This window comes from Paenibacillus lupini (assembly GCF_011761355.1).
GTDB classification, from domain to species: domain Bacteria; phylum Bacillota; class Bacilli; order Paenibacillales; family Paenibacillaceae; genus Pristimantibacillus; species Pristimantibacillus lupini.
Genome location: NZ_JAASRW010000003.1, coordinates 288356 through 333090 on the forward strand (window position 1 = coordinate 288356; position 44735 = coordinate 333090).

Consider the following 44735-nt stretch of genomic DNA (forward strand, 5'->3'; position numbering starts at 1 on the left):
TGTTCCCACTCTGCAGGAGGCCATGCTTTTGGCCAAAGACCGTATAATGGTCAACCTGGATAAATGCTGGAACATTCGCGAGAATGTCTATCGGGTTCTTGTTGAAACCGGAACAGTAAGACAAGGATTGTTCAAGAGCGATGCAAGCATTGACGAGGTCGAGGAATTCCTGAACGGCAAGGCCGAGCGTCCTGAATTTATTCAAAAAATTCAAGATTATCAGATTCCCGCCGAGAATGAAGCTGAATTCCGGAAGCTGTTCGACAACGCCACGGGAATGGATGAAATCCAAGCATTTTTGAGCGACAGTGCCAAGCGGGCGGAATTCCTTCGTAAAGTTCCAAAGGCCAATTTGCATATGCTCGATCAACTAGAACAAATCGCCACTCGAATTAAACCGAAAGCTATCGAAGTCAATTTCCTGTTCAGCCATAGCAAGATCATGGACTCGGAAGTACTTTCCCGACTGAAGTCATACCCATTCCGAATTTGGGTCAACACCATGTTTGCTTGGGATTGCGCAGGGCACACGGACGATGTTTCTCTATCGAATCCGGCGCTTGGCTGGGAATGGCTATTGAATCGCGGAGCCAATATGATTTTGACGGATTATCCGGAAGATCTGAACCGATATCTCAAAACAAGGAAGTGAACGCTTCGTGACCAGCAGATTACGTAAATTCAAGGAGGCGGCTTTCGGATACGGGTTTTTGCTGCCGTCCCTGGCAGGATTCAGCGTCTTCTTGTTCTACCCGTTTCTGAAGTCGTTCTATTTAAGCCTTCATAGCATGAACCCCCGGGGACAGATCGTGGAGTTTGTCGGATTTGATAATTTCATCGACATCCTGACCTCCGATCATTTTTACCAAAGCCTCAAGACGACATTCTTTTTTGCGCTCTTGACGATACCGGCATGCATCTTCATTGCCGTATGCCTTGCGTTATTGACATACAAGAAAAATAAAATAAACCTTATTTTTCAGCTTATCTTTGCCAGTACCATTGCAGTGCCAATAGGTAATGCTTCCGTCATTTGGAAACTGCTGTTTCACCCTACAGCCGGCATGTTCAACTATTTCCTAAGTTTGTTCGGAATATCGCCTGTCGGCTGGCTGACTAATCCCGCTTATGCCCTGTTATCCGTTTCCATGATGACGGTGTGGATCAGCATCGGATTTACGTATCTGCTTCTTCTCAGCGGGATAAAAGGCATTCCGGAAGATTTGTACGAGAGTGCGAAAATCGATGGCGCCGGATCGTTCTCCATTGTTCGGAGAATTACGCTGCCTTTATTGTCTCCCGTGCTCTTCTTCATCAGCGTCATTTCCGTTATTAGCGCCCTTCAGAGCTTCTCTCAGATCAACATTTTGACAGAGGGGGGACCGGTAAATTCAACAAATGTTGTTGTGTATGACTTGTACCAGGAAGCCTTCGTCAACTATCGATTTGGAACCGGCAGCGCTCAAGCGATTATTTTGTTCTTGATCATTCTGCTGTTTACGATTATCCAGTTCCGTCTCTCGGAAAGGAAAGTGCATTATTCATGAGTAAAATACAGCGAACAGCGGTATTGATTATTCTAATTCTGGCTTCCGCGGCGATTATTTATCCGATCTTTTACGCCTTCGCTTCGGCGATGATGACGTCGGCCGAGATCGATTCCTATCCACCGCATATTTTCCCTTCCGGCTTTAATTTGGACAATTACAAATCGGTGTTTGCGGTCGTTCCCGTCGCCCAGTTTTTGTTAAACAGCTTTGTCGTCGCCATAGCGATTACGGTAGGCCATTTGATAACGGCAAGCTTTGCCGCCTACGCTTTCGCTTTTATCCGGTTTCCGCTCAAAAGTTTCTTCTTCGCCCTGTTTCTAGCTACGATCATGATCCCATGGGAAGTCACGATGATTCCTAATTTCTTGACGATTCGCAGCTGGGGATGGACGGATTCGTATTGGGGCCTGATTCTTCCGTTCCTTGCCACCGGCTTCGGCACGTTCCTGTTTAGACAATTTTTCATGCAACTGCCGAAAGATATATTCGAAGCAGCGAAAATGGACGGAATGGGACACTTCGGAATCTTCTTGCGAATTGCGCTGCCGTTAACGCGTTCTGCCTCTGTGACGCTTGCGGTGTACAGCTTTATCGGAGCGTGGAACATGTATCTGTGGCCGTTGTTAATTACGAACGAGGAGTCCATGCGGACTGTACAGATCGGCGTTACGATGCTGCAGTTCGAAGACTTCACGTCATGGAATCTCGTGTTGGCCGGATTGGCGCTCATGATGCTGCCACCGCTGCTGCTGCTCGTTCTCGGATTAAAGCAGCTCGTCGGCAATCTTACGATGGGTGCGCTTAAAGGCTGAGCAGCCAGTGTCTATCTTAATAATGACCGAGAACCTTCGGATTCTATTTAAACAAACTAAGGAGTTGGCTTATCAATGAAAGCAATCAACTGGAAAATGGCACTCCCTGTATTGGCACTTGCAAACGTTCTTGTCATCCAGGGCTGCGGCACGTCAAACTCTGCAAACACCCCCAATTCGGCAGCTTCCTCGAATGCTGCGGATACATCAAACGAAGCTCCCGTCACTATAAACTGGTGGCATGCCATGAGCGGAACAAACGGTAAGGTTCTGGATCAAATCGTAAAAGATTTTAATGCCTCCCAGTCTCACGTTGTTGTCAAAGCAACTTTCCAAGGCGCCTACGACGAATTGCTGAATAAAGTGAAAGCAACGATGGGTTCGAAAAGCGGCCCCGCGTTGGTTCAGATGAACGACGTTAACACTCGATTCATGATTGATTCCCAGGCCATTACGCCGGTTCAAACGCTTATCGATCGCGATAAATACGATATCTCCGAGCTTGAACCGAATATTCTGAATTACTACACGGTCAATAACCAGCTCTATTCGATGCCGTTTAACACTTCAAACGACATCTTCTACTACAACAAGGACTTGTTCAAAGCGGCAGGCCTGGATCCGGAAAAACCGCCGGCAACGTTTGAAGAAGTAGAAGCAGCAGCTAAAGCACTTACCAAAGACGGCGTTACCGGCTACGCTTTCTATATTGAGCCTTGGGATATGGAGCAATCGTTCGCCAAGCAAGGAGAATTGTACGTCAACAACGATAACGGACGTTCCGGAGAGGCTGCAACGGAATCCCTCATGAACAGCGAAGCGGGCGTCAAGACGCTGTCCTTCTGGAAAGACATGATCGATAACAAGAATGCGCAATTCTTCGGCAGAGTCTCCGCCGATGCTCAGAAAGCCTTTACTGCCGGCAAAGTCGCTATGCTGACCGGTTCGACAGGAGCTCTTCGGGGAATGGTTGAAGGTGCAAAAGGCAAATTCGAAGTCGGAACAGGCTTCTTCCCAATTCCCGCAGGCTCCTCTAAGGAAGGCGGCGTGGCAATCGGCGGAGGGAGCAACTGGATTATGAACGACAAGTCCCAAGAAGAACAAGATGCGGCATGGGAGTTCATCAAGTACTTGTCCAGCGCTAAAGTACAAGCTTTATGGCACGTGAGCACCGGATACTTCCCGACCACAACAGCAGCATACGATGAGCAGATCGTCAAAGATAATCTCGTCAAATATCCGCAATTTAATGCGGCTGTAGAGCAGCTTCACCAATCGAAATCCAACTATGCTTCCCAAGGTGCTTCACTCGGCGTATTCCAGGAGATGAGAAACTTCTATTCGACTGCTGTGGAAGAAGCAATCAACGGCGCATCGCCTCAAGAAGCGTTGGACAAAGCAGCGAAAAGCAGTACGGAAGCCATTCAGAAATATAATGACACAAATAAATAACTTGCTTTCGCAATAAACGTTACTTCAATAAACAAAGACAGGACGAACACTCTATTCGGCCTGTCTTTGTCCTTAATGGACATCTTATGTTTCGAGAGAAAGGCGGAAACTGCTTTGCAAGGCAAATGGATTATCTCTGATCTCGATGGTACACTGTTGAATTCACGGCAACAAATTACGCAAGCCGTTAAGCAGCGCATACGGCTGTTTCAGGCAAACGGCGGCACCTTTACCTTGTCAACGGGCAGATCGTTAACAAGCGCATTGCCATTTATTAATGAGCTTGAAATCAAAGTGCCTGTCATTTTGTACAATGGCGCTAAATTATATGATCCGGTTCAAGAAAGATATATGAAGGAACATGCTTTGTCTCCGTCCTCTTTTCGGTATGCCGTGAATAGATACGAGCTATTCGGCCAACGGATGGGGCTGGACGTGTTGGTTTTTTGCCAGGAGCAGATCTATACCCCTGCTATAACAAACACCGTAGAGCGTTATATGCAGAAAGACAAAGTTACGATCACGGAGAAGTCTCTAATGGATATCATGGTGCATTCCCAAGAGTCCACGAAAATCATGTTCTTAGGCAGTCCCGAGTCGGTCATCTCCTTTCAGGAGCAATGCTTTGCAGCATTCGTGCAGCCGGCCGAAGCCGCATGCCACTCCGTTTCGTCCGAACCGGAACTTCTTGAAATTCTTCCTTCCAACATCAATAAAGGTACCGCGTGCAAGGAGTTGATCAACAGCCTGGGGCTGGATATCGCCAATCTCACTGGAGTCGGGGACAATCTGAATGATATAGAGATGATCACTTTGCTTCCCAACGGAGTTGCAGTGAATAACGCCCATCCGTCATTGAAGAAGGCCGCGGATTGGGTGACCGCGCGAAGCAATGATGAAGATGCGATGATCGAGGTGCTTGATCGGTTTCTCTAAATGGCCAGAAAAAAGTCGTAGTTCTGTTGCTTAGGCAATAGAACTACGACTTTTGGTATTAGAGACTGATAAACACTCACCGGCCTCTTTAACAGATTCTGTCATCGTTTTTCAGCGCTCTCCCGCAGGAAGGGCTTCTTCAATGCAACATTTTATCGTTCGCAGCTAATCGTCAGATTCGCGTTAAGTGTTCCGCCGGATTCGAGCATGTAGAGCTCTTCTTGGCGGTTCAATTCGCCGGTCATTGCCATCCATGGCTCGACGCAGACAAATGGCTTGTCCTGTACGGACCAGAGGACAACGTATTTGAAAACATCATCATACGTCATACGAACACGAGCGCCTTCGATAACCGGGAACGTGATCTCACGTTTCACGGGATCAAGCAGTGTCACTGACTCCACCATACCGTCCAAATCAAGCTCGCCGGTGAATGGTTTTTCGACCATATCGTTATAATCCAGGTAGCGAGTCGCATCCGTCTCATAAGCAAGACGCTTCGAATCCGTCAAGAAGTAAGGATGGAAGCCCGCATAGAACGGCATCGATGCAACATCGGTCAGGTTGTGGTATTGCTGGCGGATATGAAGCTCACCGTTCACCAACGCATAAGTGAAGGTTAATTCAAAATCAAACGGATAGCTGTCTTTTGTCGCTTCACTGCTTTTAAGTACAATCGTGATGGACGCTTCGCCTTCTGTATTTGTTCCGGCTACTTCCCATACGGAAGTACGTGCTACGCCGTGGTTGGCCATGTCATACGACTTGCCGTCCCAAATATACGTACGATTATCGAGCTGCCCGCAGATCGGGAACAGGATCGGATTGCCGCCGCGGATATTAGCCGTCGGATGATCGAATGTTGCTTTATCCAGGTAAAAGACTTCGAGTCCATTAAGCTGACAGCCGATAACAATACCGCCGCGTTCCGGACATACACGAATACGGGAAGAAGTGCTCTCCTCGATTAGCTCATAAATCTTATATGTATCTGTATAACTGTTGACTTGAAACTGGCTCATAAGGCCCTCCTAAATAGTTATTTTCTGATTCCATCATACCACAAAATAAAGAAAAGGCTGTCCCGTGAAGGACAGCCTTTCGTCTTACTTCGTTGCGTCAGCAGCAGGGCTAGCTTCAGCGTTTGTTCCTGCATCAGCGCTTGCTTCTGGGGAAGCAGATGCATCAGCTGCTGCAGCTGGATCCAGCTTGTTCGTGATTTTTGCTTTTGCTTTCAGGTCAGCCAGCCAAGTCGAGGACAGCTCGCTTACTTTTTGTGTAACCAGTTGGTATTTGATATCTTCTTTCTTGTCTTCAAGCGTAGGTGTTACAGCTGCTTTCTCATCGGTTTTCTTGATGATGTGGTAGCCGTAGCTTGTTTGTACAACGCCGCTCAGCTCGCCAACTTTAAGGGCAAATGCCGCATCTTCGAATGCAGCTTCCATTGTGCCTTTAGGGAAGAAGTCGAGGTCGCCGCCTTTGTCTTTCGTACCTGTATCCGTCGATTTCTCTTTAGCCAGCGTTGCGAAATCAGCGCCGCCTTTCAGATCCTTCAGAATAGCTTCAGCTTCTTCCTTCGTAGCTACGAGGATATGCGAAGCACGGATTTGTGCAGGTGTAGCCATGGACGCTTTATTTTGATCGAAGTACGTTTTGATCTCGTCATCTGTTACTTTCACTTGCGGCTCAAGAATTTTACGGATTGTCACTTGAGTACCTGCATCTTCACGCAAGCTGTCTTCAGTCATACCGTATTGTGCCAGTGTTTGTTGGAACTCATCTTCGGAACCAAACGATTTTTTCAGGTTCGCGATTTCTTTATCGATATCTGCTTCAGTAACCGTTACGTTTGCATCTTTTGCTGCTTGGTCGATCAGTTCTTGCGTGATCATGTTATCGAGTGTAGATGTGCCGCCTTGCTTCACTAAGGAATCATACAGCTTGTCCTTCGAAATTTTAACACCGTTAACGGTAGCAACTGCTTCTGTGCCGCCTCCGAAAGGTGGTTTAATTAATACGATAATAAGCACGATGGCCAAAATCGCCGAAACCGCGATCCAAGCTTTACCGCCGCTGCGGCCGCCTGCTGCCGAGGCAGGAGTTTGGGAAGTAGGAGCTTGCTCTTTCTCTTCCGCTTCAACCTCATTGTCCTCTGCTGCTTCTACGATTTCATCATTGTTGTCATTCTCATAAGCGTACTGTACTTCTTTCTCAGCAGCCGTGTCCCGTTCTTCATCTTCTCTTTTGTGCTGCGAGTCTTTGTTTTCCATTTTTCAATAAAACTCCCTTCGACAAAAACGAACTATTTTTACAATCTTCACCTACTATAACAAAACAATTCGGGAAAAACCTTAATTCAAAATAAAAATATGTTGCATTCGGCTGCTTTTCGTATAATGGTATATGTATACAATATTAGACTTTAGTCACAGAGGTGTGACTAAAGAACTAGTGACGAGAGGTGGGGGACGTTTGGTCACATTACACGGAGAATATAACGGCTGGGTTATACTTCTCTCTTTCATCATCGCTTTATTCGTTTCGTACTCTGCCTTGAATCTAGTGTATAAAATATCCCACTCCAAGGGGAAGGTACAGCTGGGCTGGACGCTCGCTGGAGCCTTTGTTATGGGCAGCGGCGTATGGACCATGCATTTCATAGGAATGATGGCCTTTCATATCGGTATCCCGATTACATACGACGTTCCTATTACGCTTTTATCGATCATGGCAAGCATAGGTGCTTCCTATGTCGCCTTTTATTTAACGCTGGCAAAAGAAATTAACCGCCTTAAACTCCTCTGCGGAGGCTTTGTTATGGGCGCCGGAATCGTTGCTATGCATTATACAGGTATGGCTTCGATGCATTATCCAACAATGTCTATACAATATAACCCATATATGTGGATATTATCCGCAGTGATTGCTGTGATTACGTCTTGTGCTGCGCTTTACTTCTTTGTTAATTTCCGGGATGGCAGCAAAGCGGTATGGTCCAAATGGGCAGCTGCCGCGTTAATGGGCCTTGCCGTATGTGGTATGCATTACACAGGCATGGGAGCTGCATCGTTCTGGTGTGGTGAAATAGCAGCAAATGCGATCACGGGAGACATCCCCATTAATCTCTTTCTTCTAATAAGTGTAACCTTGGTTACCTTGCTTATTATGCTCGTTACCTGGATTGCGATCTATCTCGACCGTACGGTGCTGGAACGAATGGCTTACAGTGATCCGCTTACTGGCCTCGCTAACCGCCATGCGATGAACCGCTATTTTGACAACAGGCTGGACAATGCCCGGTCTTACGGTTTATTGTTCCTCGATCTGGATCAGTTCAAGATCATTAATGATACGCTTGGTCATGATGTCGGCGATTTACTTGTTCAAGCCGTTGCGGCAAGGCTGCGGTCTCATGAGAATGAAGGGGCACAAACCTTCCGTCTTGGCGGGGATGAATTCCTGCTCATGACCAAAGGAATGGAATTATCTGAAGTGGAACAGCTTGCAACGAATATTTTGGAAGATATACGAAAGCCTTATCTGCTTGAAGGCAATGAGCTTTACATAACTGGAAGCATCGGGATTAGTATGTCGCCAGAGCATGGCCAGGACCGTTCGTCGCTATTGATTGCAGCGGATACGGCGATGTATCAGGCCAAACACCGGGGCAAAAATCAATACTGCCTCTACGATAAGCAAATGGAGCGGGAGCTTCTGCGTCGTATGGAATTGGAGAAGGATCTGAGAATGGCGCTGGCGAAGGATCAATTTGTCGTCCATTATCAGCCGAAATGGGACGCGTCATCCAACCGTCCGATCGGGGTGGAAGCTCTGCTGCGATGGAATCATCCTGGCTTTGGCCGTGTTTCTCCTGATGAGTTTATCCCGATCGCTGAGGAGACTGGACTAATCGTGCCGATCACCCGCTGGGTGCTTGGACAAGCCTGCCGGGACTGCTTTGAATGGAACGAAGGCAGAGAAGTGCCCCTAAGTGTATCGGTTAATATGTCTGTTAGTGTTTTTGACAGCAAAAATCTCGAGGACATGGTCGTTTCGGCCCTGCTCCATTCCAGTCTTGAAGGGAAGCTGCTGGAGCTCGAAATAACAGAGACGATCGTGATGCATAACGTGGAGGATGTGGTTGAACAATTGAAGCCGCTCCGGGAGAGAGGTGTGCTTATCTCTATGGATGACTTTGGTGCAGGTTATTCCTCCTTAGGCTCGCTTGATCTTATCCCGTTCCAAACGTTAAAAATAGACAAGTTATACATGCAGCAAAGTGAGTCGCCTTCCAAACGCGCCATTGTCCACACGATTATTATGCTGGCCAAACAGCTTAATCTGGACGTGATCGCCGAAGGGGTAGAGAATGAGCAGCAAATTGCTTTCCTGCAATCCGCTGGATGCAGTATGATGCAGGGGTTTTACTTCAGCAAGCCAATGGCGCGTGCTGATCTGGATCTTTGGTTACAGCAGTCGATGTTCGTAAGTCATCCTCAAACGTCGCAGAGCATGTTCGGATAACGTAAGCCAAGGAGGGCGCGGAATTTGCAGAGTCAGACGAGAACTTATACTTATCTCATTCTATCGATGGCGGTCCCACTCATCATTTTTTGTATGCTTAATGCCTATTCTTCATGGGATTATCAGCTTAATTCGCCAAACTTTCACTTTTATGTTGTCAGTACAGTTTCTGGTGCGGCATTTGCTCTTGCAGTTGCAATCGGGGTTGCAGCTATACGGCTTCGTAATTTGAAAATCAGCTTTTTATCGTTATCTTTTGTATCGTTAGCGGCCTTATTTATTGTCCATGGGTTATCCACTCCGATGGATGGGATGCCTATGTCTCATTCGTCAGCGGTGCCAAGTAATGCGGCTCAGTTGAGTATTTTACTGGCTGTATTGTGGCTTTGGATGTCGTCCATGTCGTCTGACCGCCGGATAATTAGCTGGCTCTCTGCGCATCAGCGCTGGCTGCTGCCGATCTGGACCTTATCGCTTGGCGCTATCTGTATTGCTCTTTGGTTGTTCTCCGACCAGCTGCCATGGCTTCAGTTAAAAGAAGAGCCGGTTGCGAGATGGTCCGTTTCCTTACTAATTACAGGATTAAATCTATGGACGATGTATCGTTATTTGGAGACCTATATGTCTACGCGGTTTCCGCTGCAGCTTGCAATCGTATACAGCTCCGGCTGGATGATTGCAGCACAGATTATTAATATAACAGGTAAGCTTTGGATGATGAGCTGGTGGATCTATCACTTATTGCTGCTTGCCTCTATTGTCTCGATGATCGTTGGGATTTACCGGCAGTACCAAAGTGCTGGCTCCTATACGAATTCACTTAAGCAACTTTTCCAGAACAACCCGAAGGAATGGATTCATGGCTATATGTCACCTGCGGTACACGAGCTGATCCGCACGACGGAATCACGTGATGCTTATACGGCAGGACACAATTACCGTGTGGCGCTATATGCCATTCAGCTGGGGGAAGAGCTTGGGCTAAGCAGTGACCAGCTGCGTGCTATTGCGCAGGGTGGTGTTGTGCATGACATCGGAAAGATCAGCATCCCTGATCATATCCTGAACAAGCCAGGCAAGCTGACTCCGGAAGAGCGTCAGGTCATCGAAAAACATCCGGTTACTGGGTTTAACCTTTGCCGCCGGCTGGGCTTTATGCAGGAGGAGCTGACCGTCATCCGGTCTCATCATGAACGTTGGGATGGAAGTGGTTACCCTGATGCGCTGAGTGGAGAAAATATTCCGCTGCTGGCCAGAGTAACGGCCGTAGCCGATGTTTATGACGCATTAACCTCATCCCGTTCCTATCGTGCTGCCTTGTCGCATGAGGAAGCAATGGGGATTATCTGCAAGGAGCGGGGGAAACATTTTGACCCGTTATGTGTGGATGCACTGGTGCGCATTGCGGGTGAGAAGGGCTGGGCTTTTAAGGCTTCGGCCAGTTGATCGGAGTGAGGGAAGGCATAGGCCGCATAGCCCGGGTTTATTTCCATAGTTGACGGGTGTATGATAGAGGGGTTATTACATAGAAATTCTTCTGCATAGAAAGGAAGGAATTACACAAATGACATACTTAGCAGACAAATCTCGTTATGAAGGTATGAAATATTTCCGCGTTGGTAAAAGCGGTCTTCGGCTGCCGGCTGTATCGCTTGGCTTATGGCACAACTTTGGCGGGATTGACCGTCTGGAGAACGGACGTGCAATGATCCACCGTGCTTTTGACCTTGGTATTACTCATTTCGATTTGGCGAACAACTATGGTCCACCGGCTGGCTCCGCAGAGGAGACTTTCGGGAGAGTACTGAAGCAGGACATGGCTGCGTACCGCGATGAAATGATTATTTCGACTAAAGCGGGTTACTACATGTGGGAAGGTCCTTACGGCGACTGGGGCTCCCGCAAATATCTGGTCTCCAGCCTTGACCAAAGCTTGAAACGGATGGACCTTGAATATGTAGATATTTTCTACCACCATCGTCCAGACCCAGAAACACCACTTGAAGAAACAATGTCCGCGCTTGACCATATCGTGCGTTCGGGCAAAGCCCTTTATGTTGGTCTGTCCAACTATAGTGCAGAGCAGACAGCTCAAGCTTCTGCAATCTTGAAGGAGCTTGGTACACCTTGTCTGATTCACCAGCCATCGTACTCGATGTTTAACCGCTGGATCGAGAATGGCCTGCAAGATGTACTGGATCAAGAAGGTATCGGCTCTATCGTCTTCTCTCCACTGGCTGGCGGCTTGCTGACGAACCGTTACTTGGACGGTATTCCTGCAGATTCCCGTGCAGGCGGACCTAGCGTCTTCCTGAACACAAATGCCATTACAGATGAGAAGCTGGGCAAAATCCGCGCATTGAACGAAATCGCTCAAGGCCGCGGCCAATCCCTCGCTCAAATGGCTCTCGCATGGGTACTTCGCGGCGGCCGTGTAACCACCGCCCTGATCGGCGCAAGCCGCGTCGAGCAAATCGACGACAACGTTGCGGCTCTCAACCGTCTCGATTTCTCCGAGGACGAGCTGCAGGCTATCGAAACAATCCTGGCGTAGGGAATATCGATGAGCGGCTTTGAGGGATGTATCTCCTTCCAGTTGCTGTTGTCTGCACATAGTTTGATTGATACTTTAATGGTATCTATGTGCAGACAAAGGCAAGCGCTCCGCTCTTACAGGAGATACATCTCCTCTTACCTCTCATCGATATTTTTATAAAACAGTAGTGAGGCTGCCATATACTTGGCAGCCTTTTTTATTTCGGGATTGCCGTTGCACTTTGTACAGCGTACCTCTCCAAGTTGGCCCCCCATTACCATTAATGAGGCAACCTCATTAATTAGTGAAGTAAACCACACTAATACCTCTCCATAACTAGCTAGTTTTAAGATTAGTGAGCCAAACCTCATTCTATTCACGTTGTCCCTCACTAAGAGTGAGTCTAGCCTCACTGTTGGCCTAATAGCGAAGTAATCAGCTACTTTCACGGCGAAATGCCTCACTAATTAGTGAAGTTGGCTCACTAAGAGTAACACTGGTTCATAGTAGGAGAGTCCGGCTGCATTATTCGTGTGTTCGGTTGCGCTCCCAATAACCATTAATGAGGCTACCTCATTAATTAGTGAGTTAAACCACACTAATACTTCTCCAAAACTAGCTAGTTATAAGATTAGTGAGCCAAGCCTCACTCTATTCACGTTGACCCTCACTAAGAGTGAGCCTAGACTCACTGTTGGCCTAAAAGAGAAGTAATTAGCTACTTTAACGGCGAAATGCCTCACTAATTGGTGAGGCAGACTCATAGTTGGTGTGTTAGTTAAGTAGATTGCTGTGATGGTGGATTTATTGCAACGTGGCAGGTAAGAGATAACGGTTGCTGGAGCTAATAGTTGTCAGTACCGTCGTTGAGTAGATAATGTTTTGATAAGGTTGGCTTGGTTTTGCGTAGATTTGGGTGTTGTCAATTCAAGGCAGACTCATAGCCTTCAAAGGTTTTGAAGGTTTTGGCTGTAAGCCGCCAAGGAACGGAGGCGGCTTATTTATGTTCCCCAAAGAATCGAGGACGATTGGAGGCGAATGTATCTCCTGGAGGAGCGGAGCGCCTGCCTTTGTGTACACTTTGCCACCATTGAATACTGTTCAAGCAAAGTGTACACAACAGCAGCCGGAAGGAGATACATTCCCGCAATGAGCCAACCGATCCTAATAAGCACCCGCAAATCGTCTATCGATATCGCCCCCTCCTGACGATATAATACATGTAGATTTACTAGGAGGGATCACTCGTGTGAACAACTTATCACTGCGGACCAAGGGCCTGCTGATCATCGTCTTAATCACCTTCATTCCCCTCGGCATCGCGGGAGTGATTAATTACATATCTATTAAGAAAGAAATGATCCACACCGCCTCTGAGAGAACGGCCAGCCGTCTGAGTGTTAGTGCCAATTACTTGGCATCCTGGCTGCAGATCCGGCGTGCTGAGGTTGTTGTGATGAGCCGGACGGATGTGGTTCGCTTCGGCAGTGATTCGGATAAGCTGAAATATTTTAGACAGGAGCTGTTCCGCTCCGATTATACCTATCATGCGATAGGTTACATAGATAAGGACGGATGGGGCATTCGTACAAATGGCGAGCCGGTCGATATGAGCGGACAAGCCTTTTTCCAGGGAGCGCTCAAAGGCACTTCAACGATTACGGACTTGTTCCTGCCGTCCTTTGATGAATTGAAACAATCCCTGATTGTTATTCCGGTCTATGATCTGGAAAACAAGGTTAGTGGCGTGGTGTATGCCTCGATGCCAATGTCTACGATGTCGCCTTATTTTTTTGTAGATAAAGATCCTTCATCTGAATTCTGGCTTTACAACGAGCGGGGAGTTGTGCTGTTCCACTCTTATTCCACAGCGGCAGGCGTTAAGTTAAGCGCAGGACTTCTTAACGGAGAGTCTGGTCTCAAGCTGGATAAGCTGCTCCAGCCTTCCGGCAAAACGGAGGTCATGCGCGGGAAAGAGAAACATGTTTTGTTTTATATGGATGTGGATAGTGCCGCTCCATGGCATGCCGCGCTGGAGATTCCGAAGGCAAACTTGAATAAGGGCTTGTCGAAAGTATTATGGTGGACGTTCGCAACGATTGCGTTATCTGAGATCGTTATTGTCATTCTTTTCTCATTATATTTCAACACGATTATTAACCGGTTAAAAGAGATTCTTATCGTCACGAAGAAAGCAGCCGACGGCCAGTTCGAGGCAGAGCATCTGTCACAGGAGCCGGGTGACGAGGTTGGCAAGCTGGCTGAATCGGTCAACGGCATGATGGAGCATCTGAAGGATATGTTTGGCCGGCTTGAAGCGATTATTACGCAGAACGAATACTCTTTTATTTTGCTCGATGAGAATTATCGTGTTACTTACTTGAATCAGGCTGCTGAGAAGCTGATCGGTTACAAGACGGAGGAACTGATGGGCCATGCGACACCGCTACTGTTCATGGATCCAGATGAAATTCGCCGCGAGGCGGAGCTGTTGTCTGAAAAGCTGGGTGTTCATGTAGAGCCGGGGCTGGAAGTGTTCAAGATGCTCCGTCATGTTAAGTTCTCTTATGAGCGGCAATGGACCTTTGTCCATAAGGATGGAACCAAAATTCCGGTTCGCCACTTCTCTAACGGATTGAGGGATCAGCAGGGCCGTCTGACCGGGATTCTAGGCATGGCTTACAATATTACGGAAGAGGTTAGAGTGGAAAAGTCCCGCAATCTTCTGCTCGATATCATCGGATCGGCCAAGGATTTGATCGCTTCCATCGATCATAACGGAAGTGTGATCTACATTAATAAAGCCGGTAAACGGATGCTTGGCCTTCCGCTAAACTACAAGCCCAAAGATTACAAGAGTTACGTAGAGTCTTCTATGTATGTGTATTTAATAAAAGGCTCCCGAATTGCCGTGAAGTCAGGCTTCTGGGAAGGGGAGGCCGAGCTTCTGACGCAGACAGGGGAGAAGATCAACGTATCCCTGGTTATCGTTGCGCATGCGCATGAGAATACCGGCGAATTCTACTTCTCTTGTATTGCCCGTGATATTACTGAGCAGAAGCACATTCAAGAAGAGCTGATTCGTGCAACAAAGGAAGCCGAACAAGCGAATGCGGCAAAAAGCAGCTTCCTCGCCATGGTCAGCCACGAGATACGTACGCCGCTTAACGGCATTATTGGCCTATCGCAGCTTATGCGCCGCACAGGGCTGTCTGCTTCGCAGAAGGACTATATGGACAAGCTTGGCATCTCATCCGAATCCCTTCTTCGCATCATTAACGATCTGCTTGATTTCTCGAAAATTGAAGCGGGTAAAGTTGAGGTAGAACGGATTGCCTTCCATCCACAGGAGCTGCTTAGCCGTCTGACGGATCAGCTCTGCATCTTTATGGGTGGAAAAGAGCAGTTTGAATTTATTTTTGAAGTGCCGGAAAAATTGCCGTCGTCTCTCCTCGGTGACCAGATGCGCTTAGAGCAAATTCTGCTTAACTTGTGTATGAATGCTATTAAGTTCACTGAGCGTGGATATGTGAAGCTAATCATGAACATGGTAGAGCAGGGACCAGATGGTTTGAAGCTTCAATTCACGGTCGAGGATACGGGCATCGGCATGACCAGGAAGCAGATCGACAAACTGTTTGTCCCGTTCACACAAGCAGATGGATCTACGACCCGTAAATATGGAGGTACCGGATTAGGTCTAGTAATCGCCAACGCCTTGGTAAAAATGATGGGCGGCAGGCTGCAAGTAGACAGCGAGCCGGGGATTGGAAGCCGGTTCAGCTTTGCCTTAACGTTCCCTGTCTTGCCTTCAGCTGTAGAAGAGGAATTGCAGATCAGCAAGGAGCTGGTGGATCAGCCAATCTGGATCGTAGAGGACAGCGACGAGATGCGTCTCCATTGGAGTGAGCTAACGGAGTCCTTTGGTTTAACACCAGTCCCTTTCTCCTCTTGGGGAAGCGCAAGGGAGAAGCTTCGCCGGATGGGTGCTGGAACCATGCCGAAGCTGATTATGCTGGACATGGAGATGCCAGATATGTACGGTGCCGAGACCTGGCTGGAGTTCCACAAGCAAGCTTCGGCGGCCGGGGTGAAGACGATTGCCCTCACGACCTCGTTCGGCAGGGATGAGCTTATGCAAATGCCGGACTCAGGCCGGCCTTACGCCATTTTAACGAAGCCGGTGACAAGACACGCGTTATTCCACGCTTTAAGCGGCACGCTCGATCAGAGGCAGGCTAAGTTTAATGATTGGGACATCGGTGCGCTTGAGACGGCAGCAGCGGCAGACTCGAATGACAAAGTGCGAATTCTGCTGGCAGAGGATAATCATATTAATCAGTTGGTTGCGATTGAGATGCTGAAGGAGCGGGGCTTCGAGATTGGGCTTGCTGAGAACGGCCGGGAAGTGCTGGAGAAGCTGGAGCAAGAGAACTGGCAGCTGCTGCTGATGGATATTCATATGCCGGAGATGGATGGCATGGAGGCTACGAAGCTTATTCGAGCGGATTCCAAATACGATCAGCTGCCTATCATTGCAGTAACAGCCAACTCCCTTCGAGCGGATCATGAGCATTATCTGCAGCTTGGTATGAATGGCGTAGTAACCAAACCTCTTGATTCCGAGCAGCTGTATCTGGCTATCACGAATCTGTTAACTAAGAAGAAGTTTCCTGTTTTGCAGGATACATCATGGCGTAAGGAAGGCAATCCGCTGCCGATTCTGCCAGGTATTCAGATCGAGACGGCACTTGCTAGAGTAAGCGGCAAAATATCCATTCTGCGGCATATGCTCGACCATTTCGAGAAGGATTACGCGGATTTTGCAGATAAGCTTATTCATGAACTGGAGAATGGTCAGTATGTGGCGGCTAAACGAATGATTCATACCCTTATGGGAGCAGCGAGCCATTTGTCAGCTAATGATGTGGTACAGGCAGCAGCGTTGCTAAATGAGATTTTGAAGCGGGAGGATGAGCAAGAGGATTGGCGGACAGCTGCAGAACAGCTGAAGCAGGAACTAGGGACTGTAATAGCTGGGCTACAGAATAAAGCGATTTCACAATTCGACAGTTTCTCCTAACATTTTGCTAACATTTTATTGTTAACCTTTCTATCCGTATTGTATAGTAGAGATAGATTTATATTTTTTGACAGGAATCTTCTTTCCCTAAGGGGGTGGCGCCGGTGAATAAAGTTTTAGTAATTGAAGATGACGTCATGATGAGGGATATGCTGTCGATGTACTTGTCGGAAGAAGGATATTCGGTTAGGCAAGCAGGGACTGCTGAAGAGGGTTTGCGGATCGTTCAGGAGTTTGTTCCTGATATCGTTCTGCTTGATTTGATGCTTCCCGATCTGGATGGTATGGAGGTTTGCGCTTCTATTCGTGAACGATCGCATGTGCCTATTATGATTTTATCGATGAAGAGTGAAGTATCCGAACGCGTTCAAGCTCTGAAAGCGGGAGCAGATGACTATATGTGCAAGCCGTTCAGCATGCACGAAATGACGGCAAGAGTAGAGGCTTTGATCAGGCGTTCCCACTTTAGTAACGCTGAAATTGCGAGCGCTGAAGAAGTGGTGGAAGCCGACTTTGCACCGATACAACTCGATGCCGAGCGCAGGATGCTCCTTGTAAGAGGCAAGCTGATTGAGACGACCTTCTCAGAATTTGAGATGATGAAGCTCTTCTTGTCCCACCCGGGTAAGGTGTTCAGCAGAGAAGAATTAATAAATACGATCCGAGGGTTTGATTCTTTTGTGACGGATAGAGCGATTGACGTTCACATCGTAAACCTTCGTAAAAAAATAGAACAAAATCCAAGAGAGCCCCGTTTAATTCGTACGGTATGGGGCTTTGGCTACAAGTATACAGCCGATAACATGGATTCTGGTCAGGATCATGATTAATGTAAGCGACTGGAAGATCACCTCCGCTGCAAGGTGATCTTTTTTGTGTCTATCCGGCGACCGCATGCAAATACCTAACATACTTCTAAAGAACAATCCACTATTTTTCTAATACTTATATGGGACTATAGGATTAACAGTTATGATAAAAGGATGGTGTAGCAATCGTGCATTTGGCCAGTTTACCTGAACGGCAGGAGGCTTATGCTCAGCTGGAGGTGGCTTTGAGTCGCGCGCGGGCGTCAGGCCAGCGGCTTGTAGTGGCGTTGATTCAGATCGATCGTTTCTATGGTGTGAATGAGGCTAAAGGCTTAGAAGCAGGCAATCAAGTACTGGAGAGTATCGGCGGAAGATTAATGCAGGCGGGATCGGATGTAGCATTCGTCTCTTTAATCAGCGGCGATACTTTTCTAATGGCTAGAGAGATCGGCTATTCGCAGGCGGAATGTGCAGGTGCGGTAGAAGCGATGAAATATGCAGCGCAGTACCCGATTGAGTATGAAGGTACCGAGCTCAACCTTACGGCAAGTATTGGAACATGCCTGTTTCCGCAAAATGGGCGGACAAGTGAAAGACTGCTTGGTCATGCCGAGACAGCACTTTTCAAATCGCGGGAGCAGGGCGGCAATCGGATTACCTTTTACAGCGAAGAAGAGACCAAGCAGATGAACCGCTGGCTGGAGATTGGTGCAGCCCTTCGTCCAGCCCTATATTTACGCCAGTTCCATTTGAGCTTCCAACCAATCTTTCGCACAGACAGCGGACGGCTTCGCGGCTTTGAGGCGCTGATCAGATGGAATCATCCTGAGCTGGGTACGATTTGGCCGGCAGAATTTATCCCGATTGCAGAGCAGAACGGACTTATTGTACCGATTGGAGAATGGGTGCTGCAGGAGGCATGCCGGATGCTTGCTGGGATGCAGGAGTACCGCCAAAAGGAACTGGTTATTTCGGTTAATGTGTCTCATGTTCAGCTAATGGATGGGGCATTCTGCAAAATGTTGTCCCATGTGCTCAGTGAAGTTGGGATCGAGCCCTCCTCGCTTGAGCTGGAAGTGAAGGAGGACGTCATTCTTCACTTCACAGACAAAACATTATCCGTGCTTAGCCAGCTGCGAGCATTAGGTGTACGGATTACGTTGGACAATTTCGGGGAAGGGTACGCTTCTCTGGTTAACTTGAAGCAGCTGCCGATTAACAGCGTGAAGATCAGCAAATCCTTCATTAAGCAGATTGATGTACCTAGTGTAGAGCGTCATATCGTCGAGGCCATGATTGGGCTCCTGCATAAGCTGGAGATCGAAGTGATTGCAGGCGGCGTTGAATACGAAGAGCAGTACGAGCTGCTGCGTGAGTGGGAATGCGATTTTGTACAAGGCTTCCTGCTTGGTTCTCCAAGCAAGCCGGATCTGCTGGACATGTCGATCATTCGCAAATCACCACAAACGGCATAAACCTTTAAGAGGATTAAATCTAAAAGCCCTGAATATCTCGCCTTAGGCGAATATTCAGGGCTTTCGTATTTGCAGGGTCAGGGTATAGGTTTAGTTTGGGTTAGCTTACTTCCAGATACAGCTTGGTTCCGTCATTATATTGGAATATCGCAACATCGCGGACAACCTCTACCTTCGAAATACGTTTCCATTTCTTACGGAAATCGAAGTTCAATTCCATCTCATACAATTTATGATGAAGTTGTTCAACGGAAGCTGCCTGTTCGTTAACGTAATAAACGGGAACCGAACGGTCTTTGAATGTAATGATTTTCATCATACCATTCACACCTCCACTCGTCTTTTTTTCCAGTTTACTAGAAACGTTTTAGCCGCTTATAAAATGGTCATAAGGTTATTGTTTAGTTTACTAACAGTTTCTTAACAATTAGCTGCTGCTGTAGCTGCCGTATTTTTTCTTGTAGTGGCCGTGGCCATGTCCTTGCTGAGGTGGATAATAGTTGCCTTTTTTATAGTCACTGCTGCTGCGGCCGTAGTGTCCATGTCCATAGTTTCCTTGATGACCATGTTTATTATAATGTTTGCCGGTAACGGAACCGAGGAGTTTTTGTAACAAGTGTCTAATCACGTTAATGACCTCCTAAAATGAATTATCATACTAGTGGCCGCGTTCAGGCCATCTGTGATGATTCGTACTTCGTAAGCGTGTACCTTTAACCTTTAATTAAGTCTGTTTCGCTCATTTGAAACACTTGAGACTTATAAGTTAATACGCATTTGTAAAAAGCAGGTTTCGTTCATCTTCGTCTATTCCGCGTTTGGAATGAGGAACCAAAGGGGATCTGCTCCCGTATGTGAAGGCAAGGAGGGATTCCTATCTGGTGGAAGCGATGGAAGAATAATTGGATGGACTATCCGCTGAGGCCAGGCGTGGTATGGGCTGGGCAATACCGTATTGAGCAGTTTCTAGGTATGGGAAGCTATGGACAGACCTACCGCTGTACCGACCTTAAGAATGGTACTGCCGTGCTTCTGAAGCGGGCAAAACCAAGTAAGCGAGAGATTGGGCGGAGATTGCTAAAGCGGGAAAGTGAAATTCTTCAGCAGCTCAATCATCCACAAATACCGGCTTGGCTGGACTGGGCTGTCCATCGACGGGAGCAGGCGCTAGTGATGGCTTATGTTGAAGGCGAGGACATGGAGCAGGCCATTCTATTACTGGGAAGAACGTATACCGAGCAAGAAGCAATGCTTCTTATTCTTGGTTTGCTGCGTCCCTTACAGCATCTCCATGAAGCGGGTTATGTACACCGCGATGTACGAATCCCTAATGTGCTGTTAAAAAATGATAAGGTACACCTGATCGATCTTGGCTTAGCCTGCCGAACAGGTGAGGAAGATCCAAGTAGACGAGAAGGGGAGCCAAGCGGGTTTGCAGACAGCTGGGGACCAATTAAATATCGTATGCGTATGCCCGACCCTACTAGTGATTTATATGGGCTTGGCCATATATTCTTGTTTCTCATGTATGCGGGTTATTCGCCGGAAGAAGGCCAGGAGGAGCGAAGCTGGGAAGAAGAGCTGTCACTTCAGCCTAGGGTGAAAAGCTGGGTAAAAGGATTGTTTGAGAGTAAGTGGCGTACTGCTGTTGAATGTGAGCAGGAGCTTGCGCATATATTAGCGGATTATTCCGCGGGAAATAACGAATGAAGCTGCAAAATGTCGAATTCTGATGATGTAGCTGAGGGGAGATGGTTACTAATCTGTAGACCTACGGATATAGCTTTCTACTTTATCAACATGCTTACCGTTACCAGCGCCAGCAAGTGAATAGTCCCATACTTTTAACGTAAAGTGGTCGTTAAACGCAGTATCCAAATCAGTGATAATACGGAACGCATATAGTAGGGCTTGTTCATCCTCACGCCTTATACCGATATATAACAGGTCACGCACGTTATACAAATCGGTGTGCAGGGCGGTGTCACTGGGTAACTGTGCTATATTGTCAATGCTCGTAACTATACGTCTTAATTCCTCCACGTCAGCGCTATTATAAAAATCAACCTTTCTTTCCCAACCTATTAAATCATTCAGCGTGGCATATGCATCCGCTATAGCATCACGTACTTCTAACGTCAAATCACTTGCCTTAAGCTTGGTGTCCGCCGCTACAACCTTATTATTAATGGGATAATACGTATCCTTCGAGTAATTCACACAGGCTATAACCGCCAATATGACAATACCAATAACCAATAATTCAACGATGTGCTTTACCGAATTCATTAACAATACCTGCCTTCAGGGTTATTGGTTTTATAGAGCGCAAGTAAAAGAATAGTATCCACTACGACCAAATATTACCACAAATAGTATGTGCTTTGTATATTCAACCCCAAAGTAAAATAATGAACCATGCCGCGCTTTTTTCTTACGCTAATACGGCTCTTGTCTCTATCATTATGATTCGTAGATTCATAGGATATAACACGAACATAGTGTGGAGTGAAGGAAGTGGCGGTATGACATGGGAGGATATCATCGATCTCATTGACCCCAAATTGATGATTGTTGTGGCAGCCTGCTGGGTGATTGGCTATATGCTGAAGCAGACGCCATTTGTACCGGACTGGACCATTGTGTATGCGGTTACGGCGGTTGCAATCATCAGCACTTGCTTCATCTTAGGTTTTCATGTTGAGAGCGTGCTGCAGGGTGTATTATGCGGAGCTGTTTCTGTGTATGGAAGCCAGCTGGTGAAGCAGACGTTTACGAAAAGAAACTAAAGAAAGGTACAGCTGTCCGTCTGACGGACGGCTGTGCCTTTCTTATTTTTAATGCTGGATAACACCGCAGGCGATACGGCTGCCGGAGTTACCGGATGGATCGGTTTTGTAATCATCCGCTTTTTCATGGATTACAATCGCAGTGCCAGCGGCTGGGAGCAGGGAGTTTGGCGCTTCGCTGTCCAGCGATACATTTTTCGAGATAATCTCGGCTGTAACGCTGCCGTCTTTCCCGACCGTAATGTTCGGCAGATCACCGTCGTGGAAGCCTTGCGGATTATCGAAGCCATGCTGTTTGTTCTTCGGATTCAGGTGCGAGCCTGCCGATTCGAACGTAGGAGCTTCGCATTTGCCGACATTATGGAAGTGAATGCCGTGAACGCCTGGAGTAAGGCCTTTGGCCTCAATTTTCAGGTGCACGCCGTCCTTTTCCTCTGTCAGTACGACATTGCCGATCTGATTACCCTTCGTATCGATAAAAGCTGCTTTTGCCTCCATCACGTGACTACGTGTGTGGTGGCCATGCGCCTCATGGGCTGCTGCCATACTTGCGAACCCGCAGCTTGCGATCAGGAAGCCAAGCGAGCTGAGCATAATTTGTTTGTTCATGTTATCCTCCTTGGGCGTAATTTCCAAGTTAGCTTTTACCATGAGGATAGGAATTATTCATTTTACCCACATAAATGTTTCACTCTATAAATCTATATGTCTATTAAATTTATACGTTTGAACGGTGTCCACTCGTCCATACGTTCTCTCTTAATGCGGAATAGTATAAAGCATATCGATCGAGAGGAGTGAAAGTAATGTCTGCTAAATTTAAAGTAAACGTTAAAAATGTAAAACGTAGAACTAAAAAAGGTGCTCGTATATCGAACTGTGGTTGTGCTGCGGGGGATCGTGTTGGTGGGGAAATGGATTCCAATCGTGATCATGACTGTCATAGAAGTTCGCGCAGAGATCCGGCTGTTGCAGGTGTTCAAGATGCGGGTAAAGAGCTTAGCAAAGTATTCGGCAAGCTGAAAGATGAAGAAGTTGCTGAAAGGCTTGTAAGAGCGATTCGTCGTCATGATGCTAGAGCCGTCCAACAAATCGTTGGCTGCGACTGCCGCGTTGTTGATTTCTTCCGTACAAGAAATGCTGATTGTGTACGTGTCAGATGCTCCTTTGGTCCTTATAGAGATGTAGTTGTGTCCTTCGATATTTGCGTAAGACGTGCAGTGGATGATATTAGTGATCGTCAGGATCGTCCGCACCATAACGGCTGCTGCTGGTTCTAATGGCAGGAATGATGAAAGGCTGCTCCGTATAACGGGGCAGCCTTTCTTTTACGTAAATTTGTGCTTTTACACTCATTCATCAGCCTATGCATACGATATGTAAGATATCGCTTGTAACAAGCAAGCCTGGAGGCGAATGAGCATGCCTATTATTCCGAACTTCCCAAGAGAATGGCTGGAGGAGCATACAGTATGGCATCATCAGTATCATGTGACGCCGGGAACAATGCCGCCGCCGGGGTTCGGTGAGCAGTTTTTACGGTTCCACCGCTACTTTATTAATAAGGTGTATGATTGGTTTGACCGTGTGGGATATGACAAACGGGCTGTTGCCGGCTGGCCGCAGATGCCTGCGGGCATTATGCAGGCACCGTGCATGAACCAGCAGGCCTTGTACCGGATCATGTATAATCCTCGCTCTTTCAGCACGCTTGACGAGTTCGGCCGGTTTATAGAGTACAGCGGTGTTCACGGCTGTATCCACGCCACCGCTGCGCGATTGTATAACAACCCGGAGATCGATAACTTTGACCTCTGCACAAGGCAGACCGAGTTCTACAACATCCATGGCATGGTTGATCAATGGTACCGGAACTGGGAAGCAGCCTGGGGAGTCCGGTCGGACAGCCGCGGCAAGCCGCAGCTTCCAAGTGGTGTGTCCGTTACGTACAATCGCGCAATGCCCGCATTATCAACGCGTAGTAGCTCGATTCCCGAGGCACGAATTCAGCAGCTCGGACGGCTCGCTTCACCTTGGATCGCTCACCTGCAGCCGTTAGCTCAACGCCCTCGCAAATCAGTTCCGCCAGTTCTCCCTCGAACAAGCGGATCATCTGTTCAACGTCGGCCTCAAATACAGCCGCCACTTCTTCGAATTGCAACTTTAAGGCGTCAAGCGGCAAGGAGCATACAAGCGCAAAAACGTCGCTGACTTCGCGGTCAATGAAGGGCACGCCTCTTACTTCGCCTGACATTTCCTTGCGTGCCTCACCAAGCGGAATCAGATCCTCGAAGCGGGCAGCTACGCCAAGCTCTTCTTCGATCTCGCGTACAGCATCCTGCATGGTCTCGCCGGCCGTTAGATGACCGGCTGCCGTAATGTCGTAACAGCCGGGATAGGTATCCTTCCCGGCTTGCCGCAATTGGAACCGCACGTATTGGCGGTTCCCTTCGCGGCGTGTCAGCCAGCAGTGGAAGGAACGATGCCAGTAGCCAAGCGCATGGGTCTCAGAACGGCTGGCTGTGCCAAGCGGATTTAATTGTTCATCATAGATATCGAAGCGTTCTTCTGCCATGGAGAGAACCACCTTTTTGCCATGAAATTAATTGCTGACGGCTGTTCCTTCTTCCAAGACCGAGGTGCAGTGCTTGCAGCGTGTAGCCTTAATCGGAATTTGGGACAAGCAGTACGGGCATTCCTTCTCGGTAGGTTCTGCGGGAGCAGCGGCTTCTTCCGGCTTCATACGGCGCAGAATGTTAATTCCTTTTACAAGCATGAAGATACAAGCCGCAACGATAAGGAAATCAAGCAATACGTTAATAAACTGGCCGTAAGCGATAACGGCTACGCCGTTTTTGGTCGCATCGGTCAAGGTATGTATGGAATCCATCGTAACGCCTTCCGGCAAAGGCTTGTCAGAGCCAAGATTGATGAATAAATCCTTGAAGTCCGCGCCGCCGAGCATCCGTCCGATGGGAGGCATAATGATATCGTTGACGAGCGAAGTGACGATTTTGCCAAAGGCGCCGCCAATAATGACACCAACTGCGAGATCGATCACGTTCCCTTTAATGGCGAACTCCTTAAATTCCTGAATAATTTTTTTCATGAAGAAATCCCTCCTGCTTCCTACTATTGCCTAACTCTATAAAATCTACTCTACTATATTAGACGATCTCGCGGCTGATAGAAAGCCTGCCCCAAGGAAGAGCCAAATAACATGCCGAAAAAATGCAACCTCCGTCACTGATTGCCCGTAATAGGCTTAAGCAATCTTAATAAATCCTATTTTTGCGAATGAGGGGATGGATGACATGTTTAATCGTTTATTGGCCAGTATTGGAATTGGTTCTGCCAAGCTCGATACACTTCTGGAGAAGTCGCAATATGTACCTGGTGAAGAGGTTCGTGGTGTAGTCAATATTCGAGGAGGCAGCGTTGCACAAAACATAGACACGATACAATTATCGGTCATGACTGAATACATCCGTGAAAGCAATGATCATAAAGTTAGAGCGCATGGGGAGATCGGACGTTTCCATGTCAGCGCTCCATTCACTTTGCAGGCTGGGGAGACAAAAGAGGTACCGTTCTCGTTCCGCCTGCCGTATCAAACGCCGCTTACCATCGGCCGTGCGCCAGTCTGGGTGAAGACGGAGCTGGATGTACGCGGAGGTGTGGATCCAGGGGATAACGACCGAATTGATGTACTGCCTACAAGCGGTATTAATACGGTGCTTCATGCTCTCGATTTGCTCGGGTTCCGTCTGCGGAATGCCGAATGCGAATATTCTCCTCGCCACGGCGGTGGGATGCCGTTCGTGCAGGAATTTGAGTTTGTGCCAACGAGCCAGTTCCGCGGCCAGCTGGATGAGCTGGAAGTGATGTTCTTCTCTTCAGATCGTGAGCTTGAGCTGCTGCTCCAGGTTGACCGGAGAGCTCGCGGGTTGGGTGGGCTGTTCGCAGAGGCGCTTGATATGGATGAGACGTTCGTACGCTGCAGATTTACCGAAGAGCAGCTTCAGGCGGGGCCGGCAGGGATTGCCCGTCAGTTGTCTGATCTGATTGCCAGGACCATTTAGTTCGGGTGAGAGGTTGAGCTGGTCCGAGATGCTTCGAGAGAGGCGTCTCGGGCTTTTTTATGCCCGGTGAGGGGAGCAGGGCAGGTTAAATCTTGGCTAATTTAAGGTTTGTGGCATAATAAAGGGAAAGAAGTTCATGAAGGGGAAGTTGGTATGACGATTGGAGCGCGGGTGCTCAAGACAGGGATGGCCGTTGCCTTAGCCATTTACATAAGTGGATTATTTGGATTTGCATCACCGCTTATTACAACGGTCGCTGCAATTCTAACGATTCAGCCGTCTATTTATCGCTCGTGGCAGCAGGTGCTGGATCAGCTCCAGACTAATCTGCTTGGCGCCGTGATGGCGCTGGCTGCCATGAAGCTGTTTGGGCAAACGCCGATTGCTGTTGGACTTGTATGTATTCTTGTTATTTTAGTAAGTATCAGATTGAAGATGGAAACCACCATTGGCGTTACGCTCGTAACCGTTGTAGCGATTATGGAGGCTCATGGCCAGGGGATTACGTTGGCGCTTGAGCGATTTTTGATGGTTTTAGCGGGGATGGGGGCGGCATTCGTCGTTAATGTACTTGTGTTTCCGCCTCGTCCGAGACGGCAGTTCACCGAGCAGGGGAATCATGCGTTCTCACAGATGTCGCTGCTGCTCCGAACGGCTATTTCGAATGAAATGAAGGAGCAAGTATACCGTAAGGAAAAAGAGAAGCTGCACAAAACGCTGCGCAAGCTCGAGGACAGCTATAATCTGTTCGAAGAAGAGCGCAAGGTACTCGCAAGAGCGAAGAGAAGTCATGCGCGCCAGCTTCTCGTATCCAAGCAAATGATTAGAGCGCTGCAGAAGGGCTCGGATCTGCTGGAGGTGGTGGAGGAGCATTATTTCTCTTCACCAAAGGCTGGGGATTGGGCAGTCCGGTTTGACCGACAGATCGAAGATTTGACGAAGTACCATGAATCCATTGTTTTGAAGCTCGAGAATAAAATGAAGCCAAACATCTCTATGGAGCCTGGCGAGGAGCGGGAAGCACGCCTTGTTGCCGACCTCACGGACTATATCCGCGAAGATCCGGATGAGCATAAACGGCTGATCTTCGTCGCCTCCGCGCTGTTCGAATACGCCTACCATCTGCGCCGGCTGGAGAAGCTGGTTGATCACACGCAGCGTACCCCCGGTCTCGGCGAAGCGGAAGAACGCAGAGGCGCCGACCAAGCAGAGGAGCCTGCTGCGATAAGGGAATAGACTAGCCTGTCCGGCAGACGACTGAGGTGCCGCAGCCAATAAGTCGCAAACACCGTGTTACAGTAGGCTGAACGTGCCAATGTGTGGTACGAGTAGCCCAATAAGTCGGAAAACCGTGTTACAGTGGGTTGAAGGTGAATGCGTGGGCGATCCGGACTTATGCAGGTGCTGATGGGTTAGGGTTCTTAACGATGCGCCGCATCGTTAAGATCAAGAAATCATAGGTTAGTTATTGTCTTAACGATGTGCGACATCGTTAAGGTATACGAAATTGGCCGTGAGACGGCGAAAAGTAGGGTAATGAGCGAGCTTAACGATGCGCCGCATCGTTAAGGGCTCGAAAACATGAGTTAGTTGATGCCTTGACGATGTACGACATCGTTAAGCGTTCGGTTAGACGGTCGGCTGGCAACTAGCCGACAACAAAAATAAAATGGCCCCCTCAATAATGAGGGAGGCCATTTTTGTGTGTTGTGCAGCTAGGGGAGGTGGTAGAGGGAATGTATCTCCTGAAGAAGCGGAGCGTCTGCCTTTGCCCATGAAAAATCTCATTAGAGATTATATTCAAATTTTCCATGGGCAACAGCAGTCAAAGGAGGTACATTCCCGTCACCCCGACCCCCAGCTGCATACGCCTACGCCCCACACCAACCACAAACTAGGAGTCCGTCTTATTACTCCCCTTATGGCGCCGAGGATGCTGCATATGAGCTTCCGGATCATGATCGCCATCCTTTGAGATCAATCGAGGATCGGTACGGCCCTCATGGTGGTTGTCGAAGTCAAGCTCGACAAGCTCCCATTCGGTTGTTCCGGCCTGCGGATCGGCAGGGAATACGGCTCCGCGTTCAAGCTTTTCTACGCGGCCTAACTCATTTTTATAAACACCGGACACCTCAACATGCTCGCCCGACATTGGATCCATTTCATTATGCTGATGCTCTTGCTCGCTCATGGCCACTCGTCCTTCCCTTAGCTTATAATCCGTGCTTCGGCACCGCGGCTGTATCTGCTTCGGACTGCTTTTGGCTAGCCTTTTGCTTACCTTGACCAGTGCGGTCGGCTAATGATTGCACTTTGCTGGCTTCGACTTGTTTATGGGACGGCCATTCACCTGACATACTGCCATCCTCCTTTCGGCAATTAATCCTTTAGCAGTTTGCCACGAAAGGAGGCTTTGTATGAGCAGGCAGGAGCAAGAGGAACAAATTACAGCTTAATTCACGTGATAACGGGATTCGATCTTCTTGCCGCCGAACCACATGATAATAATAACGGCACAAGTAACGAAGATGCGCCATGGCTCCTCGCGGAAGCTACTGATATTGAAGCTAATGAGTGAAATGCTTAGAATCATGACCGCTTTGCCAAGTACAGTCGCAAGGACAAACGTACGAAATGGGATCTTGCTGAACCCAGAGACAATATTAATAATGGATGACGGAGAGAATGGGAAGCAGGCCAGCAGAAAAAGCGGCGTAAATCCTTTCTGATCTACCCATTTGAAGAACTTCTCTGTCTTAGGGAATCTCCGCTCAATTTTGGCTTTTACATTCTTCCCAAGCTTACGGCTGATCCAGAATACACAAATCGCTCCAATGGATACACCGATCCAAGAAAGCAGAAAGCCCAGCCATAAGCCGAATATATTCGCGTTTGCCGCCACGATAACGACCAAGGGTAGGAAGGGCAGGAACGATTCGAGAAGAGGCAGCAATATACCGGGGAATATCCCGAATTGCGAATAGCTCTCCAGCGTCCGCTGCAAATGCTCAAGATCCAGACTTCTCATCTGGACATACAGCTTCTCCATACTTTCCATCATATACATTGTTGAATACAACCCCACTCCACCCCTTGCGGGAAAATAATTCGAACTTGTTATCCACTTTTACCAATCAACTTGGAAGACGGGATTATGAGATACAGAAAGGCTATACCTCCAAATAACGCGGCACTAACCCAGATGACTGAGCTCGTGCTGAAGCTAGCGGCAATAAGCCCGCCTGCAACAGGACCAACCATGCCGCCAATACCCTCCACTGTTGCGAGCAGTCCCCAGCCTAAACCTTCCTGGTTCGGAGGCACGAAGGAAGCAAGCAAAGCATTCCAAGCTGGAAGAATCGCTGCATAAGATAACCCGAGTATAACCACAATAACTAAACAATACCAAAATGGGAGCCGCGATGCCAACAAAGACAAGCCGATCCCAAATATGGCGAAGCCAATGATTAGAAACCAGTGCTTCCCGCCAAGCTTGTCCGACAAGCGGCCCATCGGAATCAGTCCGGCAGCTGCGCATACGCCTCCTGCAGTCAGCAAGAGAGAATATTGCGTTCCAGCTAGTCCAAGCCCTTTCTCAGCAAAGCTTGGGAGGACAGGGACAAGCATGCTGGCGCCTGCTGTCTGCATGATCATTCCGGGCAGAATCATTCGCATAGCTTTTATACGTTCTACTAAGGTCGATAGTTGCCGATTTAACGGCACAGCTTGAACCGAAGGCTCATCCGATCTTTTGCTGCTGATGAAGAACGCCAAGAACGCTCCGATAACCGACAGGATAAGAAGCAGAAAGTAAGTCTTGTTCAAATAGTAGTCGAGCAAAATATTGCACACAATGGGTCCAGAGCCTAGTCCGACAAGCCAGACGGTATACAGAAATCCGATCTGCGTCGCCCGATTATCCTTGGATACCTTCGTCAGACAGACGATCCAAATCGGTGAAATACCAATCCCATAAAGGGCTGCAGCCATAATGAACAGCCAAGGCACAGTGGCAAAAGGAATCAGAAACACTCCGATAAGCGACACGAACAGGCCTGTCCGTATGACAAATCGAATAGAGAAGCGGTCCAGCAAATAACCAAAAATCAATTTGAGCAGAGTATCTGTCAAATAGTGAGCTGTAATCGCAAGGCCAATTATATCTAGCGACAGGTGAAGAACCTTCGCCCCATAAATGGGGAGCAGGCTGATCAGCACCGCGCCCCGCACGAATTCAACGATAAACAATATAACAGAGATAAGCCGCATCTCCACTCCAAGCCATGTCAAACGCATCCCAATCTTGTTCACTTGTGGTCAAGCCCCTTTGCAAATTCTCCCTTAACTATAGCGTTGACCAAATTTTGTATTCCAACCGCATTCTTGCAAAATATGATGAGCAATCGTGCCCGCTGCCGCATCTTCTGTCTGCAGGAGTTGAACAGCAAGCTTGCTGTGCTGCAACTGCTGGGGATCATTAACCAGCTTTATAATCGCATCTGCTAATTCTTCTGGATCGCTGGCAATACGGGCAGCGCCCTTGTCTTGCAGATAACGAGCGTTACGCTTCTCCTGACCAGGAACAGGACGATAAAGGAATAATGGCAGGCCGGCACTAATCGCTTCTGCAATGGTCACGCCGCCAGGCTTTGAGACGAGGCAGGTGGCTAGAGCCATAAGCTCATAAATTTGCTCTACATAGCCGAATAGGTGAAGGCGTTCTGCTGCCTCATGCTGCATGAATCGGCTTGCTATGGCGGCCTGCAGCAGGCTGTTACGGCCACAGACGAGAGCAATCTGTACATCGCGGTGGCGTTCCAGCAGCAGGGCACAGAGCTCATCACAGTCCGGCATAACACCTTGTGCGCCTGGCATGAGCAAAACGACCGGTTTATCCGGCTGTAGTCCGTATTTGGCATAGAGCTCCGTTGTGGGATTCGGACAGCAGAAGCCGCGTCCCAGCGGAATGCCGCTGACAGTTACGCGTTCCGGACGGATACCAAGTGTACCTAGCTCTTGCTTCAGATCATCGGTAGCGACAAAATACCGGTCAATGCCGGGATGCACCCAGCGGCGATGAAGATCAAAGTCGGTAATAACGGTGTAAGCAGGTATGGATGTTTGCGGCGGGACTTTCTTTTTGAGGCGGCGGCGGTGAAGGGCAGGAAGAGCAAAGGAGGGAAAGGTATGAATCACCGCGTCGGGCTGTTCTTTTTGGAGAAGCTTTCTTATTTTGTCGCGGCCAAAGGAGTGTAGAAACCCTCCAAACAAGGAGTTATGCTTCATCGGACGAGTAACCCCGTATACCCAGCCATATAGATGGGGGATATGCGTATAGCTTTTCATATACACACGTTTTGTCATCTCGTTAAGCCAAGGATGGGATTCGGCCATCAGATCCACCATGACAGTCCGGTGATTACCCTGTTCCTCCAGTGCGTCACGAATAGCTTTAGCGGCCTGCAAATGTCCTTCTCCGTACGATGCGTACAGAATTAACACCTTAGGCTGATGGCTGTTGTTATATCGGACCAATGAACGCACACCTCCTGCCGCAAGTATAGCGGACCAATGTCAACGCATTGTGATGATGTTGGTTCCCTCATGTTAATTTTGTATAATGGGACATGTATCCAAAATTTGATCTGAGATTTTCCTGGTTCGTTCATACGGCATGGGGAAAACTCACTAATGGGAGTGAGACGGGACAATGAAGTATACCTATCTTGGTCAGTCAGGCCTTCGTGTAAGCCGGTTGTGTTTGGGAACGATGAATTTTGGTGTGGACACAGATGAGAAGGAAGCATTCCGCATTATGGACGCGGCACTTGATGCCGGCATTAATTTTATTGATACAGCAAATATTTATGGCTGGGGCGAGAATTCCGGCCGTACAGAAGAAATTATCGGGCGCTGGTTCGCACAAGGCGGAGGACGTCGTGAGAAAACAGTGCTCGCTACCAAAGTATACGGCGACATGCATGATCCTTATGACGGTCCAAACCGTGATGCAGGTCTTTCTGCCTATAAAATTCGCCGTCATCTGGAAGGTTCGCTTCGCCGTCTTCAAACGGATCATATCGAGCTGTACCAAATGCATCACGTAGATCGGAATGTGAACTGGAACGAGCTGTGGGGGGCATTCGAGACAGCCGTTCATCAAGGGAAAATCGGTTATGTAGGCTCCAGTAACTTTGCAGGCTGGGATATTGCAGTGGCGCAGGGCGAAGCAAAGGCAAAAGGCGTTCTTGGTCTTGTATCCGAGCAGCATAAATACAACCTGCTCTGCCGTCTGCCTGAGCTGGAAGTACTGCCTGCTTCGAAGGCGCTTGGTCTTGGTGTCATTCCATGGAGCCCCTTAGATGGTGGATTGTTGTCTGGCGGTCATCGCCGTGGTAGTTCGGGAAGACGTAGTGGTGAGAAGAACGAACGCTTTGGACAGGTAAAAGATCAACTGGATGCTTACGGGGCATTATGTGATGAGCTAGGTGAAACGGAGGATCTCGTATCACTGGCTTGGCTGCTGGCCAATCCGGCGGTTACAGCTCCAATTATCGGGGTACGTACGCTCGAGCAGTTCGAACGTTCGCTTCGTGCGGTAGAGCTTACGCTTGATGAGTCGACACTGAAACGTATCGATGAAATTTTCCCTGGCCCAGGCGGAGACGCGCCGAAAGCCTACGCTTGGTAATTAACGCAAGCGGTAAGCCTCCGGCGCGCCGAGGGTTTACATATTTAAAATTCTCACCATCGATGGACGGCACAGCCGTTTCACCTTGTTAGATCAAAATGTTAAATAAGACAGGGTCCTTATTCAGTTCAACGAACTGGAAGCCCTTCTTCTGCATCCGCCCGATGAGCGGAGCATAATCTTCACGCTGTTTGAGCTCAATGCCAACAAGTGCAGGTCCATTGTCTTTATTATGCTTCTTCGTGTATTCGAAGCGGGTAATGTCATCGTTTGGTCCAAGGACATCATCAAGGAATTCTCGGAGCGCTCCAGCTCGCTGTGGAAAGCTAAGCATGAAATAATGCTTCAGCCCTTCATAGATGAGCGAGCGCTCCTTGATTTCCTGCATCCGGTCAATATCGTTGTTGCCGCCGCTGATGACGCAGACAACTGTCTTGCCGGCAATTTCTTCACGCATCAGATCAAGCGCAGCAATCGGCAAGGCGCCAGCAGGTTCAGCAACAATCGCGTTCTCGTTATACAGATCAAGCAGGGTTGTACACACTTTGCCTTCAGGTACGATAACGACATCATCAAGCAGCTCACGGCAGATGGCAAATGTCAGGTCGCCGATCCGCTTAACGGCAGCACCATCGACGAATTTGTCGATATGCTCGAGTGGCGTTACTCGACCAGCATCAAGGGATTCACGGAGTGAAGGAGCACCTTCAGGCTCAATACCAATGACTTTTGTCTGAGGTGATACGGTCTTCACATACGAAGCGACACCTGCTGCAAGCCCGCCTCCGCCAACGGAAGTAAGAACATAATCGGGAACCGTTTCAGCAGCTTCCATTAATTCTTGGCCAACCGTTCCGTTGCCTGCGATGATCTTCGGATCGTCGAATGGATGGATGAAGGCCATGCCGCTGTGCTGACTTTCGGCAATAGCCTCTGCATAGGCATCATCAAACGTATCACCGGTAAGGATAACTTCTACGAATTCGCCGCCGAAGAAGGAAACTTGGTTCACCTTCTGGCGTGGAGTTGTGCTTGGCATATAGATTTTACCCTGCACGCCTAGTGCCTGACAGGAATAAGCAACTCCTTGCGCATGATTGCCTGCACTTGCGCAGACAACACCTGCTGCGAGACGTTCAGGCGGCAAAGAGCGCATGAGATGGTAAGCACCGCGGATTTTGAACGAACGGACAATTTGCAGATCCTCACGCTTTAGCAGGACGTTGCAGCCGTAACGCTCGGAGAGCACACGGTTATATTGTAAAGGAGTGCGGGTAATAACATCCTTAAGATGCATTTGTGCATGGACGATATCTTCGAGCCCAATCTTGGTGGAATAGGATGATTGAAATTCCATAATAAGTCACCTCGTAAATAGTCGCGATTCGACAAACATTGATGATTCATTATAGCACTAACTTTGTTTTTATGTAGGGGAAAAGGAGGAAGCCTTTGTGCGTTGGTTGAAATGGTTCGTCGTTATTATTGTGCTGTTTGCTCTCATCCTTGCAGGGGCAGGTCTCTGGTTGAAATCTTACGTCGCTCCTACGGAGAAGCTTGATCTGGCTTATGCTCAGGTATCGATTAAGGATAAGGCGATAGAGATGGTGCAGAAGCTGAAGCCGGAAATTGTGCTGTCGGAAGCCGACGTGAACAATCTGATCAAGAGCCAATTACAAGGTGGTCATTCGGAGTCGCTGCCTCCGGATATGACGCTGGACGGAGCACGTTTTGAGCTTAGCGGCAACAAGCTGCTTGCCCATTTGAATATGACTTATCGCAATATCCTGCCGCTTGGGATGCTTGCTACCTATAAAATGACATGGAAGTCTCCAAATCTTATTCTCGAGCCCCAATCTCTCACGGTCAAAGACTATGATCTGGGGCGTGATCGATTAGACAGAATTGTAGTCCCGATTGAGCTGCCGAGTATTATTACGGTTCGAGATATGCAGTTTTTAGACGATCAGATGATTATAAAGCTTCAGCTCCATTTGTAAATAGCCTTCGCTTAAGCGGCGAAGGTTATTGTTTTACATTTAGACAGAGAAACCTCGTATTGAACTTGTTAGACTTTATTCATATAATTTAGTAAAAACGTTACGGTAGGGAAGATAACGTGGACAAAAAAATAGTGGATGTAGCGAAACGGGCAGGCGTATCAGCCGCTACCGTATCGCGTGTGCTGAATGAGAGCAGTCTTGTATCGGAGAAAACGAAAGTAAAGGTGCTCCAAGCTATTGAGGAGATGGACTATCATCCTAATGCGGCGGCCAAGCATCTGCGTTCCCAAAAGACGATGACACTAGGTATTATCGTACCGGATATTAACGTGTCTTATTTCTCTGAGATTATTAAAGGTATTGAGAACAAAGCTTATGCTCATAAATACAAAGTCCTTATTTGTGACTCGGATAATCAGATCGAGAAGGAAATGGAGTATTTGGACCTGCTGCCGGACCGCACGGTCGACGGTATGGTTCTTGTTACTCCGCGAGTAAGTGATGACATGATCCAGGAGTATGTGAAAAAAGGGTATGTCATTGGCGTCGTTGGCCGAGCAGTCGTACACGATGAAATACTAAGCTGCAAGACAGATAACGTAAAGTTCTCGACTGAGGCTGTAAGTCATTTGGTCAAGCAGGGGCATCAGCAGATCGCCTATATTGGCGGCTATTCCGATTCGCTTGAGAACTATGAGCGGATGGAAGGGTATATGAAGGCACTCAAGGATGGGAAGATTCCGTTCCTGCCTTCCTTGATTGATAACGGTGACTTCGAGGAGACCGGCGGTTATCAGGCGTTCTGTCGATTAAGAGAGCGAAACCAATCGTTCACTGCGGTCTATGCGGCCAATGATGAGATGGCGCTTGGCGTCTATCGCGCTTGCCGGGAAAAAGGGATTCGAATCCCGGAAGACATGGCTGTTGTTGGCGTCGATAATAACCGGATTACGGAATACTTGCTGCCAGCGCTCAGTACCGTGGAGCAGCCGAAATACGAGATGGGCTCCCAATTGACGGAGATGCTAATCAATCAGATGCATGGCAATGATAACAGTCCACAGAAGAAACATGTTATACACTCCAAGTTAATCATTCGGGAATCATCTAGTTACCTGCGTGAGTAAAGGTTAATAGCTTACTGCTACAGAAAGAGGGCTGCCGATGGCAGTCCTTTTTATCTTTTTCTATCCGGCCTACTGTCTACGTCTACCATCTACTGTCTGCTGTTCGGTGCTATGTAGGATGATGTACAGTGAAATTCGCTCAGGGGTAGCAGAACCATCTCTACATTGGATTTGATCCAGTAGAAATTGTACATGAAGGCTCAAACCGCGGGTTGAAGGATCATTCTGCTGTAAGAAATCCAATCTAAAGGCTCCATTAAGCGGCTATTGCGAAATGGAGTGGATGAAATCCAATGTAGAGCGGGGGAGATGCAAGATTTCTGGATGAAATGCTGTGTAATGATGTGCGGCATGTAATCGATCATTTTGCTGTTGAATTAGACCTGTTTACTGTGAATTATGCTCCATTTTGCTTTGTTTCTGAGAACGATTTCACAAACATGATGTGCGACAACGTATAACAATACAGGGCTAAAGCACCTGTAAAGCCTTGATTCTACGCGGTTCTCGGGATTTTCACGAAAAATATCGGACAAACTCTGAAATAAATGATTGAAATCGATTTCAGTCCATGCTAATATCGGTGTATATAAGTCAGGCAAAAAGAAAGTGATGTAAATGAATGATAGCAAGATCATTGACGTAGCAAATCGAGCGAAAGTATCCGTAGCAACAGTATCAAGAGTGCTGAATCGAAGCGAATTGGTTAGTGAGAAGACGAAGAAGCGGGTGATCGAAGCCATTCAGGAGATGAACTATACTCCGAATGCGATGGCCAAGAACCTGCGGTCCAAGAAGACAATGAAGATTGGCGTCGTCGTCTCCGACATTGAAGTTTCTTATTTCGCTGAGATTATTAAAGGCATCGAGAATATGGCGAATTCTCTCGACTACAACGTCATCATCTGCGATGCGCAGAACAAGAAGCAGAAGGAACTCGAGTATGTTTCGCTTCTGCAGAACCGCACCGTGGACGGTATGATCTTCGTTACCCCCGAGATGACAAACAAAGAAATCATCGGGCTGGTGGAGGATGGCTACAGTGTTGGCGTGATCGGGAGGAATATCGAGCATGAACTAATCCCATGCGCGTTTACGGATAATGTGAAGCTGGCAAGGGAAGTTGTGAATCATCTGATTGAGCAGGGACATGAGAAGATCGCGTTCCTTAGCGGATATGCAGATGCGATTGACAGCTACGAACGTCTTGAAGGGTATATGAAAGCGCTTCGAGATGCAGGCATGCCTTTTGTACCTGATCTTATCGACAATGGAGATTTTAATGAAGATGGCGGCTACCTCAGCTTCATGAGGCTGCGCGAGAAGAATGCAGACTTTACGGCAATCTTTACGGCTAACGATGAGATGGCATTAGGCGTGTATAAAGCATGCAAGCAGCTATCGATTCAGGTACCCCAGCATTTGGCCATCGTAGGTGTCGATAATATTAGGCTCACGAAATACATTACGCCGCGTCTAAGCACAGTTGATCAGCCGAAATACACAATGGGAGCTCTGCTCACCGAGAAGCTGATTGATCAGATGAACAACAATGTGTTTAAGGACAAACGGATTTTCAAAGTAGAATCCAAGCTGCTCATTCGGGAATCCTCGGTCTTTAATCGCATCCGTACGAATAACGGTCAAGAAGCAACGAAGTAACTATTTTCACGAGGTAAAAAGAAATCGATTACATTTTCAGTTTATTTTGATGTCACGGAGGAATGTCGGTATGAAAGGTTTTTTCCAGGAGCTCGTCCGGAATAAGATTTTGTTCCTTATGATTGCGCCTGCCTTGTTATTCTTCGTAGTCTTCTCCTACGCTCCGATGGTTGGCGTGTATTACGCCTTCACCCGGTTCAGCTTTGACGGAGGATTGTTCGGAGGCGAATTCATTGGTCTCAAAAACTTCGAGTTTTTATTCAACTCGGGCGTACTGTGGAATCTGACGAAGAATACGGTGCTCTACAATATTGCCTTCATTATCATTAGTAACGTTCTGCAGTTAGCTTGTGCAATCTTCCTTGCCGAACTTCCGGGCAAATGGTTCAAGAAATCGACGCAGTCGATTATGTTCCTGCCTTTCTTCGTATCTTTTGTACTAGTAGGGGCTTTCGTATTTAACCTCTTCTCGAACAGCGGTGTAATCAATACGATGCTGACGTCGATGGGACTTCAAACGTACGACTTCTACATGCACACGGCACCTTGGAAATACATTATCGTCTTCTTCCATGTGTGGAAGGGACTTGGCTACGGTACAGTCATCTATCTGGCAGCGATTATGAGTGTCAGCGATGAGTACCACGAAGCAGCTAAGATTGATGGCGCGAACATTTTCAAGCGCATCCAACATATTACGATTCCGCTGCTTATACCAACATTCATCCTGCTTATCCTGCTTAGCTTGGGCGGTATCCTGAAAGGACAGTTCGACCTGTTCTATCAAATTATCGGTAACAACGGTATGCTCTACAACTCGACGGACATTATCGATACGTACGTTTATCGTTCACTCGCGGTTAACTTCGATATCGGTATGGGTACAGCAGCCGGCCTTTATCAATCACTCTTTGGGTTCGTGTTAATTCTTGTGGTTAACTATATTATTCGGAAGGTGCAGAAAGACTACGCACTGTTCTAGAAGGGGGATCGACATAATGAAAATGGAAAAAGCAACAGTCGTCTTTAATATCATTGGTTACGTGTTGATTACCATCTTGACAGTGCTGTGCCTGCTGCCATTCGTTCTAATTGTCTCCGGCTCATTTACGCCGGAGATAGAGATTGTGAAAGCGGGCTTTAAGCTGATACCGGAAACATTCTCTCTGGATGCTTATAAGGCAGCTTTCAGTAATCCGAAGCAAATCTTTGACGGCTACCGTGTCACGATTATGATCACTGTCATTGGTACCATAGTAGGTTTGTTCCTGACTTCAATGGGCGGATTCGTTCTTTCGCGCAAAGATTTCAAATACCGGGATCAGCTTTCATTCTTCATCTACTTCACGACGCTGTTCAGCGGTGGCCTTATTCCATGGTACATCCTGATTACGAAGCACTTGGATTTGAAAGATACTTATCTGGCACTTATTCTCCCGTCGCTCCTTAGCGCTTGGAACATTATCTTGATGAAGAACTTCATGAAATCGATACCGGATTCGATCGTTGAATCGGCCAAGATTGATGGAGCAGGCGAATTTACGATTTTCCTGAAGCTGATCCTTCCGCTTTCGGGCCCTGGTCTTGCCACAATCGGTTTGTTCATGTCTCTTGGTTATTGGAATGACTGGTTCCTGGCGAATCTGTTTATTACAAGTGAGTCGCATTACCCGCTGCAATTCCTGCTGTACAAAATCTTGGCAAGTGCAGCCGTTCTGAAGACGAACGTTGCAGGCAACTTGTCGCCGGACTTCCAACCACCGGCAGAGACGCTCAAGATGGCAGCAGCTGTTATCGCAACTGGTCCTATCGTATTCTTGTATCCGTTCGTACAGCGGTTCTTCGTTAAGGGCCTCACGATCGGCGCGGTAAAAGGTTAGTACCGGCTTTAAGCCGGCTGACATATAGGCGTACCAAATAAAAGGAGGAGTCATTACCATGAAAAAGATAAAAACGATGGGCACGCTGCTCGTTTCGACAGCTGTGATGGCTAGCATGCTCGCAGCATGCGGTTCCAACAATTCCAACAACACGAATGCAGGTTCAAACGAAGGTACAGAAGCAAGTGCAAACACGGGTTCCAACAAGGCTGATGCAAAAGCACCGGATACTTCGAAAAAGGTTGAATTAGTCTGGTATCTGCTCGGCGATCCTGCAAAAGATCAAGCAAAGGTTACTGCTGAGCTTAACAAAATGCTCGAGAAAGATCTGAACACAACGATTAAGCTGAACTTTACAACTTGGACAGACTGGCAGACGAAATACAACCTGCTTCTTGCTTCCGGAGAGAAAGTTGATATGCTCTTCGCTTCCTCGTGGGCGGATTTCTATAAATTCGCGAACCAAGGTGCGTTTATGCCTCTGAATGATCTCTTGCCAACTTACGCTCCTACAACTTGGAGCAGCGTATCCGAGCAAGATTGGAAAGAAGCAACAGTTAACGATAAAATCTATGCCGTTCCAGCAACCTATCCAGAATATACACCGGATGGCCTTGTGTACCGTGAGGACTGGAGAGAAGAACTTGGTCTTCCTGAGATTAAAGACCTTGCTTCCATCGAGGCTTACCTCGAAGGCGTGAAGAAATCCAAGAACATAACGCCAATCAATGGCAAAGCATACAACGAAATCTTTACCATGTTCAAATCTTATGAAGGCTTCCAACAAATCGGCGGCGACAGCGGCGTCATCGTATCGAAATCATATGATACTCCTCGTGATATCGTAGCTTATCCATTCACTCCAGAGTTTGAGGAGTGGGCGAAAACAATGAAAACTTGGGCACAAAAAGGCTTCTGGAAATCCGATACGCTGTCGGACCAAAAAGAAGCTGGTGACGCCATTAAAACAGGTCAAGGCGCTGCATACTGGCGTAATGCTCCAGGCGCAGGCGGCTTCATTACAGGTCTGCAATCTTCGAACCCTGAAATTACAATGGGCTACTTCCCGTTCAGCCGTTTCAAAAACCTGACAATGCCTACACTGTCGGTTAACAATGCAATGGCGATTCCGAAAAGCGCACCAAATGCAGAACGTTCCCTGATGGTATTGGACAAACTGCGTAACGATCCGAAGTACTATGACCTGATCAACTACGGTCTTGAAGGTACTCACTACTCGATGGACGCTGATGGCAAACACATCGTTACACCTCCTGCAGGCGTAGCTGCTAAAGGCTTTATCGGCTATGATATTGCAACTTGGGGCTTGCGTGTAGAGTCGATGGAACGTAAGAAACAAGCTGGCGGCTGGGAAGGCTTTGACGCTTTGCTGGAAGAATTCAAATCGCAAAGCAAACCAAACATCTTCGCTCAAGTTATCATGGACTACAATCCGGTTAAATCGCAGCAAGCTGCTGTAAACTCGGTTATCCAGCAGTACGGCATGCCTCTGATGATGGGTCTTGTTCCGGACGTGGATAAGGCGATTGCGACGTACCGTAAACAGCTTGAAGCGGCTGGCGTGAATGAAGTACTGAAATATGTTCAAGAGCAAGCAAACGCTTCTTTTGATGCACAAGGAATAAAGTAATAGGCTTTGCATGACCAAAGGGGATGTGTGACCTGTGCGTAGGGCGAGAAGTCCATGCGCATTCGTCCTCATCCCCTTTTTATTTTGAACCATAGAGATAGGAGAGACATCATGCTGAAAACAACTTTAACGTTAGAAACGATTAACGGCGTGAACATTCCGTTCCAGAATGGGATGCCTGTGCCTTCCTTTGAACCACAAACAAGAGCGAATATCGCTTTGAATGGGGAGTGGCTGAAACGCCGCCTGGCTATGGATCATGATTTCTCAATGGCACCACGTAGTGCGGACTGGCTGGCTGAGCTCGAGCAGAGGGAAGGGGAGTATGTAGGCGAGGCTTCTACAGCGCAATGGCAGAAGCACGCAATACCTTCACCGGAAAATGCATTGACTGGATTGCCGGAGGCAAATGCAGCTGAAACGTATGAAGACGGCGTTTGGTACCGCAGAAGGTTCACGGTTGCGAGTAAAAATGAAGGATATGCCTACACGCTCAAGGCGCTTGGTATTAGCTATGTTGCAGATATTTGGCTGAATGGGCAATGGATCGGCAATCACGAGGGCGGATTTACTCCGTTTGCCTTCGATATTACAAACTTGCTCCGCGCAGGTGATAACGAGATTCGGATTCGCGTTGATAACCCGCCATGGGGCAGCAGAGTCGATACCATTCCTGCCGTTGCGGGTACAGATTTCTTCAATTACACCGGTATTATTCATGATCTCTATATTGAAGTAACGCCTAAGGCTTCAATCGTTCGGGCAGATATTATCCCACAAGATGTGCAAGGCAAGTTGGACGTGAAGGTTGTGCTGCATAACCGAGGGAACGATGCGGTGCAGGTGGGACTAAACGGCAGTTTACTTGAAGCCGATCCGGAAGCACCGAATTTCCTTAGTTCGCCGCTGGCTTCCACGCTGACCGGCGTGACGGCGGTTACGGACCAGCCCATGACAAGTGAACTGCTGCTTCAGCCGGGCGAGGTGAGAGTTGTACGGTTCGAAGTAACGGTACAGAATCCGAAGCTATGGTCGGTATGGCAGCCGAATCTGTATGTCGCAACGTTTACATTGACGTCCGTTGGCACGAACCTGCTGGCACAGGATATGTTCAGCACCCAGTTCGGCATTCGGACGGTGGGTACGGATAAGACAAAAATTTTGCTGAATGAACAGTCCGTCTTTTTGGCTGGTATTGCTCGCCATGAAGAATGGCCAGACACAGGCCGGACAGCAGCGTGGAATCGAATCCGGGAAGACTTGGAGCAGATCAGAGCTCTGAACGTTAACATGGTAAGAACGGGGCATTATCCGAACCATGTCTACACGTATTTGCTTCTGGATCGGATGGGACTACTTGCGATGAGCGAAATTCCGCTGTGGCAGTTCGAGACCGAGCATTATGAAGCACAAGCTGAGAAACGTCTCGCTGATCAAATGTGGCGGGAGATGGTATTTTCCCAGTACAACCGCCCATCCGTCGTTATGTGGAGTACGCAAAATGAATCGAAGGATGTATGGCTGCGTCTCGCTTATAACGAGCGTCTTGCAGCGGATCTGAGAGAGAACTACAACGATGGACGTTTGCTGACGCAAAGCTCGGCGGCCGATCAGCCAGGTCCACATGATCCGTCGATGGCTCCTCTGGATGTAGCAGCATGGACGATGTACTTTGGTATTTTCCACGGCAGCACCTATTACGAAGGTACAAAACACTTCCTTGAAGAGGCGCATCGCATTTTCCCTGATAAGCCGATTCTGAATACGGAATTTGGGAACTGGTCCTCCGGCGGTAATGAAGGTGAGCAGGTTGTTACTTATGAAGAGACGATGCGGGCTTTGATGGAGCAAGGGACGGTCAATGCAGAAGGACAAGTGAATCCGGATGGTTATGTAGCGGGGATCGACTTCTGGATTGTGTATGACTGGTATGTGAACCACAATAACTGGATCGACACCTTTGGCATTATTCATATGGATCGCAAGACCGAGAAGCCGGTAGCTTCGCTCATACGCCGTGATTACGGAGTTATTACCCAGCAATATTTATAAGCTAGAGGAGGAAACGGAATGTCTACTTTAATCAAATCTGCCGTAACAACGCTTGAAGTTGAAGCATGGCTTAGTTCAGAAATGACTCCAGGGGACACCCGCTGGTTTGAAGGGCCTGCAGATCCTGCGTATGCTCTAAGCTTGCAGCCAAAGCTTAAGTTAACGGCACCTTCTGCATCGGATCTGCCAACCATTCTCGTCACGCCTGCCCACACTTATCAGCAAATGCTAGGGATTGGTACATCGGTAGAGGACACCACGATTAATAATCTATCGAAAATGGATGCGGCAACCCGTGCCAGCTTTATTCAGCAGCTCGCTGATAAGGAATCGGGTCTTGGCTTTAATCTATTTCGGATTACAATCGGGACGTCGGATTTTACGGCTCAGCCTTTCTATACGTACAATGATCTTCCTGAAGGAGAGACGGACTTCGATATGAAGCATTTCTCTATTCAGAAGGATGTTGACCTCTCTATTATAGAGACGGTGCAGGCACTGCTTCAGGCAGCGCCAAATGTGAAGATTTTTGCTTCACCTTGGAGTCCACCTGCCTGGATGAAGACAAACGGTGATTTGAAGCGGGGAAGCCTGAAGGAAGGTGCGGAGTATACGGCGGCATTGGCAAAGTATTACCGCCTTGCTATTCAAGCCTTTGAGGAGCAGGGGATTCCTGTTGGTGCGATGACGATGCAGAACGAGCCGCTTCTTGAGACCGATTATCCAAGCTGCTATATGTCGCCCGAACGTCAGCTTGAGCTGGCGATTGCACTGAAGCGTGAATTTGACGAGCATGGCCTATCGACAAAGCTGTGGATCTTCGATCATAATTTTGCCGATGCCATGGGTTATGTGACGCCGATTCTGAATGATTCGGAAGGATATAACGTGGTAGACGGGATCGCTTTGCATGATTATGACGGTTCGCCGGAAGTCATGAGCGAGATTCATGCCGCTTACCCAGAGAAGCCGATCTATTTGACTGAGCGTTCGTTGTGGGGCACAGCCGGAGCTGACCGTATGGCACAGTATTTCCGCAACTATGCCAGCAGCTACAACGCATGGGTGACGATGCTGGACAGTCAGATTGGCACTCACCAATGGCTGGGACAGCCGGGACCAACCATGTTCGTGCAGGATGCTGCCCAGCCTAACCGCTACTGGCGGACACCGGAGTTTAACATGCTTGCCCAGTATTCCCGGTTTGTTGAACCAGGCGCATACCGGATCGGCAGCACCTACGGCTCAACGGAGACCGTAACCAACGTTGCTTTCCGTAATCCGGACGGCAGCCTTGTAACAGTCGTGATCAACCAGACGCAAGAAGAGCAGTCTTTCCGCGTACTGTGCGATGGCCAGCAGTTCATCGCAGCACTCCCAGCCGGCACAGTTGGCACGTACCGCTGGATTCAATAGAAGTTGTAAGCCGATCTTGAACCCCAGGTTCAAGATCGGCCTTTTTTGTATGTAATCACAGTATTGTAGTTCTGCGCAGTCTCCCCAAGGGGCGTTGCTCGACCCCAAACCCCAAACCCCAAACCCCAAACCCCAAACCCCAAACCCCAAACCCCAAACCCCAAACCCCAAACCCCAAACCCCAAACCCCAAACCCCAAACCCCA

General features: G+C 48.1%; 40 protein-coding genes (1 of these 40 cut by a window edge). 25 read left to right on the forward strand and 15 right to left on the reverse strand.

Translation table 11 applies throughout. The annotated features are described in order from the left end of the window. From FHS17_RS10895 to FHS17_RS10915, 5 genes are all read left to right on the forward strand, one after another. Positions 1 to 652, forward strand: partial view of a glycerophosphodiester phosphodiesterase family protein gene (locus FHS17_RS10895; RefSeq protein ID WP_167278433.1) — the 3' portion only. It extends 335 nt beyond the left edge of the window; the window shows 652 of its 987 coding nt (coding positions 336–987); the start codon falls outside the window, past its left edge; it ends in the stop codon at positions 650 to 652. 7 nt (positions 653 to 659) lie between these two features. Next, complete coding sequence (locus FHS17_RS10900) at positions 660 to 1547, forward strand: carbohydrate ABC transporter permease (RefSeq protein WP_341805816.1); 888 nt, start codon at positions 660 to 662, stop codon at positions 1545 to 1547. Further along, the gene (locus FHS17_RS10905; protein ID WP_167278434.1) at positions 1544 to 2362 is read left to right on the forward strand and encodes a carbohydrate ABC transporter permease; all 819 of its coding nucleotides are present in this window, start codon (positions 1544 to 1546) and stop codon (positions 2360 to 2362) included. The genes FHS17_RS10900 and FHS17_RS10905 overlap by 4 nt, the downstream gene beginning before the upstream one ends. A gap of 75 nt (positions 2363 to 2437) precedes the next feature. Further along, positions 2438 to 3814, forward strand: coding sequence for an ABC transporter substrate-binding protein (locus FHS17_RS10910; protein ID WP_167278435.1), 1377 nt, complete (start codon positions 2438 to 2440; stop codon positions 3812 to 3814). Positions 3815 to 3928: 114 nt separating this feature from the next. After that, positions 3929 to 4750 (forward strand): Cof-type HAD-IIB family hydrolase, encoded by an 822-nt coding sequence (locus FHS17_RS10915; protein WP_167278436.1) that lies wholly within the window; start codon positions 3929 to 3931, stop codon positions 4748 to 4750. Positions 4751 to 4902: 152 nt separating this feature from the next. On the opposite strand, the gene FHS17_RS10920 is transcribed toward FHS17_RS10915, so the two are convergent. Beyond that, positions 4903 to 5772 (reverse strand): aldose epimerase family protein, encoded by an 870-nt coding sequence (locus tag FHS17_RS10920; protein ID WP_167278437.1) that lies wholly within the window; start codon positions 5770 to 5772, stop codon positions 4903 to 4905. A gap of 84 nt (positions 5773 to 5856) precedes the next feature. Then, entirely contained in the window at positions 5857 to 7020 is a 1164-nt protein-coding gene (locus FHS17_RS10925; protein ID WP_167278438.1) for a peptidylprolyl isomerase, read from the reverse strand. 202 nt (positions 7021 to 7222) lie between these two features. Between FHS17_RS10925 and FHS17_RS10930 the strand changes: the two genes are divergently transcribed. The 6 genes from FHS17_RS10930 to FHS17_RS10955 all read left to right on the forward strand — a co-directional run bounded on the left by FHS17_RS10930 (position 7223) and on the right by FHS17_RS10955 (position 19177). Beyond that, positions 7223 to 9274 (forward strand): bifunctional diguanylate cyclase/phosphodiesterase, encoded by a 2052-nt coding sequence (locus tag FHS17_RS10930; protein ID WP_167278439.1) that lies wholly within the window; start codon positions 7223 to 7225, stop codon positions 9272 to 9274. Between the two features lie 24 nt (positions 9275 to 9298). Continuing rightward, a complete protein-coding gene (locus FHS17_RS10935) occupies positions 9299 to 10720 on the forward strand; it encodes an HD-GYP domain-containing protein (RefSeq protein WP_167278440.1) in 1422 nt (473 codons plus the stop codon). A 118-nt stretch (positions 10721 to 10838) separates the two neighbouring features. Further along, positions 10839 to 11828: an L-glyceraldehyde 3-phosphate reductase gene (gene mgrA, locus FHS17_RS10940; RefSeq protein WP_167278441.1), complete on the forward strand. Its 990-nt coding sequence runs from the start codon at positions 10839 to 10841 to the stop codon at positions 11826 to 11828. Between the two features lie 1231 nt (positions 11829 to 13059). Then, on the forward strand, positions 13060 to 16893 hold the full coding sequence (locus tag FHS17_RS10945; protein ID WP_167278442.1) for a response regulator: 3834 nt from the start codon (positions 13060 to 13062) through the stop codon (positions 16891 to 16893). 104 nt (positions 16894 to 16997) lie between these two features. Further along, positions 16998 to 17723, forward strand: coding sequence for a response regulator (locus FHS17_RS10950; RefSeq protein ID WP_167278443.1), 726 nt, complete (start codon positions 16998 to 17000; stop codon positions 17721 to 17723). A 167-nt stretch (positions 17724 to 17890) separates the two neighbouring features. Next, positions 17891 to 19177 carry an EAL domain-containing protein gene (locus tag FHS17_RS10955; RefSeq protein ID WP_167278444.1) on the forward strand — a complete coding sequence of 429 codons (1287 nt, stop codon included), beginning with the start codon at positions 17891 to 17893 and terminating at the stop codon, positions 19175 to 19177. A gap of 100 nt (positions 19178 to 19277) precedes the next feature. Here the strand turns inward: FHS17_RS10955 and FHS17_RS10960 are convergent, their stop codons facing one another. Together FHS17_RS10960 and FHS17_RS10965 are read right to left on the reverse strand one after the other, a co-directional pair. Then, entirely contained in the window at positions 19278 to 19496 is a 219-nt protein-coding gene (locus FHS17_RS10960; RefSeq protein ID WP_167278445.1) for a hypothetical protein, read from the reverse strand. Positions 19497 to 19604: 108 nt separating this feature from the next. Continuing rightward, complete coding sequence (locus FHS17_RS10965) at positions 19605 to 19805, reverse strand: hypothetical protein (RefSeq protein ID WP_167278446.1); 201 nt, start codon at positions 19803 to 19805, stop codon at positions 19605 to 19607. Between the two features lie 278 nt (positions 19806 to 20083). Between FHS17_RS10965 and FHS17_RS10970 the strand changes: the two genes are divergently transcribed. Next, complete coding sequence (locus tag FHS17_RS10970) at positions 20084 to 20887, forward strand: serine/threonine protein kinase (protein ID WP_167278447.1); 804 nt, start codon at positions 20084 to 20086, stop codon at positions 20885 to 20887. A gap of 48 nt (positions 20888 to 20935) precedes the next feature. Here FHS17_RS10970 and FHS17_RS10975 read toward each other — a convergent pair whose 3' ends face one another. After that, positions 20936 to 21466, reverse strand: a complete 531-nt coding sequence (locus FHS17_RS10975) for a hypothetical protein (protein WP_167278448.1) — start codon at positions 21464 to 21466, stop codon at positions 20936 to 20938. Between the two features lie 236 nt (positions 21467 to 21702). On the opposite strand from FHS17_RS10975, the gene FHS17_RS10980 reads away from it, so the two are divergent. Continuing rightward, entirely contained in the window at positions 21703 to 21966 is a 264-nt protein-coding gene (locus FHS17_RS10980) for a phage holin family protein (RefSeq protein ID WP_167278449.1), read from the forward strand. Positions 21967 to 22014: 48 nt separating this feature from the next. On the opposite strand, the gene FHS17_RS10985 is transcribed toward FHS17_RS10980, so the two are convergent. After that, a complete protein-coding gene (locus FHS17_RS10985; protein WP_167278450.1) occupies positions 22015 to 22575 on the reverse strand; it encodes a superoxide dismutase family protein in 561 nt (186 codons plus the stop codon). Between the two features lie 197 nt (positions 22576 to 22772). On the opposite strand from FHS17_RS10985, the gene FHS17_RS10990 reads away from it, so the two are divergent. Further along, positions 22773 to 23246 (forward strand): hypothetical protein, encoded by a 474-nt coding sequence (locus FHS17_RS10990; RefSeq protein WP_167278451.1) that lies wholly within the window; start codon positions 22773 to 22775, stop codon positions 23244 to 23246. Between the two features lie 256 nt (positions 23247 to 23502). Here the strand turns inward: FHS17_RS10990 and FHS17_RS10995 are convergent, their stop codons facing one another. From FHS17_RS10995 to mscL, 3 genes are all read right to left on the reverse strand, one after another. Continuing rightward, a complete protein-coding gene (locus FHS17_RS10995; RefSeq protein ID WP_167278452.1) occupies positions 23503 to 23814 on the reverse strand; it encodes a hypothetical protein in 312 nt (103 codons plus the stop codon). 94 nt (positions 23815 to 23908) lie between these two features. After that, positions 23909 to 24541 (reverse strand): NUDIX hydrolase, encoded by a 633-nt coding sequence (locus FHS17_RS11000; protein WP_167278453.1) that lies wholly within the window; start codon positions 24539 to 24541, stop codon positions 23909 to 23911. Between the two features lie 27 nt (positions 24542 to 24568). Then, the gene (gene mscL, locus FHS17_RS11005) at positions 24569 to 25075 is read right to left on the reverse strand and encodes a large conductance mechanosensitive channel protein MscL (protein ID WP_167278454.1); all 507 of its coding nucleotides are present in this window, start codon (positions 25073 to 25075) and stop codon (positions 24569 to 24571) included. Between the two features lie 196 nt (positions 25076 to 25271). Here mscL and FHS17_RS11010 point away from each other — a divergent pair, with 196 nt between their 5' ends. Next, entirely contained in the window at positions 25272 to 26048 is a 777-nt protein-coding gene (locus FHS17_RS11010; RefSeq protein WP_167278455.1) for a sporulation protein, read from the forward strand. 153 nt (positions 26049 to 26201) lie between these two features. Next, positions 26202 to 27284 (forward strand): FUSC family protein, encoded by a 1083-nt coding sequence (locus FHS17_RS11015; RefSeq protein WP_167278456.1) that lies wholly within the window; start codon positions 26202 to 26204, stop codon positions 27282 to 27284. 658 nt (positions 27285 to 27942) lie between these two features. On the opposite strand, the gene FHS17_RS11020 is transcribed toward FHS17_RS11015, so the two are convergent. The 5 genes from FHS17_RS11020 to FHS17_RS11040 form a co-directional block, all read right to left on the reverse strand. Next, on the reverse strand, positions 27943 to 28239 hold the full coding sequence (locus FHS17_RS11020; protein WP_167278457.1) for a transposase: 297 nt from the start codon (positions 28237 to 28239) through the stop codon (positions 27943 to 27945). Positions 28240 to 28261: 22 nt separating this feature from the next. Then, entirely contained in the window at positions 28262 to 28405 is a 144-nt protein-coding gene (locus FHS17_RS11025) for a hypothetical protein (RefSeq protein WP_167278458.1), read from the reverse strand. 95 nt (positions 28406 to 28500) lie between these two features. Continuing rightward, positions 28501 to 29127: a TVP38/TMEM64 family protein gene (locus FHS17_RS11030; protein WP_341805817.1), complete on the reverse strand. Its 627-nt coding sequence runs from the start codon at positions 29125 to 29127 to the stop codon at positions 28501 to 28503. A 38-nt stretch (positions 29128 to 29165) separates the two neighbouring features. Then, positions 29166 to 30359, reverse strand: a complete 1194-nt coding sequence (locus FHS17_RS11035; protein ID WP_341805818.1) for an MFS transporter — start codon at positions 30357 to 30359, stop codon at positions 29166 to 29168. A gap of 30 nt (positions 30360 to 30389) precedes the next feature. Beyond that, positions 30390 to 31583: a diglucosyl diacylglycerol synthase gene (locus tag FHS17_RS11040; protein WP_167278459.1), complete on the reverse strand. Its 1194-nt coding sequence runs from the start codon at positions 31581 to 31583 to the stop codon at positions 30390 to 30392. Positions 31584 to 31758: 175 nt separating this feature from the next. Between FHS17_RS11040 and FHS17_RS11045 the strand changes: the two genes are divergently transcribed. Continuing rightward, positions 31759 to 32739: an aldo/keto reductase gene (locus tag FHS17_RS11045; protein ID WP_167278460.1), complete on the forward strand. Its 981-nt coding sequence runs from the start codon at positions 31759 to 31761 to the stop codon at positions 32737 to 32739. A gap of 88 nt (positions 32740 to 32827) precedes the next feature. Here the strand turns inward: FHS17_RS11045 and ilvA are convergent, their stop codons facing one another. Continuing rightward, complete coding sequence (ilvA, locus tag FHS17_RS11050) at positions 32828 to 34096, reverse strand: threonine ammonia-lyase IlvA (protein WP_167278461.1); 1269 nt, start codon at positions 34094 to 34096, stop codon at positions 32828 to 32830. Between the two features lie 97 nt (positions 34097 to 34193). On the opposite strand from ilvA, the gene FHS17_RS11055 reads away from it, so the two are divergent. From FHS17_RS11055 to FHS17_RS11090, 8 genes are all read left to right on the forward strand, one after another. Beyond that, complete coding sequence (locus tag FHS17_RS11055; RefSeq protein WP_167278462.1) at positions 34194 to 34739, forward strand: hypothetical protein; 546 nt, start codon at positions 34194 to 34196, stop codon at positions 34737 to 34739. 119 nt (positions 34740 to 34858) lie between these two features. Beyond that, on the forward strand, positions 34859 to 35869 hold the full coding sequence (locus FHS17_RS11060) for a substrate-binding domain-containing protein (RefSeq protein ID WP_167278463.1): 1011 nt from the start codon (positions 34859 to 34861) through the stop codon (positions 35867 to 35869). A 618-nt stretch (positions 35870 to 36487) separates the two neighbouring features. Beyond that, a complete protein-coding gene (locus FHS17_RS11065; protein WP_167278464.1) occupies positions 36488 to 37531 on the forward strand; it encodes a LacI family DNA-binding transcriptional regulator in 1044 nt (347 codons plus the stop codon). 70 nt (positions 37532 to 37601) lie between these two features. Continuing rightward, complete coding sequence (locus FHS17_RS11070) at positions 37602 to 38513, forward strand: ABC transporter permease (RefSeq protein ID WP_167278465.1); 912 nt, start codon at positions 37602 to 37604, stop codon at positions 38511 to 38513. 16 nt (positions 38514 to 38529) lie between these two features. Next, positions 38530 to 39411 carry a carbohydrate ABC transporter permease gene (locus tag FHS17_RS11075; RefSeq protein ID WP_167278466.1) on the forward strand — a complete coding sequence of 294 codons (882 nt, stop codon included), beginning with the start codon at positions 38530 to 38532 and terminating at the stop codon, positions 39409 to 39411. Between the two features lie 58 nt (positions 39412 to 39469). After that, positions 39470 to 41062 carry an extracellular solute-binding protein gene (locus tag FHS17_RS11080; protein WP_167278467.1) on the forward strand — a complete coding sequence of 531 codons (1593 nt, stop codon included), beginning with the start codon at positions 39470 to 39472 and terminating at the stop codon, positions 41060 to 41062. A 111-nt stretch (positions 41063 to 41173) separates the two neighbouring features. Next, a complete protein-coding gene (locus FHS17_RS11085; RefSeq protein WP_167278468.1) occupies positions 41174 to 43114 on the forward strand; it encodes a glycoside hydrolase family 2 TIM barrel-domain containing protein in 1941 nt (646 codons plus the stop codon). 18 nt (positions 43115 to 43132) lie between these two features. After that, entirely contained in the window at positions 43133 to 44530 is a 1398-nt protein-coding gene (locus tag FHS17_RS11090; protein ID WP_167278469.1) for a glycoside hydrolase family 30 protein, read from the forward strand. The last annotated feature ends 205 nt before the right edge of the window (positions 44531 to 44735 follow it).

Coding starts and splice junctions, on each gene's coding strand:
- FHS17_RS10910 (WP_167278435.1), top strand. CDS start 2,438: ATGAAAGCAATCAACTGGAAAATGGCACTCCCTGTATTGGCACTTGCA.
- ilvA (WP_167278461.1), bottom strand. CDS start 34,096: ATGGAATTTCAATCATCCTATTCCACCAAGATTGGGCTCGAAGATATC.
- FHS17_RS10985 (WP_167278450.1), bottom strand. CDS start 22,575: ATGAACAAACAAATTATGCTCAGCTCGCTTGGCTTCCTGATCGCAAGC.
- FHS17_RS10925 (WP_167278438.1), bottom strand. CDS start 7,020: ATGGAAAACAAAGACTCGCAGCACAAAAGAGAAGATGAAGAACGGGAC.
- mscL (WP_167278454.1), bottom strand. CDS start 25,075: ATGAAAAAAATTATTCAGGAATTTAAGGAGTTCGCCATTAAAGGGAAC.
- FHS17_RS11000 (WP_167278453.1), bottom strand. CDS start 24,541: ATGGCAGAAGAACGCTTCGATATCTATGATGAACAATTAAATCCGCTT.
- FHS17_RS10920 (WP_167278437.1), bottom strand. CDS start 5,772: ATGAGCCAGTTTCAAGTCAACAGTTATACAGATACATATAAGATTTAT.
- FHS17_RS11070 (WP_167278465.1), top strand. CDS start 37,602: ATGAAAGGTTTTTTCCAGGAGCTCGTCCGGAATAAGATTTTGTTCCTT.
- FHS17_RS10980 (WP_167278449.1), top strand. CDS start 21,703: ATGACATGGGAGGATATCATCGATCTCATTGACCCCAAATTGATGATT.
- FHS17_RS10995 (WP_167278452.1), bottom strand. CDS start 23,814: ATGGATGTTGTAGAACTCGGTCTGCCTTGTGCAGAGGTCAAAGTTATC.
- FHS17_RS11010 (WP_167278455.1), top strand. CDS start 25,272: ATGGATGACATGTTTAATCGTTTATTGGCCAGTATTGGAATTGGTTCT.
- FHS17_RS11080 (WP_167278467.1), top strand. CDS start 39,470: ATGAAAAAGATAAAAACGATGGGCACGCTGCTCGTTTCGACAGCTGTG.
- FHS17_RS11085 (WP_167278468.1), top strand. CDS start 41,174: ATGCTGAAAACAACTTTAACGTTAGAAACGATTAACGGCGTGAACATT.
- FHS17_RS10970 (WP_167278447.1), top strand. CDS start 20,084: ATGGACTATCCGCTGAGGCCAGGCGTGGTATGGGCTGGGCAATACCGT.
- FHS17_RS11025 (WP_167278458.1), bottom strand. CDS start 28,405: ATGTCAGGTGAATGGCCGTCCCATAAACAAGTCGAAGCCAGCAAAGTG.
- FHS17_RS11065 (WP_167278464.1), top strand. CDS start 36,488: ATGAATGATAGCAAGATCATTGACGTAGCAAATCGAGCGAAAGTATCC.
- FHS17_RS11015 (WP_167278456.1), top strand. CDS start 26,202: ATGACGATTGGAGCGCGGGTGCTCAAGACAGGGATGGCCGTTGCCTTA.
- FHS17_RS10960 (WP_167278445.1), bottom strand. CDS start 19,496: ATGATGAAAATCATTACATTCAAAGACCGTTCGGTTCCCGTTTATTAC.
- mgrA (WP_167278441.1), top strand. CDS start 10,839: ATGACATACTTAGCAGACAAATCTCGTTATGAAGGTATGAAATATTTC.
- FHS17_RS10975 (WP_167278448.1), bottom strand. CDS start 21,466: ATGAATTCGGTAAAGCACATCGTTGAATTATTGGTTATTGGTATTGTC.
- FHS17_RS10990 (WP_167278451.1), top strand. CDS start 22,773: ATGTCTGCTAAATTTAAAGTAAACGTTAAAAATGTAAAACGTAGAACT.
- FHS17_RS11090 (WP_167278469.1), top strand. CDS start 43,133: ATGTCTACTTTAATCAAATCTGCCGTAACAACGCTTGAAGTTGAAGCA.
- FHS17_RS10905 (WP_167278434.1), top strand. CDS start 1,544: ATGAGTAAAATACAGCGAACAGCGGTATTGATTATTCTAATTCTGGCT.
- FHS17_RS11075 (WP_167278466.1), top strand. CDS start 38,530: ATGAAAATGGAAAAAGCAACAGTCGTCTTTAATATCATTGGTTACGTG.
- FHS17_RS11045 (WP_167278460.1), top strand. CDS start 31,759: ATGAAGTATACCTATCTTGGTCAGTCAGGCCTTCGTGTAAGCCGGTTG.
- FHS17_RS11020 (WP_167278457.1), bottom strand. CDS start 28,239: ATGAGCGAGCAAGAGCATCAGCATAATGAAATGGATCCAATGTCGGGC.